The sequence below is a fragment of the Mycobacterium sp. AT1 genome (genome assembly GCF_002043095.1).
GTDB lineage: Bacteria > Actinomycetota > Actinomycetes > Mycobacteriales > Mycobacteriaceae > Mycobacterium.
The window spans coordinates 1-57,671 of sequence record NZ_MVOC01000064.1; the positions used below are offsets into that span (position 1 = coordinate 1).

The 57,671-nt window shown below is 68.9% G+C and carries 38 protein-coding genes and 1 pseudogene (1 of these 39 running past the window's edge); 21 read left to right on the plus strand and 18 right to left on the minus strand.

The window, feature by feature from the left end:
- Positions 1–209: 209 nt before the first annotated feature.
- A complete protein-coding gene (locus tag B1790_RS27285) occupies positions 210–1,448 on the minus strand; it encodes an FAD-dependent monooxygenase (protein ID WP_369832439.1) in 1,239 nt (412 codons plus the stop codon).
- The gene (locus tag B1790_RS27290) at positions 1,445–2,362 is read right to left on the minus strand and encodes an NADP-dependent oxidoreductase (RefSeq protein ID WP_079926427.1); all 918 of its coding nucleotides are present in this window, start codon (positions 2,360–2,362) and stop codon (positions 1,445–1,447) included. Before B1790_RS27290 ends, B1790_RS27285 begins: the two co-directional genes overlap by 4 nt.
- Positions 2,363–2,465: 103 nt before the next feature.
- On the opposite strand from B1790_RS27290, the gene B1790_RS27295 reads away from it, so the two are divergent.
- The 6 genes from B1790_RS27295 to B1790_RS27320 all read left to right on the plus strand — a co-directional run bounded on the left by B1790_RS27295 (position 2,466) and on the right by B1790_RS27320 (position 8,086).
- Positions 2,466–3,275 (plus strand): siderophore-interacting protein, encoded by an 810-nt coding sequence (locus tag B1790_RS27295; RefSeq protein WP_079926428.1) that lies wholly within the window; start codon positions 2,466–2,468, stop codon positions 3,273–3,275.
- A gap of 3 nt (positions 3,276–3,278) precedes the next feature.
- Complete coding sequence (locus B1790_RS35450; protein ID WP_079926429.1) at positions 3,279–4,322, plus strand: iron chelate uptake ABC transporter family permease subunit; 1,044 nt, start codon at positions 3,279–3,281, stop codon at positions 4,320–4,322.
- Complete coding sequence (locus B1790_RS27305) at positions 4,319–5,377, plus strand: iron chelate uptake ABC transporter family permease subunit (protein ID WP_079926430.1); 1,059 nt, start codon at positions 4,319–4,321, stop codon at positions 5,375–5,377. The genes B1790_RS35450 and B1790_RS27305 overlap by 4 nt, the downstream gene beginning before the upstream one ends.
- Positions 5,378–5,390: 13 nt before the next feature.
- A complete protein-coding gene (locus B1790_RS27310; RefSeq protein WP_079926431.1) occupies positions 5,391–6,218 on the plus strand; it encodes an ABC transporter ATP-binding protein in 828 nt (275 codons plus the stop codon).
- Between the two features lie 123 nt (positions 6,219–6,341).
- Positions 6,342–6,749 carry an aspartate 1-decarboxylase gene (gene panD / locus B1790_RS27315; protein WP_079926463.1) on the plus strand — a complete coding sequence of 136 codons (408 nt, stop codon included), beginning with the start codon at positions 6,342–6,344 and terminating at the stop codon, positions 6,747–6,749.
- Complete coding sequence (locus tag B1790_RS27320) at positions 6,749–8,086, plus strand: lysine N(6)-hydroxylase/L-ornithine N(5)-oxygenase family protein (RefSeq protein ID WP_233165338.1); 1,338 nt, start codon at positions 6,749–6,751, stop codon at positions 8,084–8,086. The genes panD and B1790_RS27320 overlap by 1 nt, the downstream gene beginning before the upstream one ends.
- Here B1790_RS27320 and B1790_RS27325 read toward each other — a convergent pair.
- Positions 8,083–9,027, minus strand: coding sequence for a methionyl-tRNA formyltransferase (locus tag B1790_RS27325; protein WP_079926432.1), 945 nt, complete (start codon positions 9,025–9,027; stop codon positions 8,083–8,085). The two genes, B1790_RS27320 and B1790_RS27325, sit on opposite strands and share 4 nt — an antisense overlap.
- Positions 9,028–9,154: 127 nt before the next feature.
- Between B1790_RS27325 and B1790_RS27330 the strand changes: the two genes are divergently transcribed.
- From B1790_RS27330 to B1790_RS27350, 6 genes and pseudogenes are all read left to right on the plus strand, one after another.
- Positions 9,155–9,403, plus strand: coding sequence for an MbtH family protein (locus B1790_RS27330; RefSeq protein WP_079926433.1), 249 nt, complete (start codon positions 9,155–9,157; stop codon positions 9,401–9,403).
- Positions 9,397–11,139, plus strand: coding sequence for an ABC transporter ATP-binding protein (locus tag B1790_RS27335; RefSeq protein ID WP_255407309.1), 1,743 nt, complete (start codon positions 9,397–9,399; stop codon positions 11,137–11,139). The genes B1790_RS27330 and B1790_RS27335 overlap by 7 nt, the downstream gene beginning before the upstream one ends.
- Positions 11,136–12,920, plus strand: a complete 1,785-nt coding sequence (locus tag B1790_RS27340) for an ABC transporter ATP-binding protein (RefSeq protein WP_079926435.1) — start codon at positions 11,136–11,138, stop codon at positions 12,918–12,920. Before B1790_RS27335 ends, B1790_RS27340 begins: the two co-directional genes overlap by 4 nt.
- A gap of 4 nt (positions 12,921–12,924) precedes the next feature.
- Positions 12,925–35,400 (plus strand): annotated as a pseudogene (locus B1790_RS27345) (non-ribosomal peptide synthase/polyketide synthase); the annotation flags it as partial.
- Positions 35,397–35,618, plus strand: coding sequence for a hypothetical protein (locus tag B1790_RS35455; RefSeq protein WP_233165341.1), 222 nt, complete (start codon positions 35,397–35,399; stop codon positions 35,616–35,618). The pseudogene B1790_RS27345 and the gene B1790_RS35455, both read left to right, overlap by 4 nt.
- Positions 35,619–35,704: 86 nt before the next feature.
- Positions 35,705–36,028, plus strand: coding sequence for a hypothetical protein (locus tag B1790_RS27350; RefSeq protein WP_079926436.1), 324 nt, complete (start codon positions 35,705–35,707; stop codon positions 36,026–36,028).
- Between the two features lie 85 nt (positions 36,029–36,113).
- Here the strand turns inward: B1790_RS27350 and B1790_RS27355 are convergent, their stop codons facing one another.
- Positions 36,114–37,124: an ABC transporter substrate-binding protein gene (locus tag B1790_RS27355; RefSeq protein ID WP_079926437.1), complete on the minus strand. Its 1,011-nt coding sequence runs from the start codon at positions 37,122–37,124 to the stop codon at positions 36,114–36,116.
- 182 nt (positions 37,125–37,306) lie between these two features.
- On the opposite strand from B1790_RS27355, the gene B1790_RS27360 reads away from it, so the two are divergent.
- A complete protein-coding gene (locus B1790_RS27360) occupies positions 37,307–38,197 on the plus strand; it encodes a mycobacterial-type methylenetetrahydrofolate reductase (RefSeq protein ID WP_079926438.1) in 891 nt (296 codons plus the stop codon).
- A gap of 1 nt (position 38,198) precedes the next feature.
- Here B1790_RS27360 and B1790_RS27365 read toward each other — a convergent pair whose 3' ends face one another.
- Positions 38,199–39,122 carry an SGNH/GDSL hydrolase family protein gene (locus B1790_RS27365; protein WP_158083882.1) on the minus strand — a complete coding sequence of 308 codons (924 nt, stop codon included), beginning with the start codon at positions 39,120–39,122 and terminating at the stop codon, positions 38,199–38,201.
- A gap of 45 nt (positions 39,123–39,167) precedes the next feature.
- On the opposite strand from B1790_RS27365, the gene B1790_RS27370 reads away from it, so the two are divergent.
- Together B1790_RS27370 and hrpA are read left to right on the plus strand one after the other, a co-directional pair.
- Positions 39,168–40,004, plus strand: coding sequence for a PHP domain-containing protein (locus tag B1790_RS27370; protein ID WP_198952136.1), 837 nt, complete (start codon positions 39,168–39,170; stop codon positions 40,002–40,004).
- A gap of 32 nt (positions 40,005–40,036) precedes the next feature.
- Entirely contained in the window at positions 40,037–43,975 is a 3,939-nt protein-coding gene (hrpA, locus tag B1790_RS27375) for an ATP-dependent RNA helicase HrpA (protein WP_079926440.1), read from the plus strand.
- Between the two features lie 52 nt (positions 43,976–44,027).
- Here the strand turns inward: hrpA and B1790_RS27380 are convergent, their stop codons facing one another.
- Positions 44,028–44,213, minus strand: a complete 186-nt coding sequence (locus tag B1790_RS27380) for a hypothetical protein (RefSeq protein WP_079926441.1) — start codon at positions 44,211–44,213, stop codon at positions 44,028–44,030.
- Between the two features lie 237 nt (positions 44,214–44,450).
- On the opposite strand from B1790_RS27380, the gene B1790_RS27385 reads away from it, so the two are divergent.
- Entirely contained in the window at positions 44,451–44,672 is a 222-nt protein-coding gene (locus B1790_RS27385) for a hypothetical protein (RefSeq protein WP_079926466.1), read from the plus strand.
- A 6-nt stretch (positions 44,673–44,678) separates the two neighbouring features.
- On the opposite strand, the gene B1790_RS35110 is transcribed toward B1790_RS27385, so the two are convergent.
- Positions 44,679–45,548, minus strand: a complete 870-nt coding sequence (locus tag B1790_RS35110) for an LLM class flavin-dependent oxidoreductase (RefSeq protein WP_198952137.1) — start codon at positions 45,546–45,548, stop codon at positions 44,679–44,681.
- Positions 45,549–45,756: 208 nt separating this feature from the next.
- On the opposite strand from B1790_RS35110, the gene B1790_RS27395 reads away from it, so the two are divergent.
- Complete coding sequence (locus tag B1790_RS27395) at positions 45,757–45,960, plus strand: hypothetical protein (RefSeq protein ID WP_079926442.1); 204 nt, start codon at positions 45,757–45,759, stop codon at positions 45,958–45,960.
- A 59-nt stretch (positions 45,961–46,019) separates the two neighbouring features.
- On the opposite strand, the gene B1790_RS27400 is transcribed toward B1790_RS27395, so the two are convergent.
- From B1790_RS27400 to B1790_RS27430, 7 genes are read right to left on the minus strand one after another with little or no spacing between them, the layout of a single operon-like run.
- Positions 46,020–46,670 carry an MOSC domain-containing protein gene (locus B1790_RS27400; RefSeq protein ID WP_079926443.1) on the minus strand — a complete coding sequence of 217 codons (651 nt, stop codon included), beginning with the start codon at positions 46,668–46,670 and terminating at the stop codon, positions 46,020–46,022.
- Between the two features lie 25 nt (positions 46,671–46,695).
- Entirely contained in the window at positions 46,696–47,379 is a 684-nt protein-coding gene (locus B1790_RS27405; protein ID WP_369832437.1) for a hypothetical protein, read from the minus strand.
- A 35-nt stretch (positions 47,380–47,414) separates the two neighbouring features.
- The gene (locus B1790_RS27410; RefSeq protein ID WP_079926445.1) at positions 47,415–48,392 is read right to left on the minus strand and encodes a VWA domain-containing protein; all 978 of its coding nucleotides are present in this window, start codon (positions 48,390–48,392) and stop codon (positions 47,415–47,417) included.
- On the minus strand, positions 48,389–49,357 hold the full coding sequence (locus B1790_RS27415) for a hypothetical protein (protein ID WP_079926446.1): 969 nt from the start codon (positions 49,355–49,357) through the stop codon (positions 48,389–48,391). The genes B1790_RS27410 and B1790_RS27415 overlap by 4 nt, the downstream gene beginning before the upstream one ends.
- A complete protein-coding gene (locus B1790_RS27420; protein ID WP_079926447.1) occupies positions 49,348–49,821 on the minus strand; it encodes a hypothetical protein in 474 nt (157 codons plus the stop codon). Before B1790_RS27420 ends, B1790_RS27415 begins: the two co-directional genes overlap by 10 nt.
- A complete protein-coding gene (locus tag B1790_RS27425; protein ID WP_079926448.1) occupies positions 49,811–50,677 on the minus strand; it encodes a DUF58 domain-containing protein in 867 nt (288 codons plus the stop codon). Before B1790_RS27425 ends, B1790_RS27420 begins: the two co-directional genes overlap by 11 nt.
- The gene (locus B1790_RS27430; protein WP_079926449.1) at positions 50,678–51,679 is read right to left on the minus strand and encodes a MoxR family ATPase; all 1,002 of its coding nucleotides are present in this window, start codon (positions 51,677–51,679) and stop codon (positions 50,678–50,680) included. It lies immediately after the preceding gene.
- Positions 51,680–51,778: 99 nt separating this feature from the next.
- On the opposite strand from B1790_RS27430, the gene B1790_RS27435 reads away from it, so the two are divergent.
- Together B1790_RS27435 and B1790_RS34815 are read left to right on the plus strand one after the other, a co-directional pair.
- A complete protein-coding gene (locus tag B1790_RS27435; protein WP_079926450.1) occupies positions 51,779–52,462 on the plus strand; it encodes a GAP family protein in 684 nt (227 codons plus the stop codon).
- A gap of 58 nt (positions 52,463–52,520) precedes the next feature.
- Positions 52,521–52,694 (plus strand): hypothetical protein, encoded by a 174-nt coding sequence (locus B1790_RS34815; RefSeq protein ID WP_158083883.1) that lies wholly within the window; start codon positions 52,521–52,523, stop codon positions 52,692–52,694.
- 78 nt (positions 52,695–52,772) lie between these two features.
- On the opposite strand, the gene B1790_RS27445 is transcribed toward B1790_RS34815, so the two are convergent.
- From B1790_RS27445 to B1790_RS27460, 4 genes are all read right to left on the minus strand, one after another.
- Positions 52,773–53,927: an acyl-CoA dehydrogenase family protein gene (locus tag B1790_RS27445; protein WP_233165344.1), complete on the minus strand. Its 1,155-nt coding sequence runs from the start codon at positions 53,925–53,927 to the stop codon at positions 52,773–52,775.
- A 49-nt stretch (positions 53,928–53,976) separates the two neighbouring features.
- A complete protein-coding gene (locus B1790_RS27450) occupies positions 53,977–55,173 on the minus strand; it encodes an acyl-CoA dehydrogenase family protein (RefSeq protein WP_079926452.1) in 1,197 nt (398 codons plus the stop codon).
- Positions 55,174–55,293: 120 nt separating this feature from the next.
- Positions 55,294–55,866: a hemerythrin domain-containing protein gene (locus B1790_RS27455; RefSeq protein WP_079926453.1), complete on the minus strand. Its 573-nt coding sequence runs from the start codon at positions 55,864–55,866 to the stop codon at positions 55,294–55,296.
- A 124-nt stretch (positions 55,867–55,990) separates the two neighbouring features.
- Complete coding sequence (locus tag B1790_RS27460; RefSeq protein WP_079926454.1) at positions 55,991–56,353, minus strand: metallopeptidase family protein; 363 nt, start codon at positions 56,351–56,353, stop codon at positions 55,991–55,993.
- A gap of 79 nt (positions 56,354–56,432) precedes the next feature.
- Here B1790_RS27460 and B1790_RS27465 point away from each other — a divergent pair, with 79 nt between their 5' ends.
- Together B1790_RS27465 and B1790_RS27470 are read left to right on the plus strand one after the other, a co-directional pair.
- The gene (locus B1790_RS27465) at positions 56,433–57,311 is read left to right on the plus strand and encodes a DUF1295 domain-containing protein (RefSeq protein WP_079926455.1); all 879 of its coding nucleotides are present in this window, start codon (positions 56,433–56,435) and stop codon (positions 57,309–57,311) included.
- Positions 57,308–57,671, plus strand: partial view of an FAD-dependent oxidoreductase gene (locus B1790_RS27470; protein WP_079926469.1) — the start only. 746 nt of this gene lie beyond the right edge of the window; 364 of the gene's 1,110 nt are visible here — the first part of the coding sequence; it begins with the start codon at positions 57,308–57,310; its stop codon lies beyond the right edge, outside the window. The genes B1790_RS27465 and B1790_RS27470 overlap by 4 nt, the downstream gene beginning before the upstream one ends.

A 57,671-nucleotide genomic window follows, 5' to 3' on the forward strand; every position in this document is an offset into this window, starting at 1 on the left:
GAGGCGGGCACTCGCACTCCCCGACGGGGAGCTTCCCTGGTGAACGTCCCGCTGAGCGGCCGTGACACCTGAGGCGAAGGTGGCACAAGGGATTTGACCACCGCGCGAGCGTTCGTAAACTCCGACGTCCACCCGGCGTTTCGCCCGCAGACGCGCCCGCTCGCGCCGAGAGGGGAGGGGGGAGGGGCCTAGGGCGGGGTGCCGCCGGGTCAGGACGTCTGGTAGTCCGGCAAGGTGGGCTCGGCATCGACCGAGGACGATCCCAGCCGCGACGTCAGTGCGCGCGCGGGAGCGCTCGCCGCCACCCTCACCGCGGCGCGGAATACTTGTACGCCCAGTCGGCTCGTCGGGTTGGCGATCCTGGGCACCCCCGGCGGCAGCTTCTGCGCTTCGTCGACGAACGGCCGCATCTCGCGCTCGTAGGACGCGAAGGCCTCGACGTGGTCGGTGTTGGCGCCGACCGCTCCCGCCAGGAGATAGGCGCCGGCGATGGCAAGGCTGGTGCCCATGCCGCTAACTGGGGTCGCGCAGTAGGCGGCGTCACCGGCCACCGCCACGCGGCCCCGTGACCACGAGGGCAGCCGAACCTGGGCGATCCTGTCGAGATACAGGCTCGACGGATCGTCGGCCAGTGCGTCGAGGATGCGCGGCGCGGCGTTGCCCACGTCGGCGAACACCTCCCGTAGCCGCCGCACTTGACCTTCGCGATCCTGGTAGTCCAAACCCGTTGGCGGACCAGGGAAGTTGAGGCTGGCCCTGGTGGTGCCGACATTGTCGGGGCGAAGCTGAACGGAGCGTCCGCCGGTGGTGGTGTACCAGCGCCACCACCGGTCGTCGTCGGCGGCTCTCGGGATGGTGCAGTACGCGGTGTAGAAACCGAGGTCGCGATAGTCCGGTTCGGCGCCGAAGACCATGTTCCGCGTCGTCGAGCGGATGCCCTCGGCCACGATCAGCAGATCGAAGCGGCGAGTGCCCGCCCCGGCGAATGCGACGTCCACTCCGCCCTGATCCTGGGCGACTGACACTATGCGCTCACCGAAGAGGTACTCCACGTCGCCGGCTTCATCGACGAGCAGGCGCGACAGCTCGCTTCGCAGAATCTCCAGCTCCGCGGTGGGGCCGTCCCCGGTGGCGGAGTCGCCGACCGGAAACTCGCCAAGGGAGCGACCTAGGTCGTCGACGAAGCGCAGACCAACCTCGCCGGTGCCCGACGCCCGCACCCGATCCTCGAGGCCCATCCGCCTCAACACCTCGCGACCGATCCCACGCACGTCGACGTTCTGGCCACTGTCACGCAGCTGCGGGGCGCGTTCGATGAGCGTCGGCGAAAGGCCGTGTCGTTTCAGCCAATACGCAAGCACGGGTCCCGCGATGCCAGCTCCGCTGATCAGAACGGTTCGTCCGGTGATGGGGGCTCCTGGGGTGGAAGGTGGGCCCAGTCTACTCAGCTGACCGCGACGACCACTTTGCCTCTGGCATGGCCGATTTCGACGGCGGCCACGGCGTCGGCGGCCTCGTCGAGCGGCCGGACGTCCTCCACGTGCGGGTCGAGCTTGCCGTCCGCGACGAGGCCCGCCACGATCTCGAGAACGCGGCTGGTGCGGTCCCGCTCGACCACGTGACCGCCGAGCTCGTCGACGGAGAAGTCGCCTGCGCTGATGAGTTTGGTCTTGTCCGAGACGAGTTCGGCAACGGCACGGAGCGCGTCGCCCCCGGCCAGGTCGAGGATGGCGTCGACGCCGTCGGGCAGGATCTGCCGAATCCGATCGGCGACGCCGTCGCCCGACGGAATCAGGGTGGCGCCGAGGGTTTCCACCATGGCGCGCTTGTCTTCGCTGCCCGTGCCGAGGACGTTCATGCCGAGATCCCTGGCGATCTGTGCGGCCGCAACTCCGACGCCACCACCGATGCCGTTGATCAGCAGGGTTTGACCCTCCTCGAGGCCGAGCTGCGTCACGCCGTCGTAGGCGGTGGCAGCGGCGACGGGAAGGGTCGCGGCGTCGTTGAACGACACCTGCGGCGGTTTGCGCGCCGCGGCCCCGGCGGTCACTAGGGTGTACTCGGCGAAGGCGCCGGAACCGGGCGCAACGGAGCCGAAGATCTCGTCGTTTTCGGCAAAGCCGTCGACGTCCTTGCCAACGCCGCGGACGACACCGGACACCTCGCTGCCCAAGACCGCGGGTAGATCACCCTCGCTTGCATTGCCGAACATGCCGGAGCGGATCTTCCAGTCGACGGGATTCACCCCGGCGGCTCGGACTTCGACCAGCAGTTCGCCGGGCATCGGCGTTGGCATGTCGAGATCGAGAAACTCTTGAACCTCGGGTCCACCATTGCTGCGGTATCCAAATGCTTTGACCATTGACGAGGCGTACCCGGTGGTCGTGGGCAGGTAAACCGCACCCCGGACGTGAGGTCGCGGTGCGAATGCTCATTAGGTTAGCCTGCACTGCGTGGATGACGACATGGGCTCGGTGGAGGCATTCGTCGCCGAGGTGGTCGACGCCGGGCCCCGGATGCGGCGCGTGATCTTCGACGTTCCGCAGATGGCCCAGCTGACCTTGCCAGGGGCGGGCGACGAGGCAGTCGGCATCTACGTTCCCGACGACGACGAGGGGCGCAACTACACCGTCCGGAACCGCGGCCCCGGAGACAACCAGCTGACGTGCGACTTCGTCCTGCACGAGAGGGGCGTTGCCAGCGGCTGGGCGCGGCGGGCAACCGCCGGCGACCGCGTGATGCTGGACCATGCGCGCAGTTGGTACCGGCCGGAGGCCACCAGCGCCTGGCAACTGCTGATCGCCGATCTCTCAGGACTGCCCGCTCTGGCGCGCATCCTCGACGAGCTGCCCGACGGCACCGAGACCTCGGTCATCGTCGAGGTCGCCGAGGAGGCCGATCTCGAGTACCTGAACGTGCCGTCGAGAATCCCTGTGGTGACCTCGGTGGGGACCGGAAATGGTTACGCCGCAAGCCGTCTCACCGAGCTAGCGCAAGCCCACACTCATGCCGACGGCCGCGGCTACTGCTGGTTCGCCGGCGAGGCCCAAACCACCCGCGAGGTCCGCAAGTATCTGCGCGCCACCCACGGCTGGAGCGCCAACCAGTACGACATCGTCGGCTACTGGCGGTTCGACTCCGAGACCTGGGACCGCAAGTTCGAGGAGGTGAGCGACGAGATGATTGCCGTCTACGAGAAGGCGCTTGCCGATGGCAAGAGTGACAAGGTCGCCGCCGAGGAGTTCGACCTCGCGCTCGAGAGCATCGGGCTCTAGCAGTTGAACGTCGCCGAGCTCGACCAGGAAACCCCCGCCGACCACGCGTCGGAGGGTCGACGCCACGCCGTCGGTCTGCTGGGCGCCGCGGTCGTCCTGGCCCTCACCTGTGTGCTCAGCCTCGCGATCGGCACCGAGAACGTGAGCCTGTCCACGGTGTGGCACGCGGTCGTCGACTACACCGACACCGGCAACGAGTGGATCGTGCACGAGCTGCGGATCCCGCGCACCCTTCTTGGCATCGTCGTCGGAATCGCCCTGGGACTCAGTGGGGCCCTGATCCAGGGTGTGACGCGAAACCCGTTGGCCGACGCGCAGATCCTTGGCATCAACTCCGGTGCTGGGCTGTTCGTCGTCGCTGCCATCGCCTTCCTTGGGCTCCGCTCCGTGTGGTCGTACGTGTGGTTCGCCTTCGTCGGAGCCTTCGTCGCGATGGCGTTGGTGTATCTGATCGGCATGACTGGGCGCGCCGTCGCCACCCCGGTCCGGATGCTGCTGGCCGGCGTCGCGGCGGGCGCCGTGATGGAGGGCCTCTCCTACGGCATCCGGCTGCGCAACCCGCGGGCGTTCGACTCGATGCGGTACTGGGACGCCGGCGCGTTGGACGGTCACACGCTCGCCGTCGTCGCCGCGGTCGCCCCATTCGTCGTGCTTGGGGCGGGGATGTGCCTCTACGTCAGCCGGGGACTGAACGCCGTCGCGCTTGGCGACGAGTTGGCCGTTGCCATGGGCGGCAACGTCGTTCGAACCCGCGTGGTCGGGTTGCTCGCCGTCACGCTGCTGGCGGGTGCCGCCACCGCGGGTGCTGGACCGATCGGATTCGTCGGCCTGATGGTGCCGCACGCGGTGCGGTGGTTCACCGGTCCGGACTGGCGATGGATCTGCGCCTACTCGGTCTTCCTCGCGCCTGCGCTGTTGCTCACCGCCGACGTCGTCGGCAGGGTGGTCGTCAAACCGGGGGAGCTGCCTGCCGGAATCGTGACGGCCTTCGTCGGCGCCCCAGTTCTGATCTGGCTGGTGCGGCGCAGAGACGCGGCGGCCCTGTGAGCCGTCTCGACACGGTCGACTTCGGTCACCGTCAGTTGATCGTCCGCCGTGAGCCGGGTCTCGCGCTGCGGGCAGCGTGGCGCAGCGTCGTGGTGCTGTCCATCCTCGGGGTGGCCGCCATGGTGCTGGCCGTGCTTGCCCTCGGCGTCGGGCAGTATCCCGTGCCGCCAGGGCAGGTGGTCGCCATCCTGCTCGGCCAGGACACGTCGTTTGCGAGCGTGCTGGTTCTTGAGTGGCGAATGCCGCGAATCCTGTTGGCGCTGTTGATCGGTGCGGCGCTCGGCGTCTCGGGCGCGATCTTTCAAGCGCTGACCCGCAACCCCCTTGGCAGCCCCGACGTGATCGGCTTCGACTTCGGCGCCTACACCGGCGCCCTGATCGCCATCGCGGCACTGGGCGGCGGCTACTACACGACCTCGATCAGCGCGGTCATCGGTGGCCTCGCCACGGCCGTCGTCGTCTACCTGCTGTCGTACAAGAACGGTCTGGCAGGCTTCCGGCTGATCATCGTCGGGATCGCGGTCAGTGCGGTTCTCAGCTCGGTCTGTCAGTGGATAATCTTGAAGATCCGCCTCCACCAGGCGATTACGGCGTCGGTCTGGCAGCAGGGGTCGCTCAACGGTCTGGAGTGGGCGCAGGTCTATCCCGTCCTCGGCGGTCTGGCGGTCGGTGCCGTGCTGCTGATGGTCGTCGGGCCGCAGCTCCCGATTCTGCAGATGGGCGACGACGCGGCCGGCGCACTCGGGATCCGTCCCGGCCGGGTCCGTTTGGCCTACTTCGGGATTGGTGTTCTGTTGATCGCGGTGGCCGCCGCGGCGGCGGGACCGATATCGTTCGTGGCGCTGGCGGCACCTCAGCTGGCGCGGCGCCTCACCGGCGCCCCCGGGGTCGGACTGATGTCGGCCGCCGCGATGGGCGCCTTCTTGTTGTTGGGCAGCGATCTGATCGCGTTGAAGATCTTCGCGCCAACGGAGTTGCCGGTGGGCGCGGTGACCGTGACCCTGGGTGGGCTGTACCTCGTCTACCTTCTCGTCGTCCAGGCTCGTCGTCGATAGGAAGGGGGACGCCATGACCGATGACGTACGTCTCGGTGCTCGTGATTTGTCGCTCGGCTACGGTGCGACACCGATCGTCGAGGGTCTGACGGTCGACGTCGCCCCGGGGGCCGTCACCGCGATCGTCGGGCCGAACGCCTGCGGCAAGTCGACTCTGCTGCGCGGGCTGGCCCGGCTGATGAGTCCTGCTGCGGGGCAGGTGATCCTCGACGGATCGGACATCAGTCGACTGCGGACAAAGGATGTCGCCAAGAGGCTTGGCTTGTTGCCGCAGTCGTCGATCGCCCCCGAGGGCATCACGGTGGCCGACCTGGTGACGCGCGGGCGATTTCCCCATCAGACGATGCTGCGGCAGTTCAGCCGCGCCGATCAGCAGGCCGTCGCCGACGCGATGGCGGCCACCGGCGTGACGGCGATAGCCGGGCGCCCCGTCGACCAGTTGTCCGGCGGCCAACGCCAACGGGTGTGGATCGCGATGGTCCTGGCTCAGCAGACACCGCTGATCCTGCTCGACGAGCCGACCACGTTCCTGGACATCGCCCACCAGATCGAACTGCTTGACCTCTTCGCCGATCTGAACGCCGAGCAGGGCTGCACCATCGTGGCGGTCCTGCACGACCTGAACCACGCCTGCCGATTCGCCGACCAGATCATCGCCATGAAGGCGGGAGCCATTGTGGCTCAGGGCAACCCGGCCGACGTCATCACCGCGACCCTGGTCGAGGAAGTGTACGGACTGGAGTGTCAGGTGATCGACGACCCCGAGACGGGGACACCGCTGGTCATTCCGCGGGCGTCCAGTCGACTGCGCGCCAGGAGGCAGGACCCGATGCGCCGTTGACCGCCCGGACCCTCCAGGGGTGGACCTGAGCCTGTGAACGTTCTAAGGTTAGGGTAACCTCTCTAACGGCCAACTGTCGACGCGTTGGCCGCCACGGACGTCAACAACGCTGGAGGGCAAGCAATGCTCCGAACCATGCTGGGGGGCAAGGTGCATCGCGCCACCGTCACCCAGGCCGACCTGCACTACGTGGGGTCGATCACCATCGACCAGGACCTCATGCGAGCCGCGGACATCCTGGAGGGTGAACAGGTCGACGTCGTCGACGTCACCAACGGGGCGCGGATCACGACGTATGCGATCACCGGCGCGCCCGGATCTGGAGTCATCGGAATCAACGGTGCCGCAGCCCATTTGATCAACCCGGGCGACTTGGTCATCATCATGTCGTTCCAGCAGCTCGACGAGAGCGAGGTGTCGCGCCACGCGCCACGCGTCGTCCACGTCGACGACCGCAACCGAATCGTCGCCCTCGGCGCAGATCCGGCTCAGCCGGTTCCCGGCGCGGTCGACCAGCTGGCGAGCCGGTGATGACCTTGACCATGAACGGAAGTCACCGAGCACGCACCGACGACGACGTCCTCGGTGTCGTCGGAGTCGGTTTCGGGCCGTCGAATCTCGGCTTGGCCATCGCCGTCGAGGAGTACAACGAAACGTGCGGCGACGGACAGACGATCACCGCCGAGTTCGTCGAATCCAAGGCCGAATTTGGTTGGCACACCGGTATGTTGATCCCGGGCACGACGATGCAGATCTCGTTCCTGAAGGATCTGGCTAGTCAGCGCAACGTGCGGAGCCGCTACACCTTTCTGAGCTATCTGACCGAACGCGGCAGGCTCAACGAGTTCATCAACCACCAGACGTTCTTCCCAACGCGTCTGGAATTCCACGACTACCTGGAGTGGGCGGCCACCCGGGTCGCCGCAAAGGTGCACTACGGCACCAGGGCGGTCGCCGTCCGCGACGAGGGTGACTGCCTGGCCGTCGACCTCGAAGGCGCCGCCAGCGGGACGCTGCGCGCGCGTGCGGTGGTCCTGGCCGGCGGGCTCCGGCCACAGCTGCCGGGTGGCGTCACCGAGACGCCCCGGCAGTTCCACAACCACGAGGTGCTCGACAAGCTCAAGAAGCTGCCGTCGGTCACGCACCGGCGCTTCGTCGTCGTGGGAGCCGGCCAGAGCGCCGCAGAGGTCACCGACTACCTGCACACGACCTACCCGGACGCCGAGGTGCACGGGGTGTTCGCGAAGTACGGGTACAGCCCAGCCGACGACAGTCCCTATGCCAACCGGGTTTTCGATCCCGCGGCGGTCGACGACTTCTACACCGCCGAGCCGACGGTGCGTCAACGGCTGCTCGACTACCACCGCGCCACCAACTACTCGTGCGTCGACCTTCCGCTGATCGAAGCGCTCTACGCGCGGGAGTACGCCGAGCGGGTGGCGGGCAATCGTCGGCTGTTCTTCCGCGGTGCCTCGGGCATCACGTCGGCCACCGAGGACGAGCGTGGGGTACGCGTGGTCGTCGAGCATCACCCGACGAAGACGCTCGAGACGCTCGACTGTGATGCGGTGGTCTACGCCACCGGCTTCGCTCCGATGTCCCTACCGGACATCCTTGGCGATCTATGCGACCCGAAGGTGTTCGCCGCCGACGGACCCGGTGTGGAGCGCGACTACCGACTGCGGACGGCGCGCGACGTGTCGGGAGCCATCTACCTGCAGGGCGGCACCGAGCACACGCACGGTCTCAGCTCCTCGTTGATCTCCAACATCGCCGTGCGCTGCGGTGAAATCGTCGAATCCATCGCCAACGACCCGGTTTTCGGGCCGTCGCGGCGACGCACCGTCGGCTCCTCCTCGACCAGCTAGGGCTGGTCGGTGAGGTAGCCGCCGCCGCGCCCGAAGAACTCCAGCGCGGGCAACTCGGTGCCGTCGTCGAGGCGAACAGCCTCGACGACGAGCCCGGGTGCATCACCTCGGTGCGCGTTCGGCCCCGCGACGATGACCATCCCGTCACCCTCGGCGATGAACACCCGGCCCGGGGTACCGCCGTAGCAGCACCGCGACACCGAGGCACGCAGAATGCGGATCCGCTGGCCCCGCCAGTACGTGACGGCGTTCGGGTAGGGATCGGATAGCGCGCGGACGAAACGGTCCAAGTCCTCTGCGGTCCAACGCCAGTCGACGATGCTGTCCCTTGCGGACCGCTTGTGGAAGAAGGTGCGCTCGTCGAGGTTCTGGGGTGTCCAGGTGGCGGTGCCCTGCTCGATGAGGTCCAGCGATTCGATCAGTACGTCGGGGATGAGCTCGATGGTGGCGCGCACCAGGGAGGTCCCGGTGTCCTTGGGTCCGATCGGAATGGACCGCTGGAGCACGATGTCGCCGGTGTCGAGCTCGTCGTCCATGCGGTGAGCCGTCAGCCCCACTTCCGTTGCGCCGCTGATCATCGCCCAAATGACCGGGGAGAATCCGGTGAACTTCGGAAGCAGGGAATCGTGCAGGTTCAGGGTGCCGTGCGGCGGCAGGTCGAACAGCTCCCTCGGCAACCAGGTGCGCCAGTTGTTGGCGACGATGATGTCTGGCTTCGCGGCCGCGACGCGCTGAATCAGCTCGTCGTCGGGCCGTTGCGCCAAGTGCACCGGAATGCCGTGGTCGCGAGCCAGTTCTTCGACGGAATCCGCCCAAATCGACTCGTATGGCTGATCACTCGGTGGATGTGTGACCGCCAAGACGACGTCGTGACTCGACTTGACGAGCGCTTCCAGGGTCTTGTGGCCCCAGGTCTGGTACCCGAACGTTGCTACCCGCATGTGCCGCCTCCCGTATGTGCCTAGATTTGGCTAGCCTAACCTTTGATAGAGTTGCGTAGTTCAGGCGGGCGCGCCAAGAGTGCGCACAGCGCCGTGACGGTACCCAAGTCAGTATTGAGGAGAGCGCATGTCGGGCAATCCATTTGACGACGAGACGGCCAGCTTCTACGTCCTCGTCAACAGCGAGGACCAGCACTCGCTGTGGCCGACGTTCAAGCAAGTGCCGGGTGGCTGGACGATAGTGTTCGGCGCCGAGGGCGGGGCCAGCCGACAGGCCTGCCTCGACTACGTCGACGAGAACTGGACGGACATGCGTCCCAAGAGCCTGCAGCTACGGATGGCGGCAGCGTCGCCAGGGGCTGACTCGACATCGTAGACACGACCACGGATTCGTCGACGAAGGCTGAGGAAGCGCGAACGGGCAACGCGATCCTGCGACGAACCGTCACTCGCAATGCCCGGCTGCTCACCGTCGGATCCCTGCTGATCTGCGGTCATCAGCTGTGCGAGGCCATGGTTCCCGTGATGATCGGCGTCGTCATCGGCCGTGCCGTCGAGACCGGTGACGTCGGACAGCTGGTCGTGTGGATCGCGGTGCTCGCGGCGCTGTTCCTGCTGCTGACGTTCTGCTACCAGGCTGGCGCCAGGCATCTGATGCGCGCCATCGCGACCGAAGGCCACCAACTGCGGGTCGAGCTGTCGCTGCGGATCCTGCACCCCTTCCGCTTGCGCACCCCGCTGCGTAGCGGCGAATTGCTTTCGATCGCAGGCACCGATGCCGACGAGACGTCGTACCTGCTCGACTACGTCCCTCGGATTGCCGGTTCGATCACCGCGATCGTGGTCTGCGCCGGAGTGCTGCTCACCATCGACGTGCCGTTGGGCCTGGTCGTGCTGATCGGCACCCCGGTCATCCTGTACCTGTTGCACTTTGGCGGACCGGTGATCACCCGACGAGTAGCCGACCAACAGGAGCTCGCGGGCAAGGCGACCGCGATGTCGGCAGATTTGATCGCCGGATTGCGACCCCTGCGCGGCATCGGCGCCGAGGACGCCGCCGCGGACCGCTACCGCACGGTCAGCCAAGAGGCATTGGCAGCCACCATTCGGGCCACCCGTTCCCAAGGCGTGTACATCGGCGTCTCCACCGCCATGAGCTCACTGCTCGCCGTCGGAGTCGCGGTCACCGCAGGCTGGTTCGCGCTGCGTGGCGAGATATCCATCGGCGAGCTGATCACCGTGATCGGGTTGGCCCAGTTCCTTCTCGAACCGTTCAACACCATGGCCGAGGTGCCCAGCTGGGTCGCCGAGGCACGTGCGTCCGCCGTCCGCGTCGGCTGGGTGGAGGACGCCCCGGTCGCGTTGACCCCTGGGGCGACACGGCTCGATTCCGCGCCGTACTCGCTCGACGTCGTCGACGTCCGGCACGGGCCGCTCGACGGCACCAGCTTGTCGGTCGAGGCCGGAGCGATGGTTGGCGTGGTCGCCGCCCAGTCCGCCGACGCCGACGCCCTCGTCAAGGTGCTCTCTGGGCAACTGGTGCCGGGTGAGTACAGCGGGGAAGTGCGGGTGGGCGGGGTGAAACTCGAGGACCTCGACCTCGCGGAATCACACCGCGCGCTCCTGGTGGAGCCACACAAGACCGACCTCTTCACCGGATCCCTGCGGTCGAACCTGCTCACCGGAGACGACGTCGCCGACGGCCGTGAACTGGACGCAGCGCTGCGGTCGTCGTGTGCCGTCGACGTCGTCGAGGTGCACGGTGAGGGTCTCGACCACGGCGTCACCGAGCGCGGCGCGAGCCTGTCGGGCGGACAGCGTCAGCGGTTGACCCTCGCAAGAGCCCTGCTGCGGCGCGCGCCGGTCCTGGTCCTGCACGAACCGACGACCGCAGTCGACGCGGTCACCGAAAGCGCGGTGGCTCAGGGCATTACCGAGATGCGACACGGTGCGGAGACGCGGAACTTCACGACACTGGTCGTGACCTGCAGCCCCGCGCTGCTCGCGGCGACGGACAGGGTCGTTCTCATCGACGGAGGCCGGGTAGTGGCGACGGGATCACACGTGGAGCTCATGGAACGCCAGGACTACCAGCGGGCGGTGTTGCGATGACGACGGCCGTGGCTGAGCACGACATCCTTCCGGTGGCCACGGGTCGCGAGACGTGGACGTGGTTGCGTCGAGAGCTGAGGAGCCGCGCAGGCTCGGGGTTGCTGACGCTCGTCGTCGGTCTCGTCGCCGCCGCCACGGCGGTGCTGCCCGTGTACGTACTCGGCGTGCTCGTCGACCGGATCATCGACGGATCCCCGCCGTCGGTGATCGTCATGATCGCGGTCATCGTCACCACCGCCGCAGTGGTCGGCGGGTTGGCCAGCGGCCTGTCGAACTACTTCATCGGAAGGCTTGGCGCCATCGCGCTCGCCGATCTGCGGGAAGCCGGGGTCGAACGAGCGCTGTCGCTGCCGACGGCGACGGTGGAACGGGTCGGGCGAGGGGACGTGCTCTCCCGCGTCAGCACCGACGTCGCGACGATCGGCAAGGCCGTCACCGACGTCATCCCGACGATGTACGCGTCGATCCTGTTGGCCGCACTCTCGTTGGTCGCCATGGCCGGCCTGGACTGGCGTCTTGGACTGGCCGGTGCGATCGCCGTCCCGCTGTACGTGTTCGCGCTGCGCTGGTACCTGCCGCGGTCGGCACCCCGATACGCCGAGGAGCGACGGGCCATCGCCGAACGCTCACAGGTGTTGATGGAGAGCATGATTGGCTCGGCGACGGTCCACGCCTACGACATGCACGTCGAGCATCAGACCGCGATCGAGACCGCATCCGCGAAGGTCCGCGACATCTCCCTTGCCGTGTTCACCCTCTTCACGCGCTTCGTCGGACGCATCAACCGCGCCGAGTTCATCGGGTTGACCGTCATCTTGGTGACGGGATTCTGGCTGGTGAAGAATGGCGGCGGCACCGTCGGTCAGACGACGGCCGCGGCGCTGCTCTTCCATCGGCTTTTCGGCCCGATCAGCGAGCTGCTCTTCACCTTCGACGAGGCCCAGGACGCCGGCGCGAGCCTGGCGCGCCTGGTCGGGTTGGTGACCATGCCCCAGCAGACTGAGCGATCAACGGCCGCAGTCGGTTCCGAGCCGCGCGACAAATCCCTCGACCTGGAGGACCTGCACTACAGCTACGACGGTGAACACACCGTCGTGCACGGGGTCAGCATCCGGCTCGAGCCGGGACGGCGAGTGGCGCTGGTCGGTTCCACCGGTGCCGGCAAGTCGACGGTCGCCGGAATCGCCGCCGGCGCACTGACACCGCAGCGGGGCGTCGTGCGCGTCGGCGGCGTCGACGTGGCCGGTCTGACGCCCGAGCAGCGCCGTCGGCACATCGCAATCGTGAGCCAGGAGGTGCACGTCTTCGCGGGCGCGCTCGTCGACGATCTGCGGTTGGCGAAGGCCGACGCCACCGACGACCAGGTGCACGACGCGCTGCGCGCGGTCGGCGCCGACGAATGGGTCGCGGCGCTCGAGGACGGGCTCGACACCGTGGTCGGCGAAGGCGGCCACGAGCTGACATCGGCTCAGGCGCAACAACTTGCGCTGGCCCGCCTGATGCTCGCCGACCCCACCGTCGCGATCCTGGACGAAGCGACCGCCGAGGCGGGAAGCCAGGGTGCGCGAGAGTTGGAGCGTGCTGCCGCCGCGGTCACCGCGGGCCGCACCACCCTGATCATTGCGCACCGACTCACCCAGGCCGCGTCGGCGGACCGGGTGATCGTGATGGCCCACGGCAGGGTCGTCGAAGAGGGAAGCCACCATGACCTGGTCGCGGCGGGTGGGCGCTACGCCCAGCTGTGGCGCGCCTGGGCAGCAGATCATTCTCGCGGGGAGTAAGAACATGACGACGACCGAGATCGACGACGGCCTGACCCCGAGCGATCGCTTGGACCTGCTGCGCGAGTGGAACAACCAGAGCTGGCCCGACACCACGACCACGGTGCCGGACGCCTTCGCCAGGCAGGTCGAGCTGACCCCCGACGCGCTGGCCGTCGTCGCCGGCGAGGTGCGGCTGACCTATCGCGAACTGGCCGATCGCTCGTACCAGCTGGCGAATCACTTTCGTGCGCAGGGCGTTTCGCACGAACAGATGGTGGCCATCGCGTTGCCGCGCTCGGTCGAGATGGTGGTGGCCGCGATGGCCATCCTGGCCGCTGGCGGCGCCTTCGTGCCCGTCGATCCGCAGTGGCCCGCCGAGCGCAGGCAGCAGGTCCTCGCCGACACCAGGGCCACCTCGGTGGTCGTTGCGCCGGGTACGGCGATGCCGGAAGATCCGCAGTCGGTCGAAATCGCCCTTGACGCATGGGCGTTCGGCGACCAGTCCGCCTCCGCGCCGTCGACCGTGATCGACGGCAGCCAGCTGGCCTACGTCATCTTCACCTCGGGGTCGACCGGTAAGCCCAAGGGCGCGATGATCCGCCACGAAGCCATCGCCGAGAGGCTGACCTGGCAGGTGAAAGACGTCCTCGGCTTCGGGCCGGGGGACGCCTCGCTGTTCAAGGCACCGCTGTCGTTCGACATCTCCGTCAACGAAATCCTGCTGCCACTGGTCTCCGGTGGCTACGTCGTGGTGGCCGAGCCCGGCGGCGAGCGCGACCCGCAGTACCTGCTCGACCTGATCTCAACTGAGAAGGTCACCTTCGTCTACCTGGTGTCGTCGATGCTCGACGTGCTCCTCGACCTCTCTCAAGGAACCAGCCTGCTGTCCGGGCTGAAGCACGTCTGGTGCGGCGGCGAGGTCCTGACGCCCGCGCTGTTCGACCGGTTCCGGACCCAGCTCAGTACCACGCTCTACCACGGGTACGGCCCCGCCGAGGCGACCATCGGTGTCTCGCACGTCATCTACCGCGACAGCGCCGAGCGGATCGAAACCTCCATCGGCAGGCCGAATCCGCACACCCAGCTCTACGTCCTCGACGACGACCTTCAGCCGGTACCGGTCGGCGTCGGCGGCGAACTCTACGCCGCCGGATTCCTGTTGGGGCGCGGCTACATTCACGCGCCAGGGCTGACGGGGTCGCGCTTCGTCGCGAACCCCTTCGACGACGACGGCTCGCGGATGTATCGCACCGGCGACCTGGCCCGCTGGACATCCGAAGGCGTGCTCGAATTCCTCGGCAGGGCCGACAACCAGGTCAAGATCCGCGGGATGCGGGTCGAGCTCGAGGAAATCGAGGTCATCCTGGCGTCGCATCCGTCGGTCCGCCATGCGGCCGTCATCATGCGCCAAACGCCCTACGGCGGTGCGCAGTTGACCGGCTACGTGGTGTCCAACACCGAGGTCGACGCCGGCGACATGCTCGCTTGGTGTGCATCGAAGCTGCCGGAGCACATGGTGCCCGCCGCCGTAGTGGTGCTCGACGAGTTCCCCGTCACCGCGAACGGCAAGCTGGACCGACGCGCGCTACCCGCGCCGCCGACGACGGCCCCCAGCATGGGGCCGGCGCCCACCGACCCACGCGCCCGCGCGATCGCCGAGATCTTCGCCGAACTCCTCGGCGTCGAAAGCGTTGGTGCCGACGCCGACTTCTTCGCCCTGGGTGGGGACAGCATCGTCGCGATGGGCCTGATCAGCCGGGCCCGCAAGATCGGCCTGCGCCTGCGACCACGCGACATCTTCGCGATGCGCACCCCGGCCGAATTGGCGGCCGCGGCGACGGACGCCGGTGCGTCCGCCCCCGAGGCGGTTGCGGTCGACCCGGTCGGCGACGTCGCGGCGACGCCGATCCTGGCGTGGCTCGACGAGGTCGGCAACGGCGCAACCGGAATGGACGGCTTCTTCCAGTCCGTCACATTGCACACCCCGGCGGGACTGACGACGGCGTCGCTGACGACCATGGTCGACGCCCTGCTCGCCTGCCACGACGTCCTACGCGCCAGAACCGGCACCGTCGAACCCGGCGGGCTGACGATCCCCGCCGCTGGCGCGCTGACGGCGGCCGACGTACTCACCACGGTGCCGCTCGACGGCAACGTCGACGCGGTGACCGCCGAGCAGCGTTCGCTGGCGGTCCAACGCCTCGACCCGCGCAACGGACGAATGGTCGACGTCGTCTGGCTCGACGCCGGCGCCGAGCTGCCCGGCCGCCTCATCCTGATGCTTCACCACGTCGTCGTCGACGGCGTCTCGCTGCGCCTGCTCAGCGAGGATCTGTCCTCCGCATGGACGGATCTGCAAGCCGGGCAACCCGTCTCACTCGCCACCGCGGACACCCCGCTTCGGCAGTGGGCCGACGAGCTCCGTGCCGCCACGACGGGCGGCACGTTCGCCGCCGACGAGGACTACTGGCTTCAGGTCGCCGGCGGCGCAGCCGAGCCGACGATCGGCAGCAGGCCTCTCGACCCGGCGGTCGACGTGGTCGCGACCGAGGACAAGCTGGTGGTGCGCATCGACGCTGACGTCACGGGCCGCCTGCTCGGCCCGGTGCCGAACGCGATTCGCGGCGGCGTGAACGACGCCTTGGTCACCGCTCTCTCGTTGGCACTTGCCGAATGGCGCGGGGGCGAGTCGTCCTCGCTGCTGCTCGAACTCGAAGGACACGGCCGCGAGGCCGAACACCTCGGCGCCGCTGGTGAACAGCTCGACCTGTCCCGCACGCTCGGCTGGTTCACCACCCTTTTCCCCGTCAGAGTCGACCCCGGTGCGACACCGTGGGACCAGCTGATGTCCGGAGGCCCGGAGCTGGGCGCCGCCGTCAAGGCGGTCAAGGAGCAACTGCGTGCGGTACCGCGCAACGGGCTCAGTTACGGTGCACTGCGGTATCTTTCGGGTCGCCCGCGGCCCGATCTGGCGGTCCAACCGCAGGTCCTGTTCAACTACCTCGGCAGGTTCAGCGGCGCCGGTGACCAACCGTGGACCCTCGCCGAAGACGAGGTCGCCGAGGACCGCGACCCCCGGATGCCGCTGCCGCGGGCCGTCGAGGTCAACGCCATCACCGTGGAGACCGACGCCGGCGCGTACCTGGAGGCCACCTTCAGTTGGCCGGCCGGCGTGCTGGATCGGCGGCGGATGGACGCACTCTCGGGGCTGTGGGTCGAGGCCCTCACCGCCATCGCCGTCAGCGACGCCGTCAACGGTCCGACCCCTTCGGACTTCCCGCTGGTCGCGATCACGCAGTCCGACGTCGACGCGTTCCAGGGCAGCCACGGCGAGCTGGTCGACGTCGTGGCGCCGTCGCCGCTGCAATCGGGCATCTACTTCCACTCCACCTACGCCGACGTCGATCCGTACGTCGTCCAGCAGATCGTCGAGTTGGCCGGTCCGGTCGACGCCGAGCGCCTGCGCGCAGCAGCCAACCTGCTCATGGACAGGCACCGCCATCTCGGCGCCGCCTTCCAGCCCGCCGCCGACGGCAGCATCGTCTCGGTGATCGGGTCGACACCCGAAATGCCCTGGCTGTACCTCGATCTCGCCGGTGTCGATGCCGACGCCGCCGCGAGCCGAGTGGACGACGTGGCCGCCGAGCAGCGCGACCGGCCGTTCGACCTGGCGGTGCCGCCGCTGATGCGTTACGCGCTGATACGTCTGACGTCGCACCGGCACGTCCTGATTCAGACCGTCCACCACATCGTCGCCGACGGCTGGTCGGTGCCCATCGTGCTGCGGGAACTCGCCGCACTGCACGACGACGCGGCTGCCCCGCTGACCGCGGCGCCCCGCTACGGCGACTACCTGACGTGGATCGCCGCCGCCCCCGCCGAGGAGGCGCTTGCGGCGTGGCGCACCGAGTTGGACTCCGTCGACGAGCCGACCCGACTGGCAGATGCGCTGCCGCCCAGCACGTCCGGGGCATCGGGCTTCGGCAAGGTCGGCGCTCGGGTCCCGGCCGACGTGGCCACCGGAATCGTGCAGTGGGCGGGCAGCCACGGCGTCACCGTCAGCGCCGTCATCGGCGCGGCCTGGGGCATCGCGGTGGGCCGGCTCAGCGGGCGCACCGACGTGGTCTTCGGCTCGACCGTGTCGGGTCGAGGCGTCGACGTCGCAGGAATCGACGACATGGTCGGGCTCTTGATCAACACCGTTCCCGCCAGAACACACTGGGCAATCGGCGATTCCGTCGAGACCGTCGTCCGCCGGTTCGCCGACGCGCAGACGGCACTGTTCGAATACCACCACGTCGCACTCGCCGACATCCAGCACGCCATCGGCGTGCCCGAGCTGTTCGACACCCTGATCGTCATCGAGAACTACCCGGCCGCGGACGACCCAACGGCGACGATCCGGGTCGGATCCGTCGACGTCGTCGAGGCGCCGCACTACCCCCTCACCCTGATGGTCAAGCCGTCGGATCCGTTCACCGTCGCACTGACCCACGACCAGGCAAGAGTCGACGCCGCGACGGCGGAGCGCGTACTCGCGTTCTACCAACGAATCCTCACCACGATCGTCGACTCCGCGGACACCGCGTGCAGCGACGTCGAACTGCTCACCCCGGCCGAGGTCGGCGCAGTGCTGGCCGCGGGAACCGGCGCGCCGGCGTGGCACGGCACCGTCCTTGACCTCTTCGCCGAGCAGGTTCACCGCGTCCCCGATGCCATGGCGCTCACCGACGGTGCCGGGCGACTGACCTACCGCGAACTGGACGAGGAAGCCACCCGGTTGGCCGGGGCACTTGCCGAAAACGGAGTGGGCTCGGGCGACGTGGTCGCCGTTGCCACCGGGCGCACCAACGACCTGGCGGTCGCCCTGCTGGCCGTCATGCGGTCCGGCGCCGCGTATCTGCCCGTCGACCCGCAGTACCCGGAGGCGCGCATCACCTACATGCTCTCCGACGCCCGGCCGCGAATGGTCATCACCGACGGCAGGCCGCTGCCGTCGCACGAGGTGCCCACCCTGTCCGTCGACGCGCACCCAACGGCGCGAGCCGCAGGAGGCATTGCAGTCGGCCCGGACGACGCGGCCTCCATCGTTTACACCTCAGGAAGCACCGGAAAGCCCAAGGGAACCGTCGGAACCCACGGCGCCCTTGCCAACCGGCTGAAATGGGCCGCAGAGGCGTGGTCGAACGATCGCGACGACGTGCGGGTCGCCAAGAGCTCGACGAGCTTCATCGACGGCACCACCGAACTCCTGGGAGCGTTGGTGGCGGGCGCCAGCACCGTGGTCGCCGACGAGGACACGGCACGTGACGCCGCCGCACTCGTCAGCCTGGTCGAGAAGGCCGGGGCCACCCAGCTTCTCGTCGTTCCGAGCCTCGCCGTCGCGATGGTCGAGTCGGCCCCGACGGGTCTCGGCCACGTCCGGCGCTGGATCTGCAGCGGCGAGGCACTCGACGACGCGACCGTCGCCGCACTGCGGCGGGTGTCCCCGGACGCCCAAATCGTGAACTCCTACGGGTCGTCCGAAGTCGCGGGCGACGTGCTCGCCGGACCGGTGGCCGACGACGGCCACACGACCCTGGGACGGCCGGTTCCCGGCGTCCGCATCCTGCTGCTCGGGCCCGACCTCGCCCCGGTGGCGCCCGGTGCAATCGGCGAAATCTACGTCGGCGGAGTCCAACTCGCCCGCGGCTACCACGGCCAGGGCGGCACCACCGCAGCCCGATTCGTCGCCGACCCGTTCGGCGCGGACGGGGCACGGCTCTACCGCACGGGCGACCTCGCGCGGTGGACCAGCACCGGCGACGTCGAGTTCATCGGACGCAGCGACGACCAGGTCAAGATCAACGGATTCCGCGTCGAACTCGGTGAGGTGGAAGCGGCACTAGGCGAGCTGCCCGGCGTCGCCGACGCCGTCGTCACCGTCCACCACGGGACCCACGGTTCTGCACGTCTGGACTCGTACGTGGTGACCCGTGACGCCGCGCCGGTCGACCAGGCGGCGATCCGCGCCGCCCTCGCCGAGCGGTTGCCCGCCCACCTGGTGCCCGCGACGGTCACCCCGCTGTCGAATATCCCGTTGCTGCCCAACGGGAAACGCGACCGCACGTCGCTTCCCGAACCTGTGCTGTCGGTCTCCAAGGTCACCCCGCGGACTGAGCGTGAGTCGTCGATCTGCAGCGTCTTCCAAGACGTACTGGACATCTCCGATGCGATCGGCATCGACGACGACTTCTTCGCTCTCGGCGGGGACAGCCTGCTCGCCTTGCGGGTCGTCAACCGGCTCGCGGGTTCCGGCGTGGGGATCCAGACCAAGGAGCTGTTCCAGCTCCGCACGCCCCGAGCGCTGGAAGACGTTCTCGCCACCCGCGTCACCGCCGCGCCACCGGAGCCCCAGGCCGTGACGGCCGAGCCCGCCGCCTGGCACGGTCTCGCCGACGACGAACTCGCCCACCTCGTCGACGGGTGTCCCGTCGAGGTTCAGGACGTGTGGCCACTGTCGCCGCTGCAGCAGGGCGTCTACTACCAGTCCACCTACACCGACGACGTCAACACCTATCTGGCCCAGAACGTCTTCGACTTCAACCGCCAGCTCGACGTCGACGCGATGCGTACCGCGTTCGGGGCGTTGCTGTCTCGCCACGACAATCTGCGGGCTGGCTTCACCAGTGAGGATCTGGTGCGGCCCGTGCAGTACATCGGCCGCTTCGTTCCCGCCGACGTCACGCTCGTCGACCTGTCGGACCTGACGGCGGAGGCCGCGGACGATCGGCTCGCCGAGGTCATGCGTGCCGACGCCGAGAATCCGTTCGACCTCCGCATGCCACCGTTGGTTCGGTTGACGGTGATCCGTCTGCCGGGGCGTGGGGACCGCTTGCTTCTCACCTGCCACTTCCTGCTGTGGGACGGCTGGTCCCGCGAACTAGTGCTGCGAGAGTTGTTCGCGCTGTATGACTCCCGCGGAATCCGCGGAGCCCTGCCCGCCGCCAAGAGCACCTACGTCGACTACCTGAGGTGGGTCGACGACCAGGACCAGGCCGCGTCCATTCAAGCCTGGTCCGACGCCCTGGCCGGATTGCCAGAGGCGACGCTGGTGGCGCCGGAGGCCGTCGGCCGCGAACCCGCACTGCCTGAACGTGTCTACGGCGAGCTGTCCCGCGAGGTGACCGCCCGGCTCGAGCAACACACCAGGACCAGTTCCACCACCGCCAACACGGTCCTGACCGCCGCCCTCGGCATGGTGCTCGGCTTCGAGACCGGAAGCACCGACGTCGTGTTCGGCACCACCGTCGCGGGCCGGCCACCCGAGCTGCCCGGTGTCGAGAACGTCATCGGCCAGTTCCTCAACACCGTCCCCGTGCGCGTGGAGACGACGCCGAATACGACTGTGGCCGAACTCCTTCGGCGCGTCGAGGACTTCCGCCTCGACCTCATGGCACACGAATACGTCGGGCTCGGCGACATCACCCGCAGTACCGGGCACCAACCGCTGTTCGACGCGCTCTACGTCCTGCAGAACTTCCTCGACGACGACACGTTCACCGAGTTCGAGCGCCAGCACGGCATCATCGGCGTCGACTTCGTCGACACCACGCACTATCCGCTGACGTGGGTGTTGACCCCGGGGGAGCGGCTGACGATCAAGCTGGAGTTCCGGCCCGACGTCGTCGACCCGGAAGCCGCGGCGGCGATGGTCGAGCGCCTCGTCCGCGCAGTCGACGCGCTGCTGACCCAACCCGACACCGCGCTCGGCGACCTCGACCTGGCGCTGCCTGCCGAGCGCGACGCGTTGGCCCGCCAGTGGCGGGCCACCGAACACGACATCGGCGACGACACCATCGCCGACCTGCTGGCCGAGCGGGCCCGCAGCTGCCCCGACGAGACCGCGCTGGTCTTCGGTGACACCCGGCTGACCTACGCCGAACTCGACGGGCGAATCAACCAACTCGCGCGCCGCCTGCTCGAGAGCGGAGCGGGTCCCGAGCGCGTCGTCGCCTTGGCACTGCCCCGGTCGGTGGACATGGTGGTGGCGCTCTTCGCGGTGCTGCGCACCGGTGCCGCCTATCTGCCGCTGGAACGGGATTACCCCGTGGCTCGGCTCACCGGCATGCTCGACGACGCCCGTCCGGTGCTGCTCGTCTGCCACGCCTCGAGCGCCGAGGTGGCCGATCACCAAAACCGACTCGGCGGTGCCGTGCTGCGGCTCGACGACCCGGGCGTCCGCGACGCGCTGGCCCGCACGCCGGGCGACGCCCTCACCGACGCCGAGCTCGGCGACTTCGCGAGAAGTGCTGGGCCGCAACGCCTCGAGCACCCGGCCTACGTCATCTTCACCTCCGGGTCCACTGGACGCCCGAAGGGTGTCGTGACGCCCTACCGCGGCTTGACCAACATGCAGCTCAACCACCGGGTCGAGATCTTCGAACCCGCGATCGCCAAGGCCGGTGGCCGACGGCTGCGGGTGGCGCACACGGTGTCGTTCTCCTTCGACATGTCGTGGGAGGAGCTGCTCTGGCTCGTCGAAGGCCACGAGGTGCACATCTGCGACGAGGAACTGCGCAGGGACGCCACCGCGTTGGTGGCGTACTGCCACCAGCACCGCATCGACGTCGTCAACGTGACACCCAGCTACGCGCATCACCTGTTCGAGCAGGGCCTGCTGGAGGACGGCGGTCATCCGCCGACCCTGGTGCTGCTCGGCGGTGAGGCCGTGTCGGACGACGTGTGGCGTCGCCTCCGCGACCTTCCGAACGGCACCGGCTACAACCTGTACGGCCCCACCGAGTACACCATCAACACCCTCGGCGCAGGAACCGACGACAGTGCGACCCCCACTGTGGGACAACCCATCTGGAACACTCGCGCCTACGTTCTCGACTCGTGGCTGCGTCCCGTTGGTGACGGTGTCGTCGGCGAGCTGTACATCGCGGGCGCCGGCCTGGCACGCGGCTACCTCGACCGGCCCGCCCTGACGGCCGACCGCTTCGTCGCCGACCCCTTCAACGTGGGCGGCCGGATGTACCGCACGGGCGATTTGGTGGCCCGCCGATCCGACGCCGGTGGCACGCTGGACTTTCTCGGGCGCAGCGACGACCAGGTGAAGATTCGCGGCTACCGAGTGGAACTCGGCGAGGTCGCGGCGGCGCTGTCCGCGCTGCCGGAGGTGCGGCAGGCCGTCGCCATCGCGCGGCCAGGCCCGTCTGCGTCGGTGAAGCAACTGGTCTGCTACGTCGTCCAGGACGAGCCACGGGCAGATCAGGAGGCGTTCGCCGCCGAACTGCGGGCGGCGGTGTCGCAGACCCTTCCCGACTACATGGTGCCCGCGTTGTACGGCTTCGTCGACGCGATCCCCCTGACGGTCAACGGAAAGCTCGACGTCCGCGCCCTTCCCGATCCCGTCGTCCCGTCGTCCGGCCCGTCGCGGGACCCGCGGGACGACCGAGAAGCGTTGTTGGCAAGCATCTTCGCCGACGTCCTCGGCCTGCCGAACATCGGCATCGACGACGACTTCTTCACTCTCGGCGGGGACAGCATCTCCTCGATCGCGGTGTCGGGCAAGGCCCGCAAAGCGGGTCTGCATCTCACCCCGCGCGACGTCTTCCGCCGCAGGACCGTCGCGGCGCTGGCCGCCGTCACCACCACCTCTGACACGCCGACGGCACCCGCCGAGCGCGACAGCGGTGTGGGCACGATCGCCGCGACGCCGATGCTCGCCGAGACCGCCGACGCGCAGACACCACTGGCCAACTTCTACCAGTCGACGGTGTTGGCCACACCTGCCGGAATCACCAGCAGCCAATTGGAACTCGTCATCCAGGCGATGCTCGACACCCACGACATGCTGCGCGCGCGCCTCTACGTCGGCGGCGACGGATGGACACTCTCGGTGCCGGAGGCGCCGGTGTCGGCCGGCTCGGTGTTGACCGTCCGCGACGGCGTTCTCACCGCATCCGACGTCGACGCGGCCACCAGCGCCGCGGCCGCCGAACTCGACCCCGAGACCGGTCGGATGGTCCGCGCCGTCTGGTACGACGCGCCGGAGGGCACCGGCCAGCTTCTGCTGGTCGTGCACCACCTCGTCGTCGACGGCGTCTCGTGGCGCATCGTCACCGAGGACCTGGCGGCCGCGTGGACCGACGTCGCCGCGGGCAGGCCTGCGGCTCTCGACGACGTCCCGACGTCGTTCCGGACCTGGTCGAGTGCGATCTCCGCGACGCGCTTCGACGGCGAAGCGCCGTACTGGAACGACGTGTTGGCGACGGCAGACCCCGACCTCGGCCACCGCCCCCTCGACCCGGACGTCGACACGGCGGAAACCGTCCGCAGTCAAAGCTTTTCGCTACCTGCGGACGTCAGCTCGGCACTGCTGTCATCGGTCCCCGCCGCGGTTTACGGCGGAGTCAACGATGTGCTGCTCAGCGCGCTCGCGCTGGCACTGGCACGGTGGCGGGCCGACCGTGGCCACGGTGAGAGCACGGCGGCGGTCGTGAACCTGGAGGGTCACGGCAGGGAGCCCGAACTCGTGGCCGGGCACCTCGACCTGTCCCGCACGATCGGCTGGTTCACGGCGATCTACCCGGTACGACTGGATCCTGGCACAGTCGAGTGGGACGACGTCCTCGCGGCCGGTCAGGAACTGGCGGCGGCGGTGAAGGCGGTCAAGGAGCAGCTGCGCTCCACGCCGAGCCGCGGACTCGGCTACGGCGTGCTGCGCCACCTCGACTCCGCCCGACCCGTCACCGGGGCCGCACCCCAGATCCTCTTCAACTACCTCGGCCGGTTCGCCGGCGGCAGCGGCAAGGCCTGGGAGCCGGTCGCGGAGTTCGGTGGCCTCCGCGAGGGCGTCGACCCCACCAATCCGGTAGTGGCACTGGAGATCAACGCCATCGCCGAGGACGGACCCGGCGGGACCCGACTGACCTTCACGTTGTCCTGGCCGGGTGGCCTGCTGGACACCGCCGACGTCGACGAGCTCGCCGCACTGTGGTCGGCCGCGTTGACGGCGCTGACCCGATGCGACGACCTGGGCGGGCACACCCCGTCGGACTTCCCGCTCGTCGACGTCGCCCAGGCGGACCTCGACGGTTGGCAGGCGACCGGACGCGTCGAGGACGTCCTTCCGCTGCTGCCGCTGCAGGAGGGCATGTACTTCCACGGTGCGCTCGGCGCAGGTGACGACGACTACACCGACACCTACCGCGTGCAGCAGATCGCCGAGCTCTCGGGACCGGTCGACCCAGAAGCGCTGCGCGCCAGCCTGAACGCCGTCATGGCACGACACCAGGCGCTTCGGGCCGGGTTCCACGAGCTGCGGGACGGTCGGATCGCGCAGGTCATCTGGGCCGACGTACCGGTCGCCCTCGAGCTCGTCGACGCGACGACGGTCGACGAGTCCGCCGCGCTCCGGCGCCTCGACGACGCTGCCCGCGAGCAACTCTCGCGACCGTTCGACCTCGCCGCACCACCCTTGGTTCGGTACGCGCTGGTGTCGTTGACCGCCGAGGACCACCGGCTGGTTCAGACCATGCACCACATCGTCGCCGACGGGTGGTCCTACCCGGTGCTGTTCGGCGACGTCGTCGCGCATTACAACGCGGCGCTCGGCGTCGGCACGGGCCTGACCCCGCTCGTCGGAACGCTGCGCGACCACGTCGAGGCCGTCCGCGGCGGAGACCAGGACGCCGCCAGGCAGGCCTGGAAGACGGCGCTGGCCGGGGTCGAGGCGACACGCTTGTTCGAGACGCCGAAAACCGTTGGCGAGCACAGCAGCTCGGTCCGACGACTCTCGGCCGAGCTCACCACGGAACTGACCAGGACGGCGCGGGAACGCGGCGTCACGCTCAGCACCGTGCTGCACGGCGCGTGGGGACTGCTCCTCGGGCGACTTCTCGACCGCAGGCGCGTGGTGTTCGGGTCGACGGTGTCGGGTCGCGGTGGCGAGCTTGCCGGAACCGAGTCGATCGTCGGACTCCTGATCAACACCCTCCCGGTGCCGATGGCCTGGGACCATGACACGTCGATCGCGACGGTCATGGCCGACCTGCAGGACCAGCAGAGCGCCGTCCTCGACGCCCAACATCTGGGCCTTGCCGAACTGGCCCGGCTCGCCGGCGTTCGGGAGTTCTTCGACACCATGGTGGTCGTCGAGAACTTCCCGACGGTGGCCAGCGAGCCGTCGAACGACGCTCGGGCACTGCACTTCCAGGGCTTCACCGGCACCGACTCACCGCACTACCCGGTGTCCTTCGTCGCATATCTGGACGACCAGCTCACGGTGGAGATCAAGTACGACACGGGGGCTGTCACCGCGGCTCAGGCCGACAGGTTCGCCGAACGCGTCGAGCGCATCCTGGCGGCGTTCACCGAAGACCCGGACACCCGGGCCGGCGACGTCGACCTGCGGACCGCCGCCGAACGCGATCTCGTCGCGGGGACGACGTCGCGGCAAGGCCCCGACCGCACACTCGTCGACGCCTTCGGCGCTGCCGCCGCCGAGAATGCCGACCGCACCGCGGTCAGCTGCGGCGCGGACCGCATCACCTACGCCGAACTCGACGAGAGGGCGTCGGCGGTCGCCGCGACGCTGACCGGACTCGGCGTCCGGCCGGAGTCCAGGGTCGCCGTCGCACTGCCACGCTCAATGGATCTGATCGTCGCGCTGCTCGCCGTCATCAAGGCGGGCGGCACCTACGTCCCGTTGGACGTCGACTCGCCAGAGGCGCGTCTTCGGCACGTCGTCACCGATTCGGCACCGGTCTGCATCCTGGTCGACAGGGCCGACCGGCTGCCCGCCGGAGTCTCGACCGCGTCCACCCCGGTGGTGCTCGTCGACGACGCCGCAAGCCAGCGGCCGGGCAGCACGCAGACGCCTGCGCTGGACGCCGACCACGCGGCGTACGTCATCTACACCTCGGGCTCCACCGGCGTTCCCAAGGGCGTGACGGTCACCCACCGCAACGTCGCGGCGCTGTTCGACGGCACCGCAGCACTTTTCGACTTCGGTCCCGACGACGTCTGGACGATGTTCCACTCCGCGGCGTTCGACTTCTCGGTGTGGGAACTGTGGGGCCCGCTGCTGCACGGCGGACAACTCGTCGTCGTCGAACAGGCCGTCGCCCGCGACCCCGACCGGTTCCTGGAACTGCTGGCATCCGAACGGGTGACGGTGCTGAACCAGACCCCCTCGGCGTTCTACCCGCTGATCGAGGCCGACCGGCAGGGCGGACGAACGTCGTCGCTCGGGTCGCTGCGCTACGTGGTCTTCGGCGGCGAGGCGCTAGACGCCACCCGGCTCACCGCCTGGTACGAACGACACGACGCGGACTCTCCGCGGCTGGTCAACATGTACGGCATCACCGAGACCTGCGTGCACGTGTCACACCGTCCGCTCGAGGTCTCCGACTCGGCAGGCGCCACCGGCAGCGTCATCGGTGACGCCATCCCCGGGCTGCGAATCCACCTGCTGGACCAGTCCCTTCAGCCCGTGCCCACCGGGGTCGTCGGCGAGATCTACGTCGCGGGCGGGCAGATCGCCCGTGGGTACGTCGGCAAGCCCGGCCTCACCGCGACGCGTTTCGTAGCCAATCCGTTCGACGGCGCCGGGGAACGGCTCTACCGCAGCGGCGACACCGCGATGTGGACCGAGGACGGTGAGCTCGTCTACGTCGGGCGCTCCGACCAACAGGTCAAGGTGCGCGGCTATCGAATCGAGCTCGGCGAGGTCGAGTCGGCGCTCGCCGCCCTCGACGACGTGGCGAACGCCGCGGCAGCGGTACGTCAGGACGAGACGGGCCGCACGCGGCTCGTCGGATACGTGGTCGGGCGCACCGCGGTCGACGTCGCCGAGGTGCGCACGCAACTGGCCACCCGACTGCCCGACTACATGGTCCCGTCCGCACTGGTGGTCTTGGATGCGCTGCCCTTGACGGTCAACGGCAAGCTCGACCGAGCCGCGCTGCCCGCGCCCGCTGAGGCGCCTGTCGCACCTGCTCAACCCGTCACCGACGCCCCGGGAAGCACGGCGGAGTTGTTGGCCGCGTTGTGCTCCGAGATCCTCGGCGCCGCAGTGGGAGTCGACGACGACTTCTTCACGATGGGTGGAGACAGCATCGTCGCCATCCAGCTGGTGAACCGGGCCCGCCGCCAGGGCGTGCGCATCACCCCTCAGCAGGTGTTCGTCAACCGCACGCCCGCAGCGCTCGCCTCAGCCGCCGACGCCGTGGCGCCGCAGCAGGCCGCCGTCGACGACACGGACGCCGGACCCGACCTCGGCGAGGTCATGTTGACGCCCATCGTGCAGCGGCTCGCGGAGCTCGGCGGCGGGGTCGACCGACTGAATCAAGCCGAGTTGCTCCTCGCACCGGCCGGGGCGACGACCGATCAGCTCGACGCAACGGTCAACGCCGTGGTCGCGCGCCACGACGCGCTCGGACTGCGACTGCATCGTCCGGCGCCGATGCTGTGGTCGTTGGAAACGGCTGCCGCGCCCCGTGTCTCGACGCTCAGGGTCGACGCCTCCGGGTTCACCGACGACGAACTGGTTGACGCGATCGGCGTGCAGTCCGACGCGGCGGCCGACCGCCTCGACCCCGGATCCGGGGCCTTGGTGGACGCCGTGTGGTTCGACCTCGGCCCCGACCGGCAGGGACGCCTCCTGCTGACGGTGCACCACCTTGCGGTGGACGGCGTCTCTTGGCGCATCCTGATCGACGACCTGGGGGAGGCCTTCGACCAGGTGCGCGCGGGTACCCGTCCCGCGTTGCCTTCGGTGCCGACCTCGATTCGGTCCTACGCCAGAACCGTCAACGAAAGTGCGCAGCAGGCAGCACGATTGGCCGAGTTCGAACACTGGACCTCGACGCTGGCTCCGGGCGGCGAACTCGACGACCGGGCCAACACGGTCGGTCTGACGGTGGGCTCGACCCGCGACCACGAGATGCGGCTGACGGCCGCGGAGACGGTACCTCTGCTGACGGCGGTTCCCGCGATGGCGAACGCCGACATCACCGAAACGTTGGTGGCCGCACTGTCGATCGCCGTGCGGCGCTGGCGTGCCGCCAAGGGCGGAAACCCCGACGCACCATTGGTGTTGGACCTGGAACGCCACGGCCGCGACGGGTGGGACGCGGATCTGGACCTCTCGCGGACCGTCGGCTGGTTCACTGCGATCGCGCCGGTTCGATTGCCCGCCAACACGGCTGACGATCACGTCACCGTCCTCAAGGAGACCAAGGAGCGACTGCGCGCAGTCGCCGACGGCGGACTGGGATTCGGTCAGCTGCGCTACTGCAACCCCCGCACCGCGGCGGCTCTCGGGCGCCTGCCCGCACCACAGTTGCTGTTCAACTACCTCGGCCGCTGGGCGGCCGACGGCACCGCGGACTGGGATTCGGCACCTGAGGTGGCCGCGCTTCGCGGTGATCCCGATCCCGACCTCGGCACTCCCTACCTGCTGGAGATCAACGCGATCTGCGACGAGACCGTCGACGGCCCGGTGTTGCGCGCGACGCTCACCTACGCCGACGGGGAGCTGGGCGAGGACTCCGTCGTCGACCTTGCCGAGCACTGGACGGCGGTACTGCGTGAGCTGGGTCAGCTCGGGGGCGGACCGTCCGCGCCCTCCCTCACGCCATCGGACCTGAAGTTCGTCGAGCTGTCCCAGGCCGACGTCGACCGGGTCACCGCTGCGACGACGCTTGACGTCGAGGACATCTGGCCGCTCTCGCCGCTGCAGGAGGGGGTGTACTTCCAGGCCAGTTACGCCAAGGCCGCGGTGTACATCGTGCAGAACGTCTTCGAGTTCACCGAACCCGTCGACGTCGCCGCACTGCGCACCGCGTACTCGGCGGTGATGCGGCGCAACCCGGTGCTGCGCTCGGCCTTCCTCGCCGACGGCCTGCCGTATCCGGTCGCCGCGATCACGAAAGACCCGGTGTGCGAGCCCGAATTGGTCGACCTGACCGACGTGGCGCCCGCCGACCTCGACGCACGACTGGCAGAGATGACCGCCGCCGACCGGCTGCGCACCTTCGACCTGGACTCGCCCCCGCTGGCCAGGATGACGATCGCCCGCACCGCCGAACGCGATCGCCTGATCTTCAGCTATCACTTCCTGCTGCTGGACGGCTGGTCCCGTGAGCAGCTGCTGCGTGAATTGTTCGCCGAGTACGGGGCTGCGAAGACGGGTGTACCGGCCGGGCTCCCCGAGCCGGCCGCTCACTTCACCGACTACCTGCGCTGGCTCTCTTGCCAGGACCGCGACGCCTCTGCCCGCCAGTGGGCCACGGCGTTGTCCGGCCTCGCCGCACCGACACTTCTGGTGCCCGCTGCAGTGGGCACCGAACCTACGCTGGCGCTTCGTCTCGACTTCACGTTGAGCGAGCAACAAAGCGCGATGCTGGTGCAGGCGGCCCGCGATGCTGGCGTCACCCTGAACGCCCTCATCAGCACCGCGTTGGCCATGGTGCTGGCTTACGAAACCGGCAGTGACGACGTCGTCTTCGGCTCCACCGTCGCCGGGCGTCCAACCGACCTCGAGGGCATCGAGGACGTCATCGGACTCTTCCTCAACACCGTCCCGACGCGGGTGCGGCTCGAGCCGGGCCGTTCGGTCGCCGAGACGATGCGGGCCGTTCAGTCCGATCGACTGGCCCTGATGGACCACGAGTACCTCGGCCTCGGCGACATCCAGCGCGCACTCGGCTCCGGCGGCGGGGCACTGTTCGACAGCCTCTACGTGCTTCAGAACTTCCTTGACGACGACACCTTCACCGACATGGAGTCGGAGTACGGCATCGTCGGACACGATTCGGTCGACGCGTCGCACTACCCGTTGACCTGGGTGGCCTCACCCGGACGCGAACTCTGGGTGAAGCTCGAGTACCGACCGGACGTGGTGGACCGGGCTTACGCTCAGCGTCTGCTGGACCGGCTGCGCCAGGCGATGCTTCAGATCGCCGACGGCGCAGCGACTCTGGCGGCCGTTCCGATGCTGCTGCCTGGCGAGACCGCCGCGCTGGTGGCGCACCACGATTCAACGCGCCACGACCTTCCCGCCGCCACCGTGATGGACCTGCTCGCCGAACGCTGCGCGCAGTCGCCCCGGGCCACGGCGCTGGTCTGTGCAGGCGAGAGCGTCGACTACGCAGTGCTGGACGAACGGGTCAACCGCCTGGCGTGGGTGCTAAGACACCGCGGGATCGGGCCGGAACAGACTGTTGCACTGGCCCTTCCGCGCTCCATCGATGCCGTGATCGCCCTCTTTGCGGTGCTGCGGGCCGGTGCCGCCTACCTCCCGCTCGAGCTGGACTACCCGGACGAGCGACTGGCGATCATGCTCGCCGACGCGGGACCGGTCTGCCTGCTGACGACCACGGCCGTGGCGTCCCGAATCACGGCGGCGACACCGCCCAACTGCCCGGTCGTCGTCCTCGACGACGACGGCGTGCGAGCCGAGTTGGCCGCCGAGGCACCGCAGTGGGACGGGTTCGCGCCGTCGCTGGAAAGCCCCGCCTACGTCATCTACACCTCGGGGTCGACGGGCAAGCCCAAGGGCGTCGTCACCCCTCATCGCGGACTGACCAACATGCACCTCAACCACCGAGAGGCCATCTTCGCGCCCGCCATCGCCAAGGCGGGCGGACGAGGGCTGCGGATCGCCCATACGGTGTCGTTCTCCTTCGACATGTCGTGGGAGGAGCTGCTCTGGCTCGTCGAAGGACACGAGGTCCACATCTGCGACGAGGACTTGCGCAGGGACGCAACCGCATTGGTGACCTACTGCCATCGGCATCACGTGGACGTCGTCAACGTGACGCCCACGTACGCTCAATTGTTGTTCGACCAGGGGCTCCTCGGCGACGTGCCTTCCCCCGTCGCTTCGCTCGCCCCTGGCGGACACCCGCCGGTCCTGGTGCTGCTGGGAGGCGAGGCGGTGTCGGCGGCGGTCTGGGACCGGCTGCGCGACAGCGACACCAGCTACGGCTACAACCTCTACGGGCCCACCGAGTACACCATCAACACCCTCGGCGGTGGAACCGACGACAGCGCGACGTCCACTGTCGGAACCCCGATTTGGAACACGCGAGCCCACATCCTCGACCCGTGGTTGCGGCCCGTGCCCGACGGCGTCGCGGGCGAGCTCTACATCGCCGGAGCGGGCCTGGCCCGCGGCTATCTCCGTCAGCCGGGGCTGAGTGCGGGCCGGTTCGTGGCCAATCCGTTCGAGGCCGACGGGCGGATGTACCGGACCGGAGACCTGGTGGTGCGCCGCCGCGCCGCCGACGACCTGGCCGGCAACCTGGACTTCCTGGGCCGCACCGACGACCAGGTCAAGATTCGTGGCTATCGCGTGGAAGTCGGCGACGTGCAAAGTGCGATCGCCGCACATCCGCGCGTGGCGCAGGCGGCAGTGATCGCGCGTCCCGACCCGAAGACCTCCGGGTCGCATCAGCTGGTCGCCTACGTGGTGCCCACGGGTGGCCTGGCGCTCTCCGACGACGAGGCATCGTCGTTGACCGGCGAGGTGCGCAGCCACCTCAAGGCCGCGCTGCCCGGGTACATGGTGCCCTCGGCGATCGCGGTGCTCGACCGACTTCCGTTGACCGACAACGGAAAGCTCGACGTTCGGGCCCTGCCGCACGTCGACCCCACCACCCAGCGAACCCCCAGCCGGGCACCGCAATCCGCGACGGAGGAAACCCTCTGCCGGATCTTCGCCGAGGTGCTGGAACTCGACGAGGTGGGGGTGGACGACGACTTCTTCGACCTCGGCGGCCACTCGCTGCTCAGCATCCGTCTGATCGGCGGGGTTCGAACCGGGCTCGGCGTCGAGATGTCGATCCGCGACGTCTTCGACGCCCCCACCGTCGCCGCGCTCGCCGCCCTCGTCGACTCGAAGCCGGCCGCTCAGGTGCCCCGGCCGGCGCTGGTGGCGTCGCAGCGCCCCGAGGTCCTGCCGACCTCGTCCGCGCAGGAGCGTCTGCTGATCCTCGACCGGCTCGGCGAAACCGGTCTGGCGTACAACTATCCGTTGGTGTTCCGGGTTCGCGGCCCACTCGACATCGACGCGCTCCGCGCCGCCCTCGGCGACGTCGTCGACCGCCACGAGTCGCTGCGGACGGTGTTCGGCGATTCGGACGGCATCCCGTTCCAGCAGATCCTGCCCGTCGGAACCCCCGTGCCGCTCCAGGTCTTCGACCGCGCCGAGGACGACGTGCAGGCACAGATTGTCGCCTCGACTGCGCACGCCTTCGACCTGGCGTCGGAGATTCCGTTGCGGGTCGACGTCATTCGGGCCGGAGTCGACGACCACACGGTCGTCGTGCTGCTGCACCACATCGCGACCGACGAGTGGTCGGATGCACCATTCGTCGCCGACCTGAACCGCGCCTACGAGGCGAGGATCGCCGGTGCCGATCCGGACCTGCCCGGCCTGCCCGTGCAGTACGCGGACTACGCGCTGTGGCAGCGCGATCTGCTGGCCGCCATCGGCGACGATCAACTGACGTACTGGCGTGCCGCGTTGGCAGGCGCCCCCGACGAGCTGACGTTGCCGACCGACCGCCCGCGGCCGACGAGGCCCAGTGGCGTCGGCGGCACCGTCAACCTCGACGTCTCAGCGGAAGTGGCTGCGGCACTGCGTAACCTGGCCGCCGAGCGTCAGGTCAGCGTGTTGATGGTCTTGCATGCGGCGGTCGCGGTGCTTCTGCACCGGTTGGGTGCCGGCGACGACATCGTCGTCGGGACACCGGTCGCGGGCCGCGCCGACGCCGCGCTCGACGACGTGATCGGCTTCTTCGTCAACACCGTGGTGCTGCGGGTCGACCTCGCGGGCAACCCGTCGTTCGGCGATCTGCTGACCCGGGTCCGGTCGGCCGACTTGGCGGCATTCGCCCACCAGGAGCTGCCCTTCGAGCGACTCGTCGAAGACCTCAACCCGCCCCGCGTCGCCGGCCGCAACCCGTTGTTCGGCGTCTTCATCGGATACCACCGGCGCGCCGGTGCGGATGCGGACATGTTCGGGCTCCCCACCCAGTGGTGTGAACCCGACTCGTCGGCGGCCATGTTCGATCTCGGCTTCACCCTCGTCGACCAGGGCGGCGACGGCGGCGCGACCATCATGGCCGAGTACGGCGCCGACATGTTCGACGAAGCGACCGTGCGCACGCTGACCTCTCGGCTGGTGGGGATGCTCGGCGAGGTCGTGGTCGACGCCGAACGTCCGATCGGATCCGTCGAGGTGCTCGCCGACGGCGAGTTCGAGGACCTGGTGACCGCCCGGAACCGCACCACCCGCGACCTCCCGGCAACGGGATTGGGCGCGTTGGTGTCTCGTCAGGCCGCGCACACACCGAACGCGACTGCCGTGGTGTTCGAGGGGCGGGAGTTGAGCTATGCCGAGCTCGACGGGTGGTCGGACCGCTTGGCCGCCCAGCTCGCCGACGACGGTGCCCACCCTGGTGCCGTCGTCGGAGTGTCGCTGCCCCGGTCTGTGGAGCTGATCGTTGCCCTGGTCGCCGTGGCGAAGTCGGGTGCGGCGTTCCTGCCGCTGGACCCCGACTATCCGGCGGATCGGTTGGCGTACATGACATCCGATGCCCGCCCCGCCGTGGTGCTCGACGACCCGTACACGGTGATGGGTGCCACCGGTGACACGGCGGTGACGCCGCCGGCGGACGTCGACCCACGACAGCTGGCGTACGTCCTGTACACGTCCGGCTCGACGGGCCGGCCCAAGGGTGTGGCGGTGCCGCATGTGGGCATCGTCAACCGCATCGCGTGGTTGCAGGACGCGTACCCGCTGGGGTCTGACGACCGGATGCTGGTGAAGACCCCGATCAGCTTCGACACCTCGGTGTGGGAAGTGTTCTGGCCGTTGAGCGTCGGCGCCACCCTGGTCGTCGCCCAGCCCGGTGGTCACCGCGACCCCGGCTATTTGGCCGAAACCATTGTGTCCCAACGTGTCACCGCGGTCGACTTCGTCCCGTCGATGCTCGAGCTGTTCCTCGAGGAACCACGGGCCGCGCGCTGTACGTCGCTGACCAGAGTCACCGTCGGCGGCGAGGCGTTGTCGGCCGACGTGGCGGCTCGGTTCGCCGACGTCGTCGGCGTCCCGCTGCACAACCTGTACGGGCCCACCGAGGCCTCAGTCGACGTCCTCGGGTGGACCGCCGACGGCGGGCCGGTCGCCCTTGGTGCGCCGGGCTGGAACGTGCGCGCGTACGTGCTCGACCCCTACCTCAACCCCGTCCCGGTGGGCGCCCCCGGCGAGCTGTATCTGGCCGGGGTGCAACTGGCCGACGGGTATCTGCGCCGGCACGGTTTGACCGCGCAGAGCTTCGTCGCCAATCCCTTCGAGGACGGCGCCAGGATGTACCGAACCGGTGACGCCGTGCGCTGGCGTCGTGACGGAGCGCTGGAATACCTCGGCAGAACAGATGACCAGATCAAGCTGCGCGGGGTCAGGATCGAGCCCGGCGAGATCGAGACCGTTCTGGGTGCCCACCCGGCGGTGGCCTCGGCGCGTGTCGTGGTTCGCGGTGACCTGCTGGTCGCGTACTACCTGCCCGCGGAGGGCAACGCGACGCCGGACACCGACGCGCTGCGGAAGCACGCGCTCGAATCCCTGCCGATTCACATGGTGCCGTCGGCGTTCGTCGAACTCGCGGCGTATCCGCTGACGCCCAGCGGCAAACTGGACCGCAAGGCACTGCCAGATCCGCAGATCGCCACGGGCACTGGACGGCCCGCCGACACCGCGTTGCAGCAGCGCCTCTGCGAGCTGTTCTCCGACGTGCTTGGGGTCGCCGTGACGAGCGTCGACGACGACTTCTTCGCCCTAGGCGGGCACTCACTTCTGCTGGTGCGCCTGGCCTCGGTCATTCGACGAGAGTTCGAGGTCGACGTGCCGGTGGCGAAGTTGATGGTCGCACCGACGGTTGCCGAGGTGGCGGCCCTGCTCGACGAGGGGCCCGGCGGGGACAGTTTGGCTCCCGTGCTGGTGCTGCGCGCGACCGGTTCGGCGGCGCCGCTGTTCTGCCTGGCCCCGGCCAGCGGACTGAGCTGGCAGTTCGCCGGTTTGAAAAGGCATCTGTCGCAGGATGTTCCGCTGTACGGATTGCAGTCGCCGCTCTTTCACGGCGGGCGGTTGCCCGACAGTATCGGCACCCTGGCGGCCGAGTACGCCGACAGAGTCGGTGAGGTCGCGCCGCGGGGGCCGATCCGACTCCTCGGGTGGTCGTTCGGCGGTTCGATGGCACTGCTCGTCGCCGAGGAACTCGTCCGGCGCGGCCGCGAGGTGACGTTCGTCGGAATGCTCGACGCACGCACCGACGTGGTCGACGGCGAGGAGGAGTTCGACCCGGCCACCGTGTTGGCTGGCTTGCTGCGGGAGATGGGTTTCCCCGTCGACCCCGGTGCCACGATGACAGTCGACGAGGCCGTTGCGCTGGTGCGAACGGGCGGCGACGCGATCTCGACGTCGCCGCAGAACGATTGACTGCAGGAGCGGACTACGGGCGCTACGACGGCGACGTGTTCTTCGTCGACGCCACCCGGCTGGAGATGAATCTGACGGGGGTGGCCTCGGAGGGGTGGCGGGATCACGTCGGCGGTGAGTTGACGGTGGTGGCGCTCGACTGCGCCCACTCCGAGCTGATGGACGCCGACGTCCTGGACCGGCTGGGTCCGCTCATCGCAGCGGAACTGGCTCGCTAATCCGCGAGCAGACACAAAGGGCCCTGAATTCCGGCAATTCAGGGCCCTTTCTGTCTGGTCGCGAGGGGAGGGGCGAGAATCGTGCCGTGACCTACCAGGCGCTACGCATCGACGTCGAGGGCGCGCGACTTCAGGTGCCCACCGATTCGCACGTGGGGCTCCTGGCGCGGCGTGCCGCCCAGCCCGGGGCGATCCTGCCGGAGGGTGACGAGCACTTCGTGAAGTGGCTCGAGGGCTTGACGCCGGAGGAGGTCGAACGCGATCGGATTGCCCGCGTGCGATCCAACCGAGACCTCACCACGCGGCCTGGGTGGACACTCGACCTGGCGGTGCTCGTCGACGGCGACCCGGTCGTTACCGGCCCGGGCGGCCTCGTCGCATTGCTGTCAGCTGACGCCGAGCAGACGTAAATGGCCCTGAATCGGTGAGATTCAGGGCTATTTACGTCTGCTCGCGCAAGGAAGTGTCCCGCCAGACTGCTCGCGCAGAGGAAAATTAGGCGTTGGAGAGGTCCTCGACCGGCTTGCCCGTGTAGGCGTTGCCGAGCTGGGGGACGAGGAGATCCAGCGCGTACATCATGGCGTTGGGTCCACCGAAGGCAATGGCCCCGCTGAGTGCGGAGTCCGAACCCGCATACAGCGTCCGGCCCTCGCGAACGACGTTGAGTCGCTGGAACGCCGGGACGTCGGCCATCTGTTCCTTGCTGAGGCCGTTGACGAACAGCGCTTCGCCGTCGAGTACGTTCAGCTTCTCCTCGGAGACGTCGCCGATGGTGTCGCCCGTGTCGAGCCCGAGGCCGTCGAAGATCGCGTTGCGCGGGTCGCCCTTGCCAATCACGTAGTGCGCGTTGGCTTCTGAGGTGAAGTCGGAGACGAGCTTCTTGCCGGCGAACTCGGGGTGAGCGGCCTTGGCCTCGTCGAACTTGGCGTTGACCTGGTCGACCAGTTTCTGCGCCTGCTCTTCACGGCCGAGCGCCTTGCCGGTCGTCATGAGCTGCACGTTCCACGGAGTTTCCTCGTCCGGGTAGTCGGCGGACTGCACCACGGTGGGGGCGATCTGCGAGAGCCGGTCGTAGGTCTTCTGGTCGACGGTCTCGTTGATGGCGAAGATGACGTCGGGCTTGGCCGCCGCGATGCCCTCGAAGTTGATGGAGTCGCCTTCGATGGCGGGCACGCCCTTGCCTCCCGTCTCCTTCTGCACCCACGGGAAGCTGTCGTAGTTCTCGAAGTAGCCGCCGCGACTGCCGACCGGCACGATGCCGAGGGACAGGACGAAGTCCTGGTCGATCCAGCCTGCGGTGACGACGCGCTTCGGGTCGGCGGGGATCTTGGTCTCGCCGAACTTGTGCGACACGGTGACGGTGTCCGCGGCTGCAGCGGCCGAGGAGGTCGTCTCGCTAGGGGTGGACGAGCTGCCACACCCCGCGACGAGGGCGGCCCCGACGAGGACCGTGGAGGCGAGGGTCAGGGCACGAGGTGCGCGTAGAGCGCGACTGAAAATCCGCATTTGGCAAGGCTAGCATTGCCTAACTTAGTCGGGTGCGGGTTGGTGTGAAGTCCGCCCCTCCGGGACGAATCGGTAGGGTGTCGTCCCGACGGCCCGCAAATATCGGGTCATGCGCAACGGAGCGTCACTCATTCCGGCATGCCACCCGACGTGATTTCGATGATGTGAATTGGAGCAGTCCCTTGGCCCTCAACACCATCGCACTGGAACTCGTCCCGCCCAACGTCGACCGCGGCGCGGCCTACGCCGTCGACGAAGCCCACAAGGTGCTGCAGCTGGCCAAGGACGCCGGCATCGAGGGTCGCATCCGGCACGTCATGATCCCCGGCATGATCGAGGAGGACGGCGACCGTCCCATCGAGATGAAGCCAAAGCTGGACGTCCTCGAATACTGGTCGATCATCAAGCCCGAGCTGCCGGCGATGAACGGACTGTGCACGCAGGTCACGTCCTTCCTCGACCAGCCCGCACTCGAACAGCGCCTCGGCGAGCTGCTGAACGCCGGTTTCGACGGCATCGCCTTCGTCGGCGTTCCGCGCACGATGGCCGACGGCGACGGTGCGGGCGTCGCTCCCACCGACGCCCTGTCGATCTACCACGACGTCGTCCCCAACCGTGGCGCGATCCTGATTCCCACTCGCGTTGGCGAACACGGTCGCTTCAACTTCAAGTGCGACCAGGGCGCAACCTACGGGATGACGCAGTTGCTCTACTCCGACACGATCGTCGGCTTCCTCACCGACTTCGCCAAGACCACGGACCACCGCCCCGAGATTCTGCTGTCGTTCGGGTTCGTCCCGAAGATGGAGACCAACGTCGGGCTGGTCAACTGGCTGATCCAGGATCCTGGCAACGCCGCCGTCGCCGCTGAACAGGCCTTCGTCAAGGAGTTGGCGGCCGCCGACCCCACCGTCAAGCGCAAGCTGCTGCTCGACCTCTACAAGCGCGTGCTCGACGGCGTCGCCGACCTCGGCTTCCCCCTGAGCATTCACTTCGAGGCCACCTACGGCGTCTCGCGGCCCGCGTTCGACACCTTCGCCGAGATGCTCGACTACTGGTCACCCGACCGCTGACTCACCCGCCCGCGGCGACGTAGTCCGCCAGGGCAGACCCCATCGCCAGGGCACCCGCCCCGTTGGGGTGCAGCGGAGCCGCCGGGCTGACGGGTGCGAACCCCTCGACGTAGCGGTCCTGCGGGGCCGCGCAGATGTCGCGTCCGACCGACAGCGGCCGGGCGTCGAAGAACTCGACGCCCCGGTCGGCGGCCACCTCGCGGAGGCGGCCGTCCAACTCGTCGACCTTGGCCTGGAAGTACGCGGCGTCGACCGGGTTGATGGGCTCGGCGGGAAAGCATCCCTCTGGCCGGACGTAGGTGCCGTAGCCGACCAGGATCACCCTGGCGGCGGGTGCCTTCTCGCGGATCTCGTCGACGAGGTCGGACCAGTCGTCGGCATTGGCGTCGATGGACTCCGAGATCTGGTCGACGCCGTCGACCACCAGGTCCGACGAGCAGGGCGGGATGTCCAGGCTGGTCCGTCGACACGTGGCCGCGATCTTCGGCAGGTCGACGTCGTTGCCACCGATCGTCACGGTCACCAACTGGGTGTCGGCCGTCACCGCGTCGAGTTGGGGCGGCACCGGACCGGAGCGGGTGGGCTGGGAGCGTGAGACGAGGTCCTCGGTGCGCGCCCCGCTGCACGTCACGTCGGCGAACGACGCCGCCCCGATGCGGCGGGCCAGCACCGACGGGTAGTCGTTGGTCGACTTGAGGCAGCCAACCGGTTCGGCCTGGTCGGGCACCAGCGGAGCCGCGGCGGCCGAGTCGCCCATCGCCACGTACCGCGGTCCGGACCCGGGAGCCGCCCCGGGTGCAGGCAGGGCCGCGGCCGCCGACGGCTCCGGCGCGATGGGCGCAGTCGGGGCGTCGACGCAGGCCGAGGCCGTCAGCACGGTCAGCAGAACCGCGACCACCGTCGGTGCGATTCGGTTCGGAGCCATCACTCGTTCATACCCAGGCCCGCCGACCATGCCACTGTGTTCTTCGTGACGGGCTTAGTGACTCTTCCCTCCGACAACCACGTGCACACGGAGTTCTCCTGGGACACCGGCCCCGAAGCCTCCATGGTGAACACCTGTCGCCGCGCCGTCGAGATCGGATTGCCCGCGGTGTCCTTCACCGAACACGTCGACTTCACCGACTGGGGCGATCACGACCACCCGCCGGTCGACGCGCAGGTGGGCACGCGCAAGCGGGTGCTTCCCGTCGACGTCGACGAGTACCTGGCCAGCATCGAGCGGTGCCGCCACGAGTTCCCCGAGCTGCGCATCCTGTCCGGGATCGAGGCCGGCGAGCCGCACCTGTTCGCGGGCAGCGTCGCCGCGGTCCTGCGATCGGGCTCCTTCGACCGCGTGCTCGGTTCGCTGCACTCGATCGTGCACGACGGCAAGCTCGTCTACGCCAACCACGTGTTCCGGTCGTGGCCAGCCGCCGAGGTCGTGCGGGCCTACTTCGCCGAGCTGCTGCGCCTGGTCGAGGGGTCCAACATATTCGAGGTCCTGGCCCACTGCGACTACCCGCGGCGCTACTGGCCGGCGGCCCGCGAGGGGCAGTACCGCGAGGCGGACTTCGAGGAGGAGTACCGGACGGTGTTCCGCGCGCTGGCCAGCTCCGACCGGCCGCTGGAAATCAACACCTCGAGCCCGCTCGCGTCGGCAGCCCTGATGCGGTGGTGGTACGAGGAGGGCGGCGGTGCGGTGTCCTTCGGGAGCGACGCGCACGTGCCCGTCCGGGTCGGGGACAAGTTCGAGGTGGCCGTGGACGTCGTCGAGGCGGCCGGCTTCCGCCCTGGCCGCGACGAGTACGACTTCTGGCGCCGCTGAGAGTCCGTCCCCGACCGCCTATCGTTGACCGAGTGTCCGGCGACGAATTGCGTGAATTGCGTGCGCGGCTCGACGGCCTGACGATCCGCGACGCCGACCGGCTGCGGCGACGGCTCCGGGGCAGCGGAGGCAACCCGGAGACCCTGGCGAAGCTGGCCGCCCAGTTCACGACGGCGGAAGCCCTCGTCGCGACCCGGCTGGCGGCCGTGCCGGAGATCTCCTACCCCGATCTGCCGGTCAGCGAGAAGCGCCATGACATCGCTGCCGCCATCCGCGACCACCAGGTTGTCGTCGTCGCCGGCGAGACCGGGTCGGGCAAGACCACCCAGCTGCCGAAGATCTGCCTGGAGCTGGGGCGCGGCATCCGGGGCACCATCGGCCACACCCAGCCGCGCAGGCTGGCCGCCCGCACCGTCGGCCAGCGGATCGCCGACGAACTGCGCGTCCCCCTCGGCGAGGCCGTCGGCTACACCGTCCGGTTCAACGACCATGCGAGCGACCGCACGCTCGTCAAGCTGATGACCGACGGCATCCTGCTCGCCGAGATCCAGCGCGACCGCCGGTTGCTGCGCTACGACACGCTGATCCTCGACGAGGCCCACGAGCGCAGCCTCAACATCGACTTCCTGCTCGGCTATCTGCGGGAGTTGTTGCCGCAGCGGCCCGATCTGAAGGTCATCGTGACGTCGGCGACGATCGAGCCGGGCCGGTTTGCCGCTCACTTCGCCGGAGGCGGACAGGGTTCCAGCGGCGGTGCCGGGGGCGCTGCGCCCATCGTCGAGGTGTCCGGCCGCACGTATCCCGTCGAAATCCGTTACCGCCCACTGGAACTCCCCGTGGAGGCTGCCGACGAGGACGATCCCGACGATCCCGACCAGGACGTGATCCGCACCGCGGTCCGCGACCAGACCGAGGCAATCATCGACGCCGTTCGCGAACTGGAGTCCGAGCCGCGCGGCGACGTGCTGGTGTTCCTGTCCGGCGAGCGCGAGATCCGCGACACCGCGGAGGCGCTGCGCGAGGCGCTCAATCCCAACACCGAGGTGCTGCCGCTCTACGCCAGATTGCCGACGGCCGAGCAGCAGAAGGTCTTCCAGCCCGGCCGGTCGGCACGCCGAATCGTGTTGGCCACCAACGTCGCCGAGACGTCGCTGACAGTCCCGGGCATCCGCTACGTCGTCGACCCCGGGACGGCCCGCATCTCGCGGTACAGCCGCCGCACCAAGGTGCAGCGGCTGCCGATCGAGCCCATCTCGCAGGCGTCGGCCGCGCAGCGGGCGGGCCGCTCGGGCCGCACCGCGCCCGGCGTGTGCATCCGGCTGTACTCCGAAGCCGACTTCGAGCTGCGGCCCCGGTACACCGATCCCGAGATCCTGCGCACCAACCTCGCCGCCGTCATCCTGCAGATGGCCGCCCTGGGTCTTGGCGACATCGAGAACTTCCCGTTCTTGGATCCGCCGGACGCACGCAGCATCCGCGACGGCGTGCAGCTGCTGCGCGAGCTCGGCGCCTTCGACGGCGAGGGCGCCATCACCGAGCTCGGTCGCCGGCTCGCCAAGCTTCCGCTCGATCCGAGGGTTGGCCGGATGATCCTGGCGGCGGAGGCCGAAGAGTGCGTTCGCGAGGTGCTGGTGCTGGCGGCGGCCCTGTCGATACCCGACCCACGGGAGCGGCCGTCCGACCACGAGGAGGCCGCTCGGCAGAAGCATGCCCGGTTCGCCGACGAGTTCTCCGACTTCAGTTCCTACCTCAACCTGTGGCGATATCTCGGGGATCAGCGAAAGTCGTTGTCGGGCAGTGCCTTCCGGCGAATGTGTCGCACGGAGTATCTGCACTACCTGCGCATCCGGGAGTGGCAGGACCTCGCCGGGCAGCTGCGGAGCATCGCCCGCGACCTCGGCATCCGCGAAAGCGACGACCAGGAACCCGCCGATCCGGCGCGCGTGCACGCCGCGCTCCTGGCGGGATTGTTGTCGCACATCGGTTTACGCGAAGGCGACGGCAGGGACTACGCCGGGGCGCGCAACTCGAAGTTCGTGCTCGCGCCCGGTTCGGTGTTGACGAAGAAGCCTCCGCGCTGGGTCGTCGTCGCCGAACTGGTGGAGACCAGCCGACTGTTCGGCAGGACCGCGGCGCGCGTCGAACCCGAGGTCGTCGAGCGCGTCGCCGGTGATCTGGTGCAGCGCACCTACAGCGAGCCGCACTGGGACGCCAAGCGCGGCGCGGTGATGGGCTACGAACGCGTCACCCTCTACGGACTTCCGTTGGTGGCGCACCGACGCATCGGCTACGCGCAGGTCGACCCGGTGGTCGCCAGGGACATGTTCATCCGCCACGCCCTCGTCGAGGGCGACTGGCAGACCCGGCACCACTTCTACCGCGACAACACCAAGTTGCGTGAGGAGCTCGCCGAGCTGGAGGAGCGCGCCCGTCGTCGGGACCTGCTGGTCGACGACGACGAGGTCTACGCGCTCTACGACGCCAGGGTGCCGGCAGAGGTGGTGTCGGCGCGGCACTTCGACGGCTGGTGGAAGAAGCAGCGCCACCGGACGCCGGACCTGCTGACCTTCACTCGCGACGACCTGCTGCGCAACGACGCCGACGCGGACCAGCCCGACACCTGGGAGGCCGACGACCTGTCGTTGCCGCTGACCTACCGCTTCGAACCCGGCCGGGAGGACGACGGCGTCACCGTGCACGTCCCGGTCGAGGTGCTGGCCCGCCTCGGCGGAGACGAATTCGGTTGGCACGTACCGGCATTGCGCGAAGAGCTGGTCACATCGCTGATCAAGTCGCTGCCAAAGGACTTGCGGCGCAACTTCGTTCCCGCCCCGGACACCGCACGGGCCGTCGTCGGATCGCTTGACCCCGGCGCCGGGTCGCTGCTGGACGCGCTGCAGCAAGAGTTGCGCCGCCGGACCGGCGTCCTGGTCCCCGTCGACGCCTTCGACCTGGGGAAGATACCCGACCATCTGCGGGTGACGTTCGCCGTCGAGGCTGGCGACGGCACCGAGCTGGCCCGCGGAAAGGATCTCGAGGCGCTGCAGGAACGGCTTGCGGCGCCGGTCCGCGACGCCGTCGCCGAGGCCTTCGCAGGCAAGCTCGAACGCACCGGCCTGCGCGCCTGGCCCGACGACCTTGCCGAACTCCCGCGCGTGGTGGAGACGGCAGGCGGTGGGCGCGCGGTGCGCGGCTACCCGGCCCTGGTCGACAACGGAACCACAGTCGACGTGAGGGTGTTCGCCACCGCCGCCGAGCAGACCGCCGCCGCCGGACAGGGGACCCGCCGACTGCTGCGCCTGTCGACGCCGTCGCCGACGAAGGCTCTCGAGAAGCAGCTGGACACCCGAAAGCGACTGGTGCTCGGCAGCAATCCGGACGGCTCGCTGGCCGCGCTGCTCGACGACTGCGCCGACGCCGCCGTGGCCGCGCTCGCGCCGAAACCGGTGTGGAGCCGCGCCGAGTTCACCGCGCTGCGGGACCGGGTCGCCGCGTCCATCGCTCCCACCACGCGTGACGTCCTCAACCGGGTCGAACGCGTGCTGGCGGCACTGCACGAGCTGCAGGTCGCCATACCCGCCACGCCGCCACCCGCCCACGCCGACGCGGTCGCAGACATCCGCGCGCAACTGGCGGCGTTGCTCCCCAAGGGCTTCGTCGTCGCCACCGGGGCTACGCACCTGCTCGACCTGGCCCGCTACCTGACCGCCGTCGGCCGCCGGCTCGAACGGCTACCGCAGGGCCTGGCCGCCGATCGCGAGCGGATGGGCCGGGTTCACCAACTGCAGGACGCGTACGACGAACTCGTCGCGGCACTTTCGCCCGCCCGAGCCGGGGCCGACGACGTGCGGGACGTCGCGCGCCTGATCGAGGAGTTTCGGGTGAGTCTGTGGGCGCAGCAGCTCGGCACCGCGAGACCGGTGAGCGAGCAGCGGATCTACCGCGCGATCGACGCCATCACCCAGTCATAGCGCACGAAGAAGGGGCACCCGCGATGCGGATGCCCCTTCTTCGTGATCTGCTTTAGCGGCTCTGGTGCACCGTCGTGTCGACGTGCGGCACGTAGACATCTTGCGTGATGTCGTTGATGAACGCGTGGTGGTCGATGTCGGCCTGCGCGGCACCCGAGAGTCCAAGGGCGCTGGCGGCGAGTCCACCGGCGATGATCGTGGCAAAGCCAAACTTCTGCATCTTCTTCATGATGGTCATCCCTTCATCTGGAACGTGTTCGGATCGTGGCCTGCTTGCCGCGATTCGGACGCTCATCCGGCTCGGACTTTCCTTCGCGCCGGTCTAAAGGGTTGAACCTGCACCGCCCTGGATTCATTTCCATTGTGTTGGATGCCACAGCGGCACGGCCCAACGGAATGGCCTGCGCGCCAATGTCGTTCCCACAGTTGTTGGATGGAAGACGACTGCCGCGAAAGCGGCTCGAAGGATGTGCTCATGCACTTCACAGCCCGTTACTTGACCCCACTTGCCGTGGCAGGGGGCTCAGCCCTCGCGATCGCCATGGCACCCGCAGCGGCTGCGGCGCCGCTCAGCTGCACCGACGTCGGCTCCGCGACACAGTGCGTGTCCCCGGGAAACAGTCAGATCACCGCGAACGCCCCCGTGGTGCAGCAGCAGCAGTGGCCCGAGTTCATCATCATTCACCGCAACCGCTGATGACCGTCACGAGGTGAGTGCGCGCACCTCGCCCGCCGTTGCGATGAATTCGGCCATCTGGTCGGCCGAGTCCAGCGGCTGCAGTGCGACGGCGTCCACGCCGGCGGCCAGGTAGGGCGCCAGCCCGTCGCCGATCTGGCTGGCCGTTCCGCCCACCCCGAACACGCCCCCGGTGGGTACTTCCTGGCGCGCCGCCTCCTCGGCCAGCCGTCCCTGCGCACCGTCGCCAGGGGCGCAGGCCAGGAAGAGCGATGTGCTGAAGGGGCGGCCGCCCGCGTCGGCCCGACCATCGGCGACGTGGCCCAGCGCCTCGCCAACCGTGTGGGTGGCGTACCTGCTGTCGAGCAGGACCCCGTCGGCGATCTCACCGGCCAACCGCAGCGTCTTCGGCCCGGTGCCGCCGATCAGGATCGGGTACGGGATCGCACGCGGGAAGTCCAGGCGCACCTTCGACAACCGCACGTAGCGACCGTCGGTGGTGACTTCCTCGCCGCTCAGAAGCGCCCTCAGCGCGGTCACGTACTCGCGCAGCAGGGTCAGAGGAGAGTCGACGGCGGCGCCCGCCTGCCGCATCCAGCTCTGCACACCGTGGCCGACGGCGACGCGGGTCCGCTCTGGGAACATCGCGTCCAACGTGGCGAATTCCATGGCGGCCGTGGTGACGTTGCGCAGCGGAGCCGGAATCAAGCCGATGCCGACCTTGAGTCGCTCCGTGGAAGCGAGGGCGACGGCGACCTGGGCGATGCCGCCCTGCTGAAAGCAGTCTTCCCACAGCCACAATTCGTCCACTCCTGCCGCCTCCGCCGCGGTCGCGACGCCTCGCAGGCCGTGTGGGTGGAAGTCCGGGCGGAAGATCACGCCGAGTCGTGTGGTCACGACCACCATCATTGCGCGACCCCCGGCGACAGCCCACACGGCTGCTGTTGCCTCGAACGCGCAACCGTTTGCTAGATCGGCTATGCACTTTTCGGATTGGCGAGTTTCTGCCATCCGACGGTCAATTTCCGCCACCGGAATTAGATCGCTGAACTGGCTGTTGTAGCCATCAGCACACCAAGAGGATCTAGGAAGAAGGGCTCAACCCGTGAAGAAGTTCGGATTTGCCACCGTCGCCGCCACCGCATTCGCCGCCGCCCTCGTCGGGCTGGCTGGGCCCGCCGCCGCGGCACCCGTCGCCAACCCGGCTCAGGTTGGATACTCCGCCGGCATCGATCATCACCAGTGGGTCAACGACATCCAGCAGCAGGTGAACCGGCCGCCGGCCGCGATCGTGGGCAACGGCCGCTAGACGACCGTCGACCAAGGAGGGGCACCCGGAAACGGGTGCCCCTCCTTTTCATGGGCCGACTACGTGGCCGCCGCGCGCTTGCGCGCCAGCGCCTTGATGTCCTCCGGCAGCGCGTCCGCCACCAAGATCTCCGGCAACAGGTCCTTCTCGAGCAGCAGCGCGCGGTAGACCACGCCGACGGTGACGCCGTGGGACGGCCGCTCGACCACGTCGACGCGATCCCCTCCGGACACCGTTCCCGGTTCGATCACGCGCAGGTAGGCACCCGGGGTGCCGCCACGGGCGAAGGTCTTGATCCAGCCGTCGACCCCGAGTCGGGCGGCGAACGTCTTGCACGGCGTCCGTGGGCTGGTCACCTCCAGAAGCACGCCGTCGGTGCCGACCCGCCACCGCTCGCCGACCACCGCTCCGGTGACGTCGACGCCCGTCGTGGTCAGGTTCTCTCCGAACATGCCGTTGGTCAGTTCGCGGTCCAGGTGCGCTGCCCAGGTGTCCAGATCCTCACGGGCGTAGGCGTAGACGGCCTGGTCGTCACCGCCGTGAAGCTTGCGGTTGCCGATCACGTCGCCGACGATGCCGCTGCCGAGACCGCCCCGCATCGGACCAGGCGCCCGGACCGCGACCGCCTCGGTCGTCGGACGTTTGTCGATTCCCGTCTTGGGCCCGCCGGGGTCCTGCTGGGTGCGGTTGACCGTCAATACCGATGCCACCCCACGAGGGTAGAGCGCGTAGGGGCTAGCCGCCGTTCTGGGCCGCCGCGTCGCGCAGGATCTGCTGCAGCCGGTCCAGGGGGTCACCGAGGCCGGGGTTGAGCCGCAGCTGCGCGTCGGGCTCCGTCGTCCCGGGGGCCGACGCCGGTGGCGGTGGCGGTGGCGGTGCCACCGGCGGTGGGGGCGGGGGCGGCGGGGGAGGCACCGAGACGGCGTCGATCTTGGCGTTGAGGCGGGCCACGGTCGCCTCGAGCACGGCGCGACGGTCGGGGTCGGCGTCGGTACTGCCCGTGAAGCAGCCGTCGGGTGCCTCGTCGACGACGGCCAACGCGTTGCGGTACCACCCGATGGCCGAACCGTCGAACTTCTCGGCCGCCCGGTCGCCGAGGGTCTCCCTGACCAGTTCGAGGTTGACTCGCACCGGACACGACTGCGCCTGCCCGGTCTGCGTCAGGGCCGCGGTGAACTGCCCGTCGGCGTCGGGGAGGCGGTCTTCCAGTATGGCGAGAGTGCCTGCGGCGAAACGGGTTCGGACTGGCTCGACGACGTCGAGCGTGCTCAGCGTCGCCACGTCGCGACCAAGGGCGTCGGTGTTCCGCTCGGCGAAGTCGGTGGCGACCGACCCGCCGGCGACGACGACGGTCCACAGCTTCAGCAGCGCGACGACCACGACGAGCGACACCGGCGCGGACACCACCAGCAATCGCACGCGCAGCGAACTCCGCTGCCACCAACGCCTTTGGCTCATCCGGTCACGCCCACATTGGTCAGCCGCGTCCTGCGAAACTCGCGAAGCACGTGGTAGAGCTCGAGGAGCACCAGCACCGCAGCCAGCGCCGCCGGAGCCCAGTAGAGCTCCGTGCGGCTCGCGGTCCTGCTGCCGGCCGTGGCCGGGTCGTCACCGGTGGGGTCGGCGGGCAGCACCGAGGCCAGGTCGTCGGCGCCGCTCCGCAGCGCGTACGGGACGCCGATCTGATCGGCGACGCCGCGCAGCGTCGCTTCGTCCACCGGAGACCCTGTGACGTCCGTGCCGGGAATCGATCCACCCGCTGCCGTGCCGTAGCCGAGCACCGCCCCGCCGTCGACCGAGCCCTCGGGCAGGTTGAAGTCGCGCGGCGGCAACGCCGCCTCGGCGGCGCCAGCGCCGAGGTAGAACACCAGATTCTTCGCCCGCGGATACTGCTGGACCGCTCCAATCAGCTGATAACGCAACATGTTTCCGGCCGCCCCCGCGTTGGTTGCGGTGACGGCGTCGGGGCTCACCGGATAGGGCGCCAGCACCGACGCCACCGGGCGCAGGCTCCAGGTGTCCGCCGACAGGGGCCAATCCAACGCCGCCCGGCTCGCGAAGGAGATGACGGCGACGCGGGCGTCGGGGTACCGGTCGAGCAGTTCGGCGACGTCGGCCCGCGCCGCGGTCATCCTCGACGACCCGTCGGGTCCGTCGCCGACGCTCATGTCGGGGGACCGGTCGACGACGAGGAAGACGTTGGGGGCCTGTGAATCTGCGACACGGGTGCTGGCCGTCGACGGGCCGAGCACGGGCCGGGCAGCGCTTGCGACGAGCAGGAGCGCCGCGGCCGTGAGACCCGTCCATCGCCACAGGGTCCCCCTGCTGCGGGCGGCCGAGGGGAGTCGGCGAAGGGTTGCGATGCGGGCAACCAGGATGATCGCGGCGACGGCGGCCAGCAGCAACGGCGGTAACGCGGGTTGGAAGGTCATCGGCGCTGCACCATGGGCCATCCGGCCAACGCCACCGCCGCCGCGAGCGCGATGAGCACGGGAACGTCTGGAGTCTCGGGGGCGGTCGCACCGTCGGCCTCCTCACTGAACCTGGCGGCCGGTGGATGATCGCGAATGTCGTCGAGGCTCGAAGTCACACTCGGACCCGCGGGGAGGGCGCGTCCGCCGGTGTCGCCGGCCAGCGACGCGAGTCCACCCGAATCCTGCCCGGTGACCACGGCATTCAGCTGCACGCCACCGGTGATCGCGAGGTCGCGCAACCGGTCGGGGGTGAACAACGCCGGGCCACCGGGCGGCGACGTGTCGGGCCCGACGTAGATCAACGAACGGCGTTGCGCCGTGGTCTGATCGAAGTCCGGGAACCCGGTCAGGCACAGCGTCAGCAGATCGTCGAGGTTGACGGAGTAGTCCACGTAGGACACCGGGGCCGAGAACGCCGCCACGTCGCCGCGTTGGTCGGCGGGCCTGGCGTAGTCCGACAGCGTCTGCTTCGCGTATTGATAGTCGCGCGTCAGCGGGATCACCCGGCGGTTCGACGACGTCATGCCGATGCGCTGCGTGCCGAAGGTGTCGACCTGATTGGCGAAGTAGCCCAGCGCCGCGTTGACCGCCGGATCCGCCGGGGGCGCGCCGATGCAGAGCATGACGTCCTCCGGGTCGCCGCCACCGTACTGAGTTGCCGCCGTTGGCAATCCGGTGGGGCGGGCGGCGACGATCACCGATCCGGCGAACATCGCCGCGAGCAGCACGATCGTCACCACTGCCGCGATCGTCCTGGCGCGGACGGCCCGCGTGTACTCCGGCAGCAACGTGAGGCGTCGTGAGTTGGCCAGCGGTCGCAGCCGCCGCCGCTCGGCACGCATCGGTCGCAGCACCACCGCCGCGATGCAGACCGCGAGGGCGACGCAGCCGACGATGACGACCAGCATCCACGTCAGGCCCATGACCGGATCAGCTCCTCGGCGTCCCGACTGACCAGACCCACGTCCAACGTCGACTCCGGGTTGAATCGGATGTCGACCAGGTTCGTCAACAGCGGTGCCGCCGGGGCGATCTCGCTGCGTTCGATGCCGTCGAGCTGCATGAACTCCGCGCGCACACCGGTCACCTGGTGCAGGAATCGACGCACTTCGCGACTGACGGCTTCTCCTGCGGCCCCGGCGGGCAGCTCGCCCGCCCGGTAGCGGTCACCGATGGCACGCACCGTCCGCGCGGCGCGGTACCGGATCATCCGGTCCCTGGCGGCCCCGACCAGCGGCACGGTTCCCAGTCGCTTGCGAGGCATGGTGAACAGATACACGCCGGCGTACCACCCGACGAGGAGCACCGACAGCGCGATCGCAAGCCAGAGCCACAGCGACGAATACGACGTCGGACCGATCACGTGGCGCAACAGGTCATCCGGCACGGGCGTACACCTCGGTCATCGCGGTCAGCCGGGTGCGGATGGCCGCGCTACCGCCGATCACGGTGTGCGGTATGCCGTGTCCGACCATGAACTCCGAGAGTCGTTCGCGGCGTTGCTCTTCAGCGCGGCGATAGGCGTCGACCACCCCCTGACCGAGGGCGGCTCCACCGAAGACGAAGTGACCGTCGGCCACGTCGAAACCGTCGTCCTCGTCCGAACCGATCGCGGGCATGTCCGACACCATCGCCCACATCACGTCGTGCCGGGCGGTGAGCCGGGTGAGCGCGCCGTCGAGCCGGTCGTCGACGTCGGGCTCGTCGGACACCACAACGATCAACAGCGGGCGACGCTGATGCCGCGCCACCCAATCCAATTGGGTGAGAACATGACTCGACGCCGGTCCGGTGCCAACGTGATGGTGGAATCGGTGCAACATGTGCTCGACGTGAGTCTCGCCGCGCCGCAGTCGAACGTCGACCGATCCGCGGGCATCGCCGAACACCATGCCGATCTCGTCGGACCTCCTCAACGTGATCAAACCCATGGCGCCGATGACGTTGGCGGCCACGTCCCGCTTGAGCTCACCCGACGGCGCGGCCGCCGTCATGTTCCGCCCCGCGTCGGCGACCACCATGATCTTGTGGTGCTTCTCGGTGACGAAGCGCTTGATCAGCACCTGACCCGAACGGGCCGACGCCTTCCAGTCGATGTCCCGCACGTCGTCGCCCTGCACGTAGGGGCGAAGGTCGTCGAACTCAAGGCTGCGCGTGTGCACCAGCGCGTACCGGCCGCCCTCGAGTAGGCCGTTGCCGTCACGTCCGAAGTGCGCCCTGGCGCGGTCCAGATGGACTCCCACTCACGGCACCCGCACTGCCTGCAGGACCGCGTCGATCACCACGTCCGGCGTAACGCGGGCGCTGGCCGCCTCGAACCCCAGGATCAGCCGGTGCCGCAACACGCGGTGAGCCAGCTTCGCGACGTCGTCGGGTAGGACGTGGGTCCGCCCGCGCAGAACGGCCAGCGCCCTGGCCGTGCGGCAGAACGCGATGGTGGCGCGGGGGCTGGCGCCGTACTCGATGAGCCGCGCGATGCCGGGGGAGAGGTGCGCCTCGGGATCACGGGTGACGCCGACCAGATGACTGGCGTACTGGATCAGGGCGCGGTCCATGTGGACCGACGCCACCAGCTGCCGGACGCGGCGCACGTCGTCGAGGCTGACCACGGGCACGGTGCGGTGGTCCTTGTCGTAGAGGCCCGAGTCCATCCTGGCGATGACCTCGACCTCGTCGTCGATCGACGGGTAGTCGACGACTTCCTTGAGCATGAAGCGGTCGGTCTGAGCCTCCGACAGCGGATACGTGCCCTCCTGGTCGACCGGATTCTGGGTGGCGATCACCAGAAACGGCTCGGGGATCGGGTACACGACGCCGGCGATGGTGGTCTGACGCTCCTCCATGGCCTCCAGCATCGCGCTCTGGGTCTTCGCGCTCGACCGGTTGATCTCGTCGAGCAGCACGATGTTGGCGTGCACGGGGCCAAGCCGGGTGACGAAGGAATTGGTCGCGGCCTCGTAGATCTGGGTGCCGATGATGTCGCTGGGCAGCAGGTCCGGCGTGCACTGGATGCGCTTGAACTCACCGCCAACCGCTTCGGCGACGACCCTGGCGGCGGTCGTCTTTGCCAGCCCCGGCACGCTCTCCACCAGCAAATGGCCGCCGGCGAGAACGCCGATCAGCATCGATTCGCGCAGGTGATGTTGCCCGACGACCTTCGCCGAGAACGCGTCGGCCACTGCCTTCACGATGTGCTGGGCTTCGGCCAAGTCGGACTGGTCGAGATGCGATCGTGCGGCAGTCATGGGTCCTTTCGAGAGACAGGTCGCGATAAGGGGTACCCGAAAGGACCACGTTCACGCCCTGGGGCGCCGCCCAGCCACGTCCCGTAGGTTCGTCACGACATGCTGGGACTACTTCTACCGCTGCTGGGCTTCGCGCTCCTCGACTCGTTGAACGTCCTGAACCTGGGAGTGACCTCGGCGGTCGTCTACGACAGCAGGCTCAGCCGCAGGTCGGCGCTTCCCGGCGGGCTGAGCTTCATCGGGGGAGTGTTCGCGGCGACCTCGACGTTCGGTGTGCTCACCGTGCTCGGCCTGAACTTCCTCACCGACCGCGTCGACCTCGAGGTGACGCCGACGCTGCGGTACTGGGGTCAGCTGGTGCTGGGCGTGGTGCTGATCGCGGTGGCCAGCCTGTCGGGCTCCGCCCGCCCCACCCCGCCGCTGTGGGCACTGAACCTGACCCGGCGCAATCCCTGGCTCTTCGCGATCGTCGGAATCGTCATCGGCTTCGGTCAGTCCGCGACGTCGGTGCCGTACCTGACGTCGTTGACGATGCTGTCGGCGCGCGACCCGCTGCCGTCGACGTGGCCGCTGATCGTGGTCGCGTACTGCTCGGTGGCGCTGCTGCCGTCACTGCTGGTGCTGGCGCTCTCGACGAGACGGACGATTCGGGCCAGGCGCGCACAGCGCAACATCGTTCGGGCGACCACCCGCTTCGGGCCGGTGACCGTGCGGATCCTGTTCTTCGGCGTCGGCGTGGTGCTCGTCGCAGGGGCGCTGTGGAACTACCGCGCGCTGTGGTGAGACCGCCGCCGCCGGAAAATCGGTTGATCGTCCCGCGGTGCGCGCGTTGACTGAGGTCATGGACCAACGGGAGAGGGCGCTCTTGGCGGGCCTGCCCGACGTCGGGATCCCTGGCTGGAACGGCTTGATGCAGAACGCGGTTGGGCAATCCATGGGCCGCGGCGAGGCGACGGTCTCACACGTCGACGGCAGGGGACTGCTGGCGACGATCTGGGCGGAGCTGTCCCGCTAGCCGCGGGTGTGGTCGGCGTGAGACTGCGCTGACGGTCGTTGTTGCGAACGTTTTACGACCCTGGACGCAGTCTCGACGCTAGCCGCGGGTCCCGTCGGCGACGCGCGGTGGCCTTTCGGCCGACGCGGTGTCGAGAACCAGTTCGGCCACCCGCGACCGGTGCTCCTCGGCACTGCCGAGCAGCGCGGCGTCGACGATCGCCCGCTTGAAGTACAGATGCGCCTGGTGCTCCCAGGTGAACCCAATGCCGCCGAGCGTTTGGATCGCGTCCGCGGCGATCCGGCTGAACGCCGCCGAACACGTCGCCTGGGCAATGCTTGCGGCCAGCGCCGGATCGTCCGAGCCCTCGGTCAGCGCCCACACCGCGTGATAGGCCGTCGACCGGGCGTGCTCGAGGTCGACCATCATGTCGGCCAACCGGTGCTTGACGGCCTGGAAGGAGCCGATCGGCCTGCCGAACTGAAGCCGCTCCTTGGCGTACTGCACTGCGACGTCGAGCATGTGCTGAGCCGCGCCGACCTGTTCGACGGCCAGCAGCGCCGACGCCACCTGGAAGGCGTGGTCGATCACCCGCTCAGCGTCGTCGGGGCCTGCCACTAGGTGAGCCGGCGTCGCGGAGAGCGTCACCACTGCCTGCGGTCGGGTCTGGTCGACGGTCAGCTGATGGGTCCGTTCCACGCCCGCGCCGGCGGCGTCGACCGCGAACAGGCCGACACCGTCGGGGCCGATTGCGGCGACCAGCAGGTCGTCGGCCGCACCGGCGTCCACCACGCCGTGGACGGTTCCGGTCAGCGTCCAATCGTCACCCGAGGGGGTCGCCGTCACGTCGACGAGGGACGCGTCAACGGCGCCGGCGCGGTCGGGCACTGCGAACGCCGCCGTCCTGCGGCCCTCGACCAGCTCGGTCAACAGCTCGTCGCGCCGCGGCCCCGCGGAGGCGGCGACCAGTGCGGGAATGGCAAGGTAGACGGTGCCAAAGATCGGTCCGCAGGCCAGCGCCGCGCCGAGTTCCTCGACGGCGACGGCCTGGTCGACGAGCGTGCCGCCAACGCCGCCGTCGGCCTCGGACACCGACAGGCCGAGGACGCCGAGCTCGCCGCCAAGACGGTTCCACGCCCTCGGGTCGAAGGGCGGGTCGGACTCCATGAGCCGACGCACCGTCGTCTCGTCGAAGTTCTCGGCCGCGAACCGGCGGACCGCCGACAGCAACTGCTGCTGTTCGTCGGTGAACATGAACTCCGCGCGGGGTTCGTTCGCAAGCGTCTCAGCCACATCAGCCGTCTTAGCCACGGGGAATCTCCTTCCACGGCATGCCGGCATCGGCACGCAGGTCACCGGGCAGGCCGAGGACCCGCTCGCCAAGAATGTTGCGCATCACGTCGGACGTGCCGCCTTCGATGGTGTTGGCGCGACTGCGCAGATGTCGCTGCTGGATGGGACCGCGCCAGTCGGAATCCTCCCGCTCGGCCGCCGGTTTCGAGTAACCGTGATACAAAATGCCTTCGGGCCCAAGCAGATCCATGCAGAATTGGTAGATCTGCTGGTTCAGTTCGGCGCCGACCAGCTTGCCGATCGAACCCTCGGGACCCGGCCCACCGACGGTCGCCGAGACCCGGGACCGCTCCGACGTCAGGCGCTGTGCCTCCGACCGGAGCCACAGCTGGGTCAGCCGGTCGCGCAGGACGGGCGTCTGACGTTCCGGGCGGGCGGCCCACAGCGAGACCGCCTCGGAGATGGTGCCCGCGCCGCGTCGGCTGCCGCTGCCGCCGAGTGCGCTGCGCTCGTTCATCAGGGTCGTCATCGCGACGCCCCACCCGTTGCCGACCTCGCCGAGACGGTGGGCGTCGGGGATGCGCGCGTCGGTGAAGTACACCTCGTTGAACTCGGCTTGGCCGGTGAGCTGGCGCAGCGGTCGCGTCTCGACGCCGGGGGAGTGCATGTCGACGACGAAGTACGTGAGGCCCTTGTGCTTTGGGACGTCGGGGTTGGTGCGCGCCAGCAGTAGCCCCCACCGCGCCCGGTGGGCGAGGCTGGTCCACACCTTCTGTCCGTTGATCACCCAGTCGTCACCGTCGCGCACCGCGGAGGTGGCGAGGCCGGCCAAGTCGGAGCCGGCGCCCGGCTCGGAGAACAGCTGACACCAGATGTCCTCGGTGGTGGCCAACGGCCGTAGCCAGGACTTCTTGACCTCGTCGGACAGGGCGTGCTCGCGGATGGTCGGCGCCGCCATGCCGTAACCCATCGGGTTCAGCCCCAGCGGCACCGGCCCGCCGCCACCCTGCAGAATGCGGTCCGCGATCGCCTGGTTTCCGCGCGAAAGGCCAAGTCCGCCAAGTCCTTCGGGAAAGTGCACCCAGGAGAGTCCGGCGTCGTAACAGGCGCCGAGGAATTCGGTCACGGGGACGGATCTCGGGTCGTGGTCTGCTACGACCGCCCTCGCCAGATCGGCGACCCGATCGGAATCAGCAACATTGCTCATCTAGTCACGATAGAAGTCGACACCCGTCAACCGACACCGGGGGGCCGTTCCGCCGACCGCACGCATGTTGAACACGAATCGCGAGAGCGTCCGCAAACATGCGTGCAGTCGGCGGCGGGGTTAGGCCGCGGAGCCCTTGAGCGCGTCGCGAGCCCGGTCGAGCAGCGACGCGAACGGGCCCACCGCGAAGTTGACGGCACCCGACTCGACGCCGGGGTGCGGGTGCGTTGGTGCGATCCGTTCGGCGAACACGACCGCGTCGGTCAGCTTCTTCAGCTCCTTGGCGTCGAGTTCCTCTTCGAGGCGTGGGAACTCCTCGGTCTCCTCCTTCTCGGCGTGCTGCAGGACCGCGGCTTGCAGGTGGATCAGCGCCTTGCTGAACTCGGCGGTGCCGCACTCGAGGTTCTCGATCTCGGCGAGCGCGACCTTGGAATCGTGCTCCTCCGCGAGCCGAGCGTCGACGATCGCGTCGCCGCCGTCGACCTTGCGGCGCACCCGCGGGTGCACCATCATCTCCTCGGCAGTTTCGTGGACGGCGAGCATCGTGCGCAGGGCGTCGAACGACTTCTGTTGTGTCGCAGCGTCGGCCGCGTCCAACGTCTCGACGAACAGTCGCTTGATGGCCTCGTGCTGCTCGGTCAGGAATGCGACGACATCCTGATTTGTGCTGATGGACCTGTCGTTGTTCGACATGCAAGTACCTCATCGATCGGACTGCGAATGGCGGCGCGCTGGGCTGAGCGCCTCGCCCATCGCTTACCCGACGGTCGAACCCGCGAAACGGCGACGGGGACGCGCCGGCGCCGATGCCGAAGCCTCAGTAGCGGTCGAGTTCGACGAGCCGCTCGTCGCTGATGCCGAAGTGATGAGCGATCTCGTGAAGCACGACGTGCTTGATCTCGCGGTGTAGCCGGTCCGGGTCGGCGGCGAAGAGGCGCACGAGCGGACCTCGGAAGATGCTGATCTTGTCGGGAAGGACTCCGCTGTACGCGCTGGTCCGTCGCGTCAGTGGGACACCTTGGTACAGGCCGAGCAATCGTTGTCCGTCGGGAGGCTCGTCTTCGACGACGATCTCGACGTTGCCCATCGCGGCAAGGAGTTCGGCGGGCAGCGAGTTCACCGCCTCGTCTATTGCCACGTCGAACGGGTCTTCGTACTCCGGCGCCGAGGTGTCGTCCACGTCTTCGAGAGTGCCAGAACGACGAAGGCGACAACTAGAACGTGTTACATTTTTGGCTCTCCCGGAACCCGAGGGGCCAATGAGTAAGACCCGATCACTGGCGATCGTCACCGTCGCCTACGTCATCGCCATCGGTGTCGGTGCGGCCTGGTTGGCGTGGGGACCCCGCACCGGTCAGCTCTGGTTGGACACCTTCGTGGCCGACCTGCTCGCCACCGTCGTGATCTTCGCGTTCAGTCGGGCCTACCGGAACTCCAGCTTCTACGACGCCTACTGGAGCGTCATCCCGCCGCTGCTGCTGTTCTACTGGTGGAGTCAGGCCGGGCCGGGCGTCGACCAGCTGCGCTGCTGGCTCATCTCGATCGTGGTGGTGCTCTGGGCGATTCGTCTGACGGCCAACTGGGTCTACGCCTTCCCTGGTCTTCACCACGAGGACTGGCGTTACCCGATGTTCAAGCAGCGCGCGGGCCGCCTCGAGCCGGTTGCCGACCTGGTCGCCATCCACCTGATCCCGACGTGCCAGGTGTTCCTCGCCATGGTGCCGGCATACGTCGCCGTCACCCGGCCCGGCCCGGGTCTCGCATGGCTCGGTTGGTTGGCGTTCGTCGTCGGGCTCGCCGCGGTCGCCCTGGAACTGGTGGCCGACGTCCAGATGCACCGCTTCGTGCGCCAGCGCCAACCGGGGGACGTGATGGACCGTGGCCTGTGGAGTTGGTCGCGGCATCCAAACTACTTCGGGGAGTTCAGCTTCTGGCTCGCCGTCGCCCTGTTCGGCATCGCGGCGGCGCCCGCCGACGCGTGGTGGCTGGTCCTCGGTGCGGTCGCGATCCTGGCGATGTTCCTCGGCGCCAGCATCCCCATGATGGAGACGCGCAGCCTCGAGCGGCGCCCCGCCTATCAGGGCGTGGTGGTACGGGTCTCGCGGTTCGTGCCATGGCCACCCAAGGCGGTGCGGTGACCAGGAAGCGCGTCGTCGTCGCCGGACTCGGCGACAGCGGCATCCTCACCGCGATCCGACTGGCACCCCACGTCGACGTCGTCGGCATCTCGGCCAAACCAGCGCTGGTCAGCGGTCAGGAACTGGGCCTGCGGCTGAGCCGGCCCGACGACTGGGCGCGCGACTACGTGATCGGGTTCGACAGGTTCCGAGGGCTGGACGGGGTGCGTACCGTGCAGGGCACGCTCACCGGCGTCGACCCCGTCGCCCGCCGCGTCTTCCTCGACCGCGACGACGGCACGTCGGGAACCGAAGACTATGACGCGCTGGTGATTTCGACCGGCGTGACGAACGGCTTCTGGCGCCGCCCGACGCTTCAGA

Bases quoted from the DNA above. Each gene is read 5' to 3' on its own strand.
- B1790_RS27295 (WP_079926428.1), top strand. From the start codon at position 2,466: ATGGGCTCGGTGGAGGCATTCGTCGCCGAGGTGGTCGACGCCGGGCCC.
- B1790_RS34815 (WP_158083883.1), top strand. From the start codon at position 52,521: ATGGACCAACGGGAGAGGGCGCTCTTGGCGGGCCTGCCCGACGTCGGG.
- B1790_RS27465 (WP_079926455.1), top strand. From the start codon at position 56,433: ATGAGTAAGACCCGATCACTGGCGATCGTCACCGTCGCCTACGTCATC.
- B1790_RS27380 (WP_079926441.1), bottom strand. From the start codon at position 44,213: ATGACCATCATGAAGAAGATGCAGAAGTTTGGCTTTGCCACGATCATC.
- B1790_RS27330 (WP_079926433.1), top strand. From the start codon at position 9,155: ATGTCGGGCAATCCATTTGACGACGAGACGGCCAGCTTCTACGTCCTC.
- B1790_RS27355 (WP_079926437.1), bottom strand. From the start codon at position 37,124: ATGCGGATTTTCAGTCGCGCTCTACGCGCACCTCGTGCCCTGACCCTC.
- B1790_RS27415 (WP_079926446.1), bottom strand. From the start codon at position 49,357: ATGGGCCTGACGTGGATGCTGGTCGTCATCGTCGGCTGCGTCGCCCTC.
- B1790_RS27340 (WP_079926435.1), top strand. From the start codon at position 11,136: ATGACGACGGCCGTGGCTGAGCACGACATCCTTCCGGTGGCCACGGGT.
- B1790_RS27310 (WP_079926431.1), top strand. From the start codon at position 5,391: ATGACCGATGACGTACGTCTCGGTGCTCGTGATTTGTCGCTCGGCTAC.
- B1790_RS27320 (WP_233165338.1), top strand. From the start codon at position 6,749: ATGACCTTGACCATGAACGGAAGTCACCGAGCACGCACCGACGACGAC.
- panD (WP_079926463.1), top strand. From the start codon at position 6,342: ATGCTCCGAACCATGCTGGGGGGCAAGGTGCATCGCGCCACCGTCACC.
- B1790_RS27365 (WP_158083882.1), bottom strand. From the start codon at position 39,122: ATGGCTCCGAACCGAATCGCACCGACGGTGGTCGCGGTTCTGCTGACC.
- B1790_RS27435 (WP_079926450.1), top strand. From the start codon at position 51,779: ATGCTGGGACTACTTCTACCGCTGCTGGGCTTCGCGCTCCTCGACTCG.
- B1790_RS27325 (WP_079926432.1), bottom strand. From the start codon at position 9,027: ATGCGGGTAGCAACGTTCGGGTACCAGACCTGGGGCCACAAGACCCTG.
- B1790_RS27410 (WP_079926445.1), bottom strand. From the start codon at position 48,392: ATGACCTTCCAACCCGCGTTACCGCCGTTGCTGCTGGCCGCCGTCGCC.
- B1790_RS27445 (WP_233165344.1), bottom strand. From the start codon at position 53,927: ATGTTCACCGACGAACAGCAGCAGTTGCTGTCGGCGGTCCGCCGGTTC.
- B1790_RS27430 (WP_079926449.1), bottom strand. From the start codon at position 51,679: ATGACTGCCGCACGATCGCATCTCGACCAGTCCGACTTGGCCGAAGCC.
- B1790_RS27450 (WP_079926452.1), bottom strand. From the start codon at position 55,173: ATGAGCAATGTTGCTGATTCCGATCGGGTCGCCGATCTGGCGAGGGCG.
- B1790_RS27455 (WP_079926453.1), bottom strand. From the start codon at position 55,866: ATGTCGAACAACGACAGGTCCATCAGCACAAATCAGGATGTCGTCGCA.
- B1790_RS27385 (WP_079926466.1), top strand. From the start codon at position 44,451: ATGCACTTCACAGCCCGTTACTTGACCCCACTTGCCGTGGCAGGGGGC.
- B1790_RS27290 (WP_079926427.1), bottom strand. From the start codon at position 2,362: ATGGTCAAAGCATTTGGATACCGCAGCAATGGTGGACCCGAGGTTCAA.